Genomic DNA, 41,389 nt, shown 5'->3' with positions numbered 1-41,389 from the left:
GTCCAGGGTTCGATCCCCTGACTGCCCATTTCAAAAAAGGTGATGAGGAAAATTCCTCATTACCTTTTTTCGTGGAAAAGAGAGGGTGGCGCTACCTCGTTCCCGGTCTAGTAGTAAGCATCATCTTGCTGGTGTTGGCCCTCGGCAAGTAGCGTAAGAATCACAAAAATTCCCCAGGAAATATTTCCCGGGGAATTTTTCTTTATCAGTGGGTGAGGCGCTTAACGACCAGGTCGCCAAAGAATTGAATGATTAATACCATCAGGAGGATAATCAGCGTTGCCGCAACCGTCACGTCGTTTTCAAACTGGTTATAACCGAGGGTAATGGCAATGTCGCCAAGGCCACCGGCCCCCACTGCTCCCGCCATCGCCGTCAGACCAATCAGGCTAATGATGGTCACAATTGAGGTCCGGGCGATTTCGGCCGCCCCCTCCTTCAAGTAAACCTTAAAGATGATGTCGACTGGTGACAGCCCCATCGCCAGGGCCGCTTCCACGAGTCCCTGGTCAACGGACGCCAATGCTCCCTGGACCTGGCGAGCGTAAAAGGGCGTGCACCCGATCACCAGCGGAACAATCGCCGCCGTGGTCCCAATCGAGGTTCCCACCAGAAGTTTTGTCAGCGGGGTTACCAGCGCTAACAGGATAATAAAGGGGATCGACCGCATGACGTTAACGATTTTATCGAGCACCTGATATACCGCGGCGTTAGCGAGAACCTGGCCCGGTTCGGTGACCACTAACGCGACCCCTAAAATCAGGCCAATGATTCCGACCAGTACCCCCGAAGCGAAGAGCATGTAGAGCGTCTGCCAGATTGATTCCACGAACTGGGTCTGGTTGCTGACAACGTTCGGGAAAAGGCTTGCGAGCCATTGCATTTTAATCGACCTCCTTGAGTAGTTTATTCGCAACGACCGCCGGGTGGGCCGCCACGTGCTGTTGCAAGTTTGCCACCTCATCATCACGGACGGCAATCACCGCGGTTCCCCAAAGTTGGTTTTCCACCCGCTGGGTATTGTTATAAACCAGCTTAATCTTCTCGACCCACTGCTCAATCGTCTTGAGCAGGGTAAACAGGTCGGTCTGCTGTTCCCGGTAGGTAAAGCTGACCAGACTGCGGTCAGCAGCCGTGTACTGCTTAATCAGCGTTGCCATTTCGTCAGCTCCCTGGTCACCATCGACCAGCAGTTCCCGGGTCAACGGCTGTTGCGGGTTTAAGAAAAGCTGGGTGGTTGGTCCCTGTTCGACAATTCGGCCGTGGTCCATTACCGCCACCTGGTTGGTGATTTCCCGGACCACTTCCATCTCGTGTGTAATCAGGATAATCGTCAAGCCCAGCTGCTCGTTCAGCCGCTTTAACAGGTGGAGGATATTCTGCGTCGTCTTGGGGTCCAGGGCGCTCGTCGCCTCGTCACTAATAAGAATTTGCGGGTCATTTGCCAGTGCCCGCGCGATTGCGACCCGCTGCTTTTGGCCGCCAGAAAGCTGGTTAGGATAGGCATCCTTGCGGTCTGCCAGGTCCACCAGCTTGAGCAGACGGTCAGCCTTTTGCCGCTTTTCCTGCTTTGAAAGCCCACTGTGCAGGAGCGGCAGCATCACGTTCTCTTCGACCGTCCGCGTCGCCATCAGGTTAAAATGCTGGAAGATCATCCCGATTTTCCGCCGCCACTGGCGCAGTTCCCGCTGACCCAGCGTCGTTATGTCCACCCCATCAATCTTCACACTGCCGCTGCTAGGGCGCTGCAGGAGGTTGATGGTGCGGGCAAGGGTACTTTTCCCTGCACCGGAATAGCCAATCAAGCCAAAAACGGTCCCCGTGGGAATGGTGATATTAACATCGCGAACCGCGTCAATGGTTTGCTTCTTATTGCGAAAAACGACTGAGATCTGTTCTAATTCCAACGTCCCTGATCGCTCATTCATTTCAGTTCCTCCTCTTACTTATTCGGGTCGTACCAGTAGCCATCGTTGTTGTGCTTTTGCAGGTACTGACGGAATTCTTGTGATTGGTAAGCCTTCTTGACCGCCTTGGCCCATGGCTTGTTAGCATCCTTCTTATTTACCGTTGCTTGCAGCAAGTACTGCTTCTGTAGCTTCTCCTTGACCAGGGCCTTCTTTAGCGGAATCTTCGCCCCGTAGGAAATGCTCCCCGGCAGGACCGCATAGTTAACGTCCTTGATTGACCGTGGGATTTGACTAGAGTTCATCTCGACGAATTGCAGGTGGTGCTTGTTTTGACGAACGTCCTTTTGGGTAATCGTTGCCCCCTCACTGCTCAACTTAATCAAGCCTGCCTGCTGGAGCAGTTGGTATGCCCGGGAACGGTTGGACGGGTCGTTTGGAATGGCAACCTTGGCCCCGTTTTTGATGTTCTTCAGGGACGATGATGAACCCGGATAAATCCCCATTGGCACCGTTGGAATGGCTGTCAAACCAACAAAGTTCGCGTGGCGTTGCTTATTAAAGTTATTGATCCAGGCCGTATGCTGTTCGACATTCAGATCCGCGCTCCCTTCGCTCATCGCTTGGTCGGCATGGTTCAAATCAGAGAAAGACTGGGTCTTGACCGTGTAGCCCTCCTTTTTCAGGATCGGTGCCACGCCCTTTTCAAAGAGGTCGCTGTATGGACCCGGCGAAGTCGCCAGCCGAATCGTCTTGTTGTTATCCGCGGCCTCAACTTTGCCAGGCTGGATTGCCCCTAAACTGCTGGTAACCAAGGTGGTAATCCCCAGGGCCACGGCCATCGTCTTCGTAATCTTCTTCCAATTCATAATCTCGTCTCCTATCGTAATTTAGCTAGTAAGTTCAATGCGTTATAGTAGAAAAACTTAATCCCGGTCGGCAGGGCCTGGTCATCAAGTTGTAGGTCGGGGTGGTGCCAGTCAGACGTGCCGTGGCTACCAACAAAGGCAAACACACTCGGAATACGCTGAGAGAAGAAAGCAAAATCTTCACCCGTCGTGGAGGGTACCGGCCGCACCACCCGAGCAAACTGAGCGGTTTCCGCCGCTACTAGCGGGGTCAGCTGGGCATCGTTGTTCACCACGTCCGGCCCCTTAATCCACTCAATCTCAGCGGTTACGTCAAATGTAGCCGCGCCTGCTTTGACAATTTCCATAAAGCGCTGCTTGGCAACTCGCCGGCCCGCCTTGCTAAAGCTGCGGACGGTTCCCTCAAAGCTGGCGGTTTCTGGAAGCACGTTCCAGGTGTTGCCCGCGCTAATGTGGGTTACTGACAGCACTACTACCGCCTGGGGATCAACGTTGCGGCTGACGATTGTTTGCAGGCTGTTAACAATCGACGTCAGGGCGACAATCGGGTCACGGCCTAGTTCCGGCTTGGCGGCATGGGTCCCCTTCCCGTGGAGGGTTACCTTAAACTGGTCAACTGCCGCCATCAGACCACCTTCCAAGATGCCCACCTCGCCAGCAGCCAGGTCAGGCTTGTTGTGAAAGCCGATGATGGCGTCAATGCCATCAGCCCCGCCGCTTTCCATCACTTCCTGCGCACCAACGTGAGTTTCTTCCGCCGGTTGGAAAATCAGCCGGATGGTCCCCGTAAAGTCCGCCGCTGTTAACGCCCGGGCCGCGCCGAGCAGTGATGCCATGTGGAAGTCGTGCCCGCAGGCGTGCATCACTCCAGAATTAACCGAAGCGTACGGTAAGCCGGTTTCTTCCTGAATTGGCAAGGCATCAATATCTGACCGGAGCGCGACGACTGGGTGCCCGCTCCCAATTTCGGCCACCACCCCAGTCTTTAACTTGGCCGGGGTAACGATCCGGTAACCCAGCGCGGTCAAGCGGTCACGGAGGTAAGCGGTCGTTGCCACTTCCTGGTCCGCTACTTCTGGGTGCTGGTGCAGGTAGTGACGAATTTGAATTGCCTCGTCCGTCACCGCCGTAAAGTCTTCTGTCATTGATTTTCCTCCCTTTCTACATAGCTCTGTTCCACTGGTAACCCGTAATTTATGCACCAAAAAAGGCTACCAACCACATGACATGGTTGATAGCCTTTTCTGCTACCGGCAGCGCTAATTTTAAGTGCCGCTCCTTAAATCTTTCAGGAAAAACGGGTACTCAAAATGCCCCAACTGCTCCCATGTCAGTTCGGTTCGTCTTTTGAGTACAACAACAAAGAGTTTTTTCAAAACGTAACATGGTCACAGCACTTCCTTTCGTTGAACAATTACAAGTTGTGACTAATAGTAAGCGGATTGTTTCGGTTTGTCAACAAAAAATTGCTAATTTAATTATTTTTCGTTTAGCAATTCTTGGCGGGCGGCCCCTAGTTTTGCCTGTTCTGCCGGGCTTAACGTCGGGTAGGCGAGTGGTAATTTTTCAATCCGCTTAGTCAAAATATCGGAAACAATCAGGCGGGAGTACCACTTATCGTCGGCGGGAATAACGTACCAGGGGTTATCCTTCGTGGCGGTAGCGTTAATGGCCTTTTCATAAGCCGCCTGGTATTGATCCCAGTACTGCCGTTCCCGAATATCAGCGGCGGAAAACTTCCAGTTCTTTTCCGGAGTATCGATCCGGGCGAGGAAGCGGCGTTTTTGCTCCTCCTTGGAGACGTGGAGGAAGAACTTCAGCACTACGTAGCCATTTCGGGTCAGGTACTTTTCGTATTCCCGAATATCCTGGTAACGCTTCTCAAAGAAGTGGTCATCGACATCCGCCAGCGAGTGGATTTCCGGCAAGTTACTGTTGAGGATGATTTCGGGATGGACCCGGGAAACCAGGACGTCCTCGTAGTAGGAACGGTTGAAGACCCCAATATCCCCCCGTAACGGTAGTTCCCTGTTGATCCGCCAGAGGTAATCGTGCCGCAGCTCTTGGGCAGTCGGCTGTTTAAAGTTGGCGACCTTGAAGCCAACCGGGTTGACCCCGGAAAAGATATGGGCAATCATGCTATCCTTGCCCGCGGCGTCCATCGCCTGAAAGACGACCAAGATGCCGTAGTGACGGCGGGCGTACATCTTCTTTTGTGCTTCACGAATATGCTTTAGGTTCTTCTTAATCTGTTTTTTAATCTTCTTCAACTCGGCAGTCGAATCCTGAACAAAGGTTGGTGCCTGCTTAATTTGAAAATCGTTTCCCCGATACCGGTACTGTTTTGTATCCATTGCTGAAGTCCTCCTTTTTGGTCTTACCTCAATCCTATACCAAAGTGCGCGGAATGGTTAATTTAAATTCTTGGGTTGACAAAAAGTAAGAATGCCGGTATATTTATGCCAAGCTTAGAAACGAAAGGAGTAATCATTATGACAAACGCCATTTTCACCAAATCAGCAGCTTGTTGTGCATGTTGTGCGAACGCCAACATGCTATTTGCGTTGCCTTATGATTACTCATCACGGGACCAGCAAAGTTAACAAGCAGCTTTGCCAGGTTTAAATAATACTCCCAAGAGTTCTCAGAGTGCGCGCACTGGGAACTCTTTTTTTGTTGCTAAACTTGCTATTATTCCACCTAAAGAAAAAGAAAGAGAGCATTACAATGCAAACATTCATCATTGTCATCATCGCCGCCATCATTATGGCCGGCATGGTTTACTTGCACCGCCGCCACTGGGGCTTTAATAAACTGGTTTTCCTCGCCCTCGCGCTGGGAATCATCGGTGGTAGTGCCATCCAACTGATTTACGGGCCGACTAGCAAGACGGTCACGAACGCGATTGATTGGATCAACATCGTCGGGAACGGCTACATCGCCCTGCTGCAAATGCTGGTCATCCCGCTGGTCTTCGTCTCCCTGGTCAGCGCCTTTACCCGGCTCAAAGCCAAGACTAACTTGAAGAAGATGACCGCCAACGTTCTGGGAATCCTCCTGTCAACCACGGCAATCGCTTCCTTCCTGGGAATCATGAGCGTGATCATCTTTAACCTCCAGGGCGCCGGTTTTATCAAGGGGATGGCAGCCAACTCCACCGCCGTCGAAGCGATTAAGACCCACCAGGAAACACTCAAGGGGCTGACCCTGCCGCAGCAAATCACGAACCTGCTGCCAACCAACATCTTCGCCGACTTTGCCGGGACCCGGTCATCCAGCACCATCGCCGTGGTAATCTTCTCCTTGATGGTCGGAATTGCCTACCTCTGGTTGCGTGACAACCAGGCTGAGGAAGCCCGCGTCTTTGCCAAGGGCATTGCCGCACTGCAGGGGATCGTCAGCCGGCTGGTCAAAATGGTCTTGGAACTCACTCCTTACGGCATCTTTGCCCTGATGGTCAAGGCCACCGCTACGAGCAGTTTTGCCTCCATCGCTAAGCTGGGGACCTTCATCGTCGCCGCCTACGTTGCCATCATCGCAATGTTCCTCGTTCACACCCTGATCCTGATGGCGAACCGGATTAACCCGGTTACCTATTACAAGAAGGCCTGGCCCGCCCTGGTCTTTGCCTTCACCTCCCGGACCAGCGCCGGAACCCTGCCGCTGAACGTCAAAATCCAACGTGATTCCCTCGGCGTAAGCAGCCCGGTTGCTAACTTTGCCGCCAGCTTTGGTCTGACAATCGGTCAAAACGGCTGTGCTGGTATCTACCCTTCAATGGTTGCGGCGATTATCGCTCCAACCGCGGGGATTAACGTTCTTTCCTGGCAGTTTGTCCTGACTCTGATGGCAATTGACGTTATCGCCTCATTCGGGGTTGCCGGCGTCGGTGGTGGGGCCACTTTCACCACCCTGATGGTGCTGGGGACATTAAACCTGCCCGTTGCAATCATGGGGGTCCTGATTGCCATTGACCCGATCATCGATATGGCCCGGACCGCCCTCAACGTTAACGATTCCATCCTTGCGGGGGTAGTCACCGCCAAGAACATGGATGAGCTCGATTACGATAAGCTGGGCAACCGCAAGAACATCGTTGCCAACGAACTTTAATTTAGACCACCACCAACATTCATTCAGTACACCAAACGCCAGTCCGCGAGCTTTACACTTGCGGACTGGCGTTTTCGATTTATCTTGGTAAATATTTCAAAGGTCTCCCATGACCCACCCCCGGGACTTAGAGCCTAGCTTTGCAGTCCTAGGTTGACTTTGAGGAGCTTGCGTTTTGTTATTAAATGTCTTCGGGATGGCGTTGGATATAGCAAACTTTCGTATCAGTGCACTCCAGAATGCCGTGCATCCCATCAGAGCCACCGATACCAGATTCCTTAACCCCAGCGTGGTAGCCCTGCATAGCCTCGAAGTAGTTCCGGTTAACGTAGGTTTCACCGGCTTGGATCTCGTTGATCGCGTAGGCTGCCCGGTCGAGGCTCTTGGTGAAGATTCCAGAAGTCAGGCCCATCGTGCTGTCGTTGCACATTTCAACGGCATCCTTCAAGTTCTTGAAGGTCATAACTGGCAGAACAGGCCCGAAGATTTCGTCCTGAATAGCGGAACCTTCCTGGGTGACGTTGGTCAAAATGGTTGGTTCGTAGAAGAAGCCCTTGCCTTCCATTGGCTTACCACCAACAACGACCTTGGCCCCTTCCTTAACGGCCTGCTTGACCTGGCTGTCGACCTTTTCGAGGGCCGCCTTGTTAATCAGCGGGCCCATGCCAATGTCAGGGTTCTTAACGGTGTCACCAGTGGCAATGGCCTTAACGCCGGCAACCAGCTTCTCCATGAACTCATCGGCCACGCCTTCCTGAACGTAAACTCGCTGAACGTTGTTGCACAGTTCACCGTTGTTGTCGAACCGCGAACCAATGATGTCCTTAACGGCTTCATCAATGTCGGCATCATCACAGACGATTGCTGGCGCATTCCCACCTAATTCGAGGGAAACCTCGCCAACGTGCTCTGCAGCGGCGGACATGATCCGCTTCCCGGCGCTGACGGAACCAGTCAGGCTCGCCATGCCGATCTTTGGGTTCTTGGACAGCTCGTTGCCGACCACGGAACCTGGTCCGGTGACGAAGTTGACAACCCCGGCTGGAATGCCAACCTTGTCACAGAGCTTGGCGAATTCCAAGGCACCAATTGGCGTGTCGGAACTCGGCTTCAAAACGATGGTGTTCCCGGTGACCAGAGCTGGCGCCATCTTCCGCGCAATCAGGAAGAATGGGAAGTTCCATGGCAGGATGCCGGCAATGACCCCAATTGGCATCCGCTTGAGCAAAATTGTCTCATCCTTGTTGTCGGATTGGATAACCTCACCCTTGTAGGTCCGACCAGCAGCGGCCATGTAGTCAAAGTAGTCAGCGGTGAAGTTGACTTCTGTTTCAGCCAGCGAACGAATCTTCCCCTGTTCAACTTGCAGGTTCTTGATCCATGGTTCTGGGTCCTTGCGGATTTCCTCAGCCAGCTTGTGGAGGTACATCCCCCGGGTTGGTGCGGGAATCCGGTGCCAGGACTTTTCCGCTTCAGTAGCGGCATCAATTGCGGCCCGGGTCTCTTCAACCGTGGCGCTTGGAACCGTCCCAAGCACAGACTCATCGTTTGGGCTGATAACCGTGATCTTTTCACCAGAGTCCGTATCAACAAATTTGCCATTAATGTACATCTTGTAGTGTGGTGTAGCCAATTTTATTGCTTCCTTTCAAGCATCTACTTAACCAAACTCAATGTTTCATCGCGGCTGCTTAGTCACCCGGCTGGTAGTCCTTGTCGATAATCAGCACTGGCTTGATGGTCTTGCCAGATACTGAGTCAGCGTTGGCTTCGTTAATCTGGTCGAAGTCGTAGAACTTTTCGGTCTTATCAAAGTCGAACATGCCGAGCTTGTAGAATTCAATCAGACGTGGAATATCAACTTGCGGGATTGAGTCACCCATGTTGACACCAACGATGGTCCGGTCTGCTGGGCAAAGGTCGTTCCAGGTGTTGACGTCAATGTGTTGGGCAGTAACGGCAATCGCAGCCAGAACCCCACCTTGCGCCAGCGCTTGGATAGCGTCTTCCATGACCTTGGTAACACCGGTGGTATCGACGATGTAGTCAACTCCCTTGCCGTCAGTCAAGTCCTGGATAGCCTTGACCATGTCCTGGTCATTGGTGTTGATGGCGTCGGTCGCACCCAGCTCCTTTGCCAGTTCCAGCCGTTCTGGTACCCGGTCAATGGCGATAACCTTCGTGCAGCCGGAAATCTTACCAGCCATCATGGCAGCCAGGCCAACGGCACCGGTCCCGGTAACCGCGATGGTCGAACCTGGTTCAGGCTTTAAGGTGTTAAAGACGGTCCCGGAACCAGTAACGTAACCACAGCCCAGAGGTCCGAGCTTCCGCAGGTCAAGGTCTTTTGGAACCTTAACGGCATTCCGCTCCCGAACCACAGTCGTCGTGGTGAATGATGATTGGTCAAACATATCGTCAACCTGGTGACCATCCTCGGTGAAGTGGGCACTGCCGTCAGGACGAACCCCGGAGAGGTTGTTGGCAGCGTAGTTCAGGCACTTGGTTGGCTTCCCCTTCAAACAGTTGATACAGTTACCACAGCCGTAGAAGGACAGGATAACGTGGTCGCCCGGCTTGAAGTCCTTAACTTCGGAGCCGACTTTTTCAACGATCCCGGAACCTTCGTGACCCAAGATAATTGGGTAGCCGATTTCGGCATCCCCCTTCCGCAGGGCTTCATCGGAGTGGCAGATTCCGGTGGCTACCATGTGAACCTGGAGGTCATCTGGTTGCATCTCTGCCAATTCAACGTCGTCACGAATATCAAACTTAGCGCCTTTCTTATCTACAACAGCAGCTTTGATTTTCATAACAAAACATCTCCTTAGAAATATCCAATCGCTTTACAATGTTTACAGTATCACAAAGTTGGCGAATGGTTAGGAATTTTCAGATTGGCGCTACAATTGGAATTTGTTACACACCTACTTAGAGTATACGGGATCTTAACTGAATATTTGCGAAACTTTTTACTTGTCATCTGACGATTTATTCATATCTACGTCTAACAGTGATGATTTACCGAACAAAAAAAGCGGTAGTGGTCACTAGGACGACTATCGCAATTCAGTTAAGCTAAGTTGTGTTCACTAGGCCGGACATGGGCGTGCTGCAAACGCCCAATTTGCTTCTCCCGGCCATCATTGACGATGAACTGGTCAACCGCCCCGCAGTGGGTGCAGCTGACTACGATTTGGTAACGCTGGGAGTCATCGTTGTTGGTGTCCACCCAGTTGCGTTCCGCAATCACCAGTGGTGCCTGGTGACACCGGTAGCACGGAATTTCGAGCAGCCGGTCTTCACGGAAGCCATCCCCGGTTTTGCCGACCATCCCGTAGCGGTCCTCACCGTAAACATTATCAAAGTTGTTGTAAAACATTGTTCTTACTTCCTAATACTCCTTGGTAGCTGGCCGCTTGCTCCGGACAACCAGGAAAATCACCAGTTCGAGGGCAAAAATGGCCAGTGCGCAAATAATAAACAGTACGTGGTACGAGCTCAGGCCGATAATGACCCCACCAAACAGTGGTCCAAAGGCCTTCCCAAGGGAAGAATAAGCGTTCAGGATTCCCTGGTACTTCCCCTTGACGGCCACCGGCGAGAGGCTATTGACAATCGCCGGCATCGTCGGAATCACCGTCGCTTCGCCAATTGTCAGGACCACCATCGCGAGAATGTACCAGGCGTATGACTTTGCCACCAGCAAGAGGACAAAGGACAGGGCAATCGTCAGCGTCCCGATGTAAACCAGCAGGTAGGGGTTGATGTGCCAGCGGTCCAGCCAGGATAACACCAGCTGCGCCACCACAATCAAAATCCCGTTAATCGTCCACAACAGACTATACTTGGTCATCGAGATTCCCTGTTCGGTCATAAAGACGGACAGGTTGCTGGACCACTGTTCATACATCGTCCAGATTACGCAGAGACTGATAAAGAAAGTCCAGCAAATCCAGAGGTTCGCCCGAGGAACACTAACCCTCTTCGCTACCGCCTTATCTGAAGCAGAGCTGGCACTGACCGGCGCCGGTTCGCCGTTGCCAAAGCAGGTCAGAGTAATTACCGCCAAGAGCGTGTAGAAGACCGTCGTAAAGGCAAACAGTGGTGATACACTCCCGTGGGCGTACTGGTAGAGCGGGCCCACTATCGTCGTCCCAATCACCATTCCCAGGTTGCTGGCAAAGTATAACATGTTGAAGACGTAGCGGCCATCACGGCCCACCTTCGTCGCATAGGAATTAATCATCGTAATGATCCAACCATTAAAAAAGCCAATCATCGTCAGCAAAACGGCGTAAATTGGCCAGCCGTTGAAAAAGATCAGCAGGGCAATGATGATGGTGGCCACGACGGTCCCGCCGAACAGGAGCCAGTGGGGATTATGGCGGTCAAAGAGGTTGCCACTCAGGTAGCTGCCGACCACGTTGGCGCCGGAGTAGAAGAGCAGGACAATCCCGGACATCGTCAACGTTTCGTGGAGCTGTTCATGCATATAAATGGTGGTCAGTGGCCAGACAAAACTGTTGCCGAGGCTGCTGATAAACATACTGATCAATAACCATTTCAACTTTACCGCGCTCTTCGTTTGCATCTTCGCCACCTCCTATTAAATCAAAGAGGCTGGAAAATAACTCAGCCCCTTTTTACTATTCTCTCGATATTAAAGTCACAGCGGTACCGCCGGCGGCTCCGGCAGGCATCCCCTGCAGTAACTGTGGGACGGTTAAACGAGCGCCGTCCCGTTTACTGGTGGTCCTCTGGTACGTAAGCAACGGAAGCAAACTTGTTATACGACTTGGCAAACAAGAGCTTGACCGTTCCCCGCGGACCACTACGGTTCTTTTCAATAATGACTTCGACTTCACTGACGTTGGCCGCGTCGGCATCGTCCTCCTGTTGGGCCGGACTGCCACCCTGCTGGTCATCGTCATCTTCCCCCTCGTGTTCATAATAGTCGTCACGGTAGAGGAAACTGACAATATCGGCATCCTGCTCAATTGACCCTGATTCACGAATATCAGACAGCACCGGCCGCTTGTCCTGGCGCTGTTCGACTCCCCGGGAAAGCTGGGAGAGGGCAATTACTGGTACTTCCAGCTCCTTTGCCAGCTTCTTGAGCTGCCGGGAAATTTCGGAAACTTCCTGCTGCCGGTTGTCGGGGTTGCTCCCTTCAATCAGCTGGAGGTAGTCGATCACGATCAAGCCCAGGTTACCCTTTTCCTTGGCTAGCCGCCGGCACCGGGCCCGGATTTCAGCGACCTTCACCCCGGGCGTGTCGTCAATATAAATCTGGGCATTCGACAGGGTTCCCATCGCCATGTACATACTCTCCCACTCTTCGGGGGTCAGCTGCCCCGTCCGCAGGTGGTTGGCGTTAATGTTTCCCTCAGCACACAGCATCCGGTTAACCAGTGATTCTGCGCCCATTTCCAGGCTGAAGATTGCCACCGTCGTTCGTTTGCCGTCCTCAGTCCGGGTGGCGACATTCTGGGCAATGTTCAGTGCAAAGGCGGTCTTCCCCACGGCCGGCCGGGCAGCGATGATGACCAGCTCATCCTTGTGCAATCCAGTCGTCATCTCATCCAGCTGCTGGTAGCCGGTTTTCAAGCCGGTGACATCACTCTGCTGCTGGGACAGCTCATCAATGTGGCTCAGGGATTCATCTAGGACCGTGCTGATTTTCTTAAAGGAGGTCTGACTGCTCCCCTCAGATACCTGCATCACGTCCCGCTCTGCCGTGTCGAGCAAGTCGCCAAGCTGCTGGTTATCGGCGTAGCTATCGTTGATAATCTTCGTCGCCACTTCAATCAGCCGGCGGCGGGTCGCCTTATCATGAACGATTTTCGCGTAGTAGCTGACGTCGCGGGCGGATGGCACTGACGAGGCCAGCTCCGCGATGTAGGCAGGACCACCGACGTTTTCCGTCTGGTTGTCCTTCATCAGAGCGCTATTCATCGTGATGGGATCAATTGGCTGGTCGTCCTCATACAGGTCGACCATCTTTTCAAAAATAATCTGGTGGGCCCGCCGGTAGAAATCAGGTGCCTCCAAATATTCCATTGCATCGGCCAGCGCGTTTTTACTTAAAAAAGCAGCTCCCAGAACTGCTTTTTCAGCTTCTAAATCGCGGGGCTCTTCTTGCATGGGTGCATTATCCATGGCGATTCTGCTCCTTTGCCTTTAACCGCAAACTACTTTTCCGCAATGTGCACCCGGATTTCAGCCGTGACTTCAGGGTGCAGCTTGATTGGCACGTTTACGTAACCTAAAGCCTTGATTGGCGCTGCTAATTCGATCTTGCGCTTGTCAATCTTCAGCTTGTACTGCTTTTCCAGGGCCGTAGCAATTTGCTTGGTGGAAATGGAACCAAACATCCGGCCATCAGTCCCCGCCTTTCCGCTCAGCTCTACTACGGTCTTGTCACTCTCCAAGACCTTCTTGACCTGCTTGGCCTCCGCCAGTTCTTCTTCGGCATGCTTTTCCTCAGCCCGCTTCTGACCGGCCAGCTGGCTCATTGCTGCCTTGGTAGCCTGCTTAGCGAGGCCGCGCTTGATGAGGTAGTTTTGGGCGTAACCATCGGGAACATCCTTAACCTGGCCCCGCTTACCGCGTCCACGAACATCTTGAGTAAAAATAACTTTCATCCTTGTCACTCCTCTGTTTTTTCATCATCCTTAGCGACCCGCTGGTGGAGCAGGTTCAGCAATTCCTGCTTGACCTCCGCGACGGTTTTGCCGCTAATCTGGGTTGCAGCGTTGGCTAGGTGACCGCCACCACCCATTTTTTCCATCACTACTTGAACGTTAAAGTCCCCCATCGACCGGGCAGAAACTCCGACCCCGCCGTCCGGCCGCTTAGTAATCACAAACGACGCGTCGACGTTCGAAATCTGCAAGAGCATATCTGCCGCCTGGGCCGCCGTGACCGAGTCGTAATAGCGGTCCTCTTCACCGGCACAGATAGCGATTTGATCATTGATCTCTGCTCGCGCCAGCAGGTGGTTGCGCTGCATAAAGCTCTGCGAATCTTCCTTCATAAAGGACTGAATCATCATCCCATCAGCCCCGGCTGACCGCAGGTAGCTGGCCGCATCAAAGGTCCGCGTCCCGGCACTCTTGGTAAAGGACTTGGTATCGATCTGAATCCCTGTCAGCATGGTTGTAGCTTCCAGCTTATTCAGTCCCTTCCCCTCGCGCGGCTGGTACTCGAACATTTCCGTAATCAATTCACAGGTCGACGAAGCGTAGGGCTCAATGTAGACCAGCAGGGGATTTTCAGGGAACTCCTCGCCCCGCCGGTGGTGGTCAATAATGACCAGCCGGTTTTGCAGCTGATCGTACAGGGCCGGCGAAATCGTAATGCTTTCCTTAGCATGGTCAACCATGACCAGGAGGCTGTTAGCGGTCGCCTTTTCCAGCGCCTCGCTTGGCGAAATAATGTGGTCCTTAATGTTCTGGTAGTTATCAACTTCCCGCATTAGGCGCTGAATATCAGAGTGCTGCTGCTCATCATCAACGACAATCCAGCACTCCTTCCCGTTCATCTCCGCAATCCGGCGAATCCCGAGGCAGGCCCCTAGTGAGTCCATATCGGGCTTTTTGTGGCCCATGACGAAGAGCTGGTCAGCTTGATCAATCAGTTCTTTCAGAGCCTGGCTGATCATCCGCGCCCGAACCCGGGTCCGCTTCTCCATCGGGTTGGTCTTCCCACCGTAGAAGCGGGCCGGTTGGTCCTGGGCCCGGACAACGACCTGGTCACCACCCCGGCCTAGCGCCAGGTCAAGGTTTTCCTGGGCAGTATCCGCCAGTTTAATCAGGTTGTTTTCCCCGTAGGAAATCCCGACACTGAGAGTAACCGGCGAATTCTGCTGAGACGTATTTTCCCGAATAATATCCAGGATCTTGAACTTCTTTCGTTCTAGCTCCTGGAGCGCGCTCCGGTGACCGATAATCAAATAGTTGTCGTCATCGATGACTTTCATCAACAGCTGGTTTTCCTGGGCCCACTTGCTGATTTCCGACGTGACGTAGTTGTGGAGGTTCGACACGTTCGAATCATTCATTCCCTGGATCAATTCATCGTAGTTATCCAGGTAGATGTTGCCGAGGAAAATCTGTTCCTGTTTGAAGCGTTTGCTAATCTGTTCATACTTCGTGACGTCCATCAGGTAGATTACCCGGTGCTGCTTTTGGACCAGGAAGTCAAACTGCCGGTCCCGCCACGTCACTACTTGGGGCTTCGTATCGTCCGCGTGTTGCTGAACTAGCTGGGCTAATTCTTCATCGACTTCTGCTAAAGACTTGCCCACGACCCGTTTCAAAGGAAAGTACCGGGCCATGTAGGGGTTGATCCACTCCACTTCTTGACGCTGGTTGAGCATAATCAAGCCCACCGGCATTTCCAAGAGGGCCTCTTGCTGACCCTGCTTGATTTGATACACCAGGTGGTTGAGGTATTCATTTGCGTCAATTACCAACCGCCGCAGCTGCTTAACACTGGTGACACCACCAACCAGGGCGATGACAAAGACAATTATGCCTACGACCCAGTTAAGGGTAAAAGCAAAGCAGAGGCTGAGAATAGTCAATAATAGCAAATAGCAGACATTCCAGCGGACTGCTGGGTGTTTAAAATAAAACAGCCAGTTTTCACGACTGAAAAATTTGTGCATAATAATCCTCCCAAAAAGGGAACCGTTCTTCCCATTTTCTTGGATAAATCTATCATATCACATCCGACGGCAACAAACCCGGTCGAACGAATCAGGAGTACAGAAAATTGCCGCAGCGTCAGCTCTAACGACCGAGCCAGCCCGCAATAAATCCTGCTAACAGCGGAATTAAAACGCCCACAGTCGTCACTAGCAACGCGGCCTTTTGCAAGCCGGTTAGCTCATGGTAGCGCTGGGCGAACCCCAGCCAGAGCATAATTACCCCAATAAATGCCAGGATACTTGCACTGATGTAAAGTGTCTGCATTATAACTTCCTCCTAAAAGAAAACGGAAGCACCCACTATAACACTAGCGGTCGCTTCCGTTTTGATTACCAGATTAATCTTCAGCAACGAATGGCAGAAGACCCATAATCCGGGCACGCTTAATAGCGATGGTTAACTTACGTTGGTTCTTAGCACTGGTACCAGTGACCCGGCGTGGTAAAATCTTACCCCGTTCGGAAATAAACTGCCGTAATAAGTCAGTATCTTTGTAATCGATGTATTCGATGTGGTTAGCGGCGATGAAGTCGACCTTGCGACGACGACGACCGCCCCGACGTTGTTGTGCCATGAAATTACCCTCCTATCTTGGTAAAAATTTATTTAGAATGGTAATTCATCATCTGACACGTCAATCTTTTGTTCGCCGTCATTATTCGTATTGCCGGCAGAGAAAGGCGCATCGTTATTGGCTGGGGCGTTCCCACCGAAGCCGTTATTTGATGATGGATTCCCTTGAGGAGCATTGTTAGTCTGTGGCTGATTACCACCGAATTGCTGCTGGGGCTGACCGGCAAACGGTTGATTGCTGCCATTGTTAAATGGTTGTTGCTGACCGCCCTGGTTCATCCCGCCATTTTGCCGGGGTTCAAGCAATGCGAAGTTATCAACGACGACTTCGGTAACGTATACCCGGTTACCCTGCTGGTTTTCGTAGTTCCGGGTTTGAATCCGGCCTTCGACCCCCACTAGGGAACCCTTATGCGTGAAGTTACTGAAGTTTTCCGCGGACTTACGCCAGATGACGCAGTTGACAAAGTCAGCGTCCCGGTCCCCGTTCTGGTTCCGGAATTGCCGGTCAACAGCCAGGGTAAATGATACTACCGCTGTCCCGCTCGTCGTGTACCGCAACTCAGGATCTCTCGTTAAACGCCCAGTTAAGACTGCACGATTAATCATTGATCGTTCTCCTCTCTATTAAATTGACAATCTAATTAAGCATCAAGCTTAACGATCATGTGACGTAGGATATCGTCACTGAACTTTGAAAGACGGTCGAATTCGTTTAATGCTTCGTCAGTATCAGTAGTTAAAGTAACTACGTGGTAAGTACCTTCAGTGTACTTGTCGATTGGGTAAGCAAAACGGCGAGTTGACCAGTCCTTTGATTCAGCGATGTCTGCACCATTGTCCGTTAAAACCTTGTCGAACCGGTCTACCAGTTCGCTCTTTGCTGATTCTTCGATGTCAGGACGAATGATGTAAGTAATTTCATATTTACGTGTTTCCATGAATGTTACACCTCCTTATGGACTCTGGTTCTTCTTACCAGTGAAGAAGAACAAGGAGAGTAGACGTCTGTACGTATACTCACAGATATAAAATATAGCATAAAGCACGCTTTAAAACAAGGCACAGATAACGAGAAATCCTGAGGTTTGCGGCTACTTAATATATACGCGCTCCTCAGGATTTTGCACTTAATTATTCTGGATTTTCTGTATTTTCTGTATTTTCATCGGGGTTAGCGTCGTCAGTGACTTCGACAGTGGCACTGTCATCTTCAGTCCCCTGTGCGTCATCGTCACTGTCGTCTTCCTTTTCGACCTTCGCCATCGTTGCGACCTTGGCACCGTCATCCATCTTGATCAGGTGGACACCAACAGCCGAACGACCGGTCTGCGAAACACTTTCGATTCCAAAGCGGATGATAACCCCCTGGTCAGTTACCAGCATGATGTCTTCATCGCCAGCAACGGTCGTCATACCGACCAGTGGGCCGTTCTTCTTCGTCACGTTGACGGTCTTGACACCGAGGCCACCACGGCCCTTGATCGGGTACTCAGCAGCCGGCGTCTGCTTACCAAAACCATTCTCACTGATTACCAGAACATTATCATCCTGGTGCAGCGGGGCCGCGCCGATGACGGAATCGTTATCCCGCAGGCGGATTCCCCGGACACCGGCAGCTCCCCGGCCCATTGACCGGACAACCGCGGAATTAAAGCTCAGAGCATACCCATTACGCGTCCCGATGATCATCGTCTGCTGGTCTTCGATAACATCAACGTCAATCAGTTCGTCATCATCGTGGAGGTTGATGGCCTTGAGTCCGTTGCTCCGGATGTTCTTAAACTCCGGTACTGGTGTCCGCTTAACCGTCCCGTCTTTGGTGGTAAAGAAGAGGAACTTATCGTCATCGTTGGTCTCGTGAGAAACGTTGATGACCGCACTGATTTTTTCCTTACTGTCGATGTTCAGGAGGTTGATAATCGGAATCCCCTGGGCAGCCCGGCCGTATTCTGGCACCTCGTAGCCCTTCATCGAGTAGACCTTCCCGGAATTGGTGAAGAAGAGCAACAGGTCGTGGGTCGAGCTGGAAATCAGCTGTTCGATGAAGTCATCGTTGTGGACGCCCATCCCCTTGACGCCGCGACCGCCCCGGTGCTGGGACTTAAACTCGTCGACCGGCAGCCGCTTGATGTAGCCGTTATGGGTCAGCGTAACGATGATGTCCTGCTCTTCAATCAGGTCCTCGTCTTCGATGTTAGTGATGTCACCGACCTGCAGTTCCGTCCGTCGCTTGTCGCCGAACTTCTTCTGGATTTCCATCAGCTCATCGTAAATGATCTGGTTGATCCGTTCCCGGTGGGCCAGGATGTCCTTGTAGTCAGCAATGGCTTCGGTCAGCTTCTTGTACTCGGCCTCGATCTTTTCCCGTTCCAAACCGGTCAGCCGGACCAGCCGCATATCCAGGATGGCTTGGGCCTGCCGGTCGGAGAGTCCGTAGTTGCCCATCAGTTCACCCTTGGCAACTTCGCTCGTCTGGGATTGGCGGATGATGTTGATGATTTCATCAATGTGGTCAAGGGCGATCCGTAGTCCCTCAACGATGTGCAGGCGGCTCTGGGCCTTCTTCAGGTCAAATTCAGTCCGGCGCCGGACAACATCTTCCTGGTGTTCCAGGTAGTACTGCAGAATCTGCTTGAGGCTCAAAATCTTTGGTGCCCCGTTGACAATCGCCAGCATGTTGAAGTTGAAGGTCGTCTGCATCAGGGTCATCTTGTACAGGTTATTCAGGATTACCTCGGCGCTGGCGTCCCGCCGCACGTCAATTACAATCCGCATCCCATCCCGGTCGGTTTCATCGTTAACGTCGGTGATTCCGTCAATTTCCTTATTCCGGGCCAGGTCGGCAATCCGGCTAATTAGGTTGGCCTTGTTGACCATGTACGGGATTTCATGAACGATGATCCGTTGCTTGCCGTTCTTTTGCTCTTCGATGTCGACCTTGGCGCGGACGATAATGCTCCCCCGGCCGGTCTCGTAGGCCTTGCGGATTCCCGCCTTGCCCATTACGACCCCACCAGTCGGGAAGTCGGGGCCCGGTAAGGCCTTCATCAATTCAGGAATCGTCACGTCTGGGTTGTTCATCAGCATATGAATGGCGCTGATGACCTCTCCCAGGTTGTGGGTCGGGATGTTGGTTGCCATCCCGACGGCGATTCCTGACGCCCCGTTGACCAATAAGTTCGGGAAACGGGCCGGCAACACGGCCGGTTCCTTTTCCGTCCCATCATAGTTCGGGGTAAAGTCAACGGTGTCCTTGTTGATGTCCCGCAGCATTTCCAAGGCAATCTTGCTCATCCGGGCTTCCGTATACCGCATCGCCGCGGCGCTATCGCCATCCACGGACCCAAAGTTACCGTGCCCGTCAACCAGCATGTAGCGGTAACTGAAGTCCTGGGCCATCCGGACTAACCCTTCGTAAATCGAGGAGTCACCGTGGGGGTGAAACTTCCCCATGACGTCCCCGACGATCCGGGCCGACTTCTTGTAGGGCTTGTCAGGGGTAACTCCCAACTCATTCATCCCGTACAGGATCCGCCGCTGGACGGGCTTCAACCCATCACGAACGTCCGGCAGTGCCCGGGAAACAATGACACTCATGGCGTAGTCCAGGAATGAGTTTTTCATCTGGCTCGTCAGTTTGACGTCCGTAATCCGATTTGACATATCTTCTGTCAATGTCGTTCCTCCTTTTTCCGCTCAGCCCCGACTACAAGTCAAGGTTTTCAACAAACTTGGCGTTTTGCTCGATAAAGTCCCGCCGCGGGCCAACCTTGGTTCCCATCAGCATTGGGAAAATTTCGTTGGCCTGTTCGGCGTCGTCTAACTGAACCCGGAGTAAGTGCCGGTTTTCTGGATCCATCGTGGTCTCCCACAGCTGTTCGGCATCCATTTCACCAAGCCCCTTGTACCGCTGGATAACCGGCTTCGGGCTCGGTTGCAGGGAACTGACAACTTGTTCCAGCTCCTCGTCGGATTCGATGTAGCGGACAAACTTTCCTTGCCGCACTTGGTACAGCGGTGGCTGGGCAATGTAGACGTAGCCATGGGTAATCATTGGCCGCATGAAGCGGTAAATCAGGGTCAGCAGCAGGGTCCGAATGTGGGCCCCGTCGACATCGGCATCGGTCATGATAATCAGCTTGTGGTAGTTGGCCTTGTCAATATCGAAGTCCTCGCCAAAGCCGGTACCCAGGGCCGTAAAGAGGGAGCGAATTTCTTCGTTAGCCAGTACCCGGTCCAGGGTTGCCTTTTCGACGTTCAAAATCTTCCCCCGAATCGGCAGGATGGCCTGGGTCAGCCGCGACCGCCCCTGCTTGGCAGAACCACCGGCGGAGTCCCCCTCGACGATGAATAATTCTGAGATATTCGGGTCCTTACTGGTGTTATCCGCCAGTTTGCCGGGCAGGTTAGAGATTTCCAACCCGCTCTTCTTCCGAGTTACTTCCCGGGCCCGCTTGGCTGCCACCCGAGCCTTGGAAGCCAGCTGCCCCTTTTCAATAATCTGCCGGGCTTCATCCGGGTGTTCCATTAAGAAGCGGTTGAAGGTCGCCGCAAAGACGTGGTCCGTGGCCGTCCGAGCATCGGAGTTCCCCAGCTTGGTCTTGGTCTGACCCTCAAACTGTGGATCGGGGTGCTTGATGGAAACAACCGCCGTCATCCCTTCACGTACGTCATCCCCGGACAGAGTTTCGTTGCTCTTCAAGATGTTCGTCTTGTGCCCGTAATCGTTAATTACCCGGGTCAGGGCCATCTTGAAGCCGGTCTCGTGGGTTCCCCCTTCGTAAGTGTGGATGTTGTTGGTAAAGGTCAACAGCTCACTGCGGTAGGAGTCGGTGTACTGGAGCGACACTTCAACGGTAATGCCGTTTTCCTTGCCCTCTACGTAAATTGGCGGCTCAAACAGGGTCGTCTTGTCCTCGTTCAAGTAGTCGACGTAGTGGCGAATCCCACCCTCATAGTGGAAGTCCTGCCGTTCTGGCTCGTCATCGCGCTTATCCTCAATGGTAATCTTGAGGCCCTTGTTCAGGAAGGCCAGTTCACGCAGGCGGTTCGTCAGGGTCTTGATGTTGTAAACCGTGGTTTCGCGGAAAATTGCCGGATCCGGCTTGAAGTGCACGGTCGTCCCGTGGATGTCTTCTGCCAGGTGGTCGTTAATGACCTTCATGGAAGTCTTAACGTGCCCGTGGTCGAAGTCCATGTAGTATTCCTTTCCCTGCCGAGCAACCTTCACGTCTAGTTCAGTGGACAGGGCGTTAACTACCGAGGCCCCGACCCCGTGCAAACCACCGGAGACCTTGTAGCCACCGCCGCCAAACTTTCCCCCAGCGTGGAGGACCGTGAAGACCGTTTCCAGAGCGGACTTACCAGTCTGGCCTTGGATGTCGACCGGAATCCCCCGTCCGTTGTCGCGAACGGTAATACTGTTATCCGGGTTGACTTCGACGTTGATTTCGGTACAAAAACCGGCTAGGGCTTCGTCGATCCCATTGTCGACGATTTCCCAAACCAGGTGGTGCAGCCCCTGGGCTGAGGTAGAACCGATGTACATTCCGGGCCGCTTACGAACAGCGTCTAATCCCTTTAAAACCTGAATTTGACTAGCATCGTATTCACTAGCAAGTTGCGCCTTGGTTTCCTTTTGTTCGTCGCTCACTATTCTTCCTCCTTAATCAAAGTGCCATTCTTAATGTTAAAAATCGTGGGTTCATTAATCAGCTGCCGGGCAACGTCACTCAGACTGGTCGTCGTCAAAAAGGTCTGAACCTTATCCTGGATTGCCGTTAACAAGTGCGTCTGACGGACCGTATCCAGTTCTGAGAGGACATCATCAAGGAGGAGCAACGGGTACTCACCAGTCTGCTCCTTCATCAGGTCAATCTCCGCCAATTTTACCGCCAGGGCCGTTGTCCTTTGCTGCCCTTGGGAGCCGAACGATTGAACGTTCTTGCCGTTGACCAGGAAACGGATATCGTCCCGCTGGGGGCCAAACATCGTACTCCCCTGGTCAATCTCCCGGGCCTTATTCTCCTTAAAAATCGTCAGCAGCTGCTGGTAGGCATCGTCCACCGTTGTCTCCGCCGTGACCTTCAGCTGGGTGGCATACACCAAGCGCAGCTTTTCCGCATTCAAAGAAATCTGGTAGTGCAAATCTGCTGCCCACTTCCCCAGCTGCTGGAGGAAGTGAAAGCGCGCCACCACCAGCTCGGCCCCGTAAGCCGCCAGCTGGTCCGATAGCACGTCGAGCAAGACCCGGTCGTGCTGCTGACCATACTTGAGCTGCTTCAAATACTTATTCCGTTGCCGGAGCAGGGAACGGTACTGGCTGGCATTGTAAAGGTACTTGCTGCTCATCTGACTAAATTCCATGTCCATAAAACGGCGCCGGACTGCTGGTGCCCCCTTAACCAGGGACAGGTCCTCCGGCGCAAATAAAATCGCGTTCAGTTGACCAATATACTGGGCCAGTCGGGCCTGCTCTAAGTGGTTGACTTTCGCCCGCTTGCCCTCCTTGGTAAATTGCAGCTCCAGTGGTACTCTTCCGCTGGCTTTTTGGACAACCCCACTAATGGAGGCGGACTTCTCCTGCCAATTAATCAGCTCCCGGTCGTTATTGGTCCGGTGACTCCGGGTCAATGAAAGGGCGTAGATTGCTTCCAGCATGTTGGTCTTGCCCTGCGCATTATGACCAATTAAAACGTTCACTCCGGGAGCAAAGTGAACGGTCTGGTCTTCATAGTTACGAAAGTGATGTAAATGTAGCTCCGACAGAATCATTAATGATCACTACTTGCTTTCAATGGTTAATTGACGATGATCCGGTAGTGTAACGGTGTCCCCTGGGTATAGTTTCCGTCCGCGCCGGTCGTCTGCTTCAGCGTTGACCAAAACGGTATTTTCCTTGAGGTACCACTTAGCTGCCCCGCCGGTCGGAATAATGGCCTCTTCTTTTAGTAATTGACCGAGGGTAATGAATGGCCGGTCAATTATAATTTTTTTCATTTCCACTGCTATTTCACCTACTTTACTCCATCTATTATATCACAATCACAAGCTATTTTCCCTCATTAGCCCATCTCAGCCATTTTCTTCTTTTGGAGCCATTTTTATCAAAAACGGCCTAAAACGGCTCAATTTGCCAATAAATTAATTTCACTAGGGTTAAACAAGTAAAAAACGGCCCTAACCACATTTAGTGGCTAAGGCCGTTAACAATCTTTCACGAACTAGAATGTCCGCACTGGGGTAATCAGGTGAACAAAGTTTTCGGTGTCTTCAGTTGGCACCAGGGTAAACGGCCGCAGAGCAGAGGTAAAGGAAATGCGAATCGTACTCTGACCAAACGAACGCAGAGCATCCTTCATGTAGTTCGGGTTGAAGGAGATCTCCAGGTCCTGGCCCTCGAGCGCGGTCGTTGCGACCTCTTCTTCCACGGTCCCGATGTCAGGAGAATCACTGCTGATTTTGACCCGCTGGTTAGCTGGCTGGATTGTCAGCTTAACCACGTCGTTGCGGCTTTCGTGAGACAGCAGGGAAGCCCGGTCGATTGAGGAGAGGAAGGTGCCCGCTTCCACTTCCACCGTGGTATCGGACGTTGTCGGAATCAACTGGCTGGTTTCTGGGTAATTCCCCTCCAGCAGCCGGGAGTAGAAGTGCGTGTTGCCAAAGATAAACAGCACTTGGTTTTCGCTGACCTGAACCTTAACATCTTCGTTCCCATCGCCCATCATTCCCGAGAGCTCATCCAGACTCTTTCCTGGAATAATGATGTCGAAATTGATGCTGCTGTCGACATTTTCCAAGGCCACTTTTCGTTGCGCCAAGCGGTGACTATCGGTTGCGACTGCCGTCAGCAGGCCGTCCTTTAACGTAAAGTGGACCCCGGCAAGGATCGGCCGACTTTCCTGCTTAGATACTGCGATAACCGTTTGCCGGATGACTTCTTTGAGGACGTCCGTCGGTAGGGTAATCGTGTTATCAGATTCAATTTCTGGCAGGTGGGGGAAGTTGCTGGCATCCTGGCCATTGATTTGGAACTTCGCGGTTCCGGAAGTGATATCGGCTTGGAAGCCATTGGTAACTTCAATTGTTACTTGCTTGTCTGGCAGCTTCTTAACGATTTCACTGAAGAAACGGGCGGGTAACACAATGGCCCCTGCCTCTTTGACGGTTAACCCGTAGTCTTCGTCGCTTGCATCGATCACACTTTCAATCGTAATGTCGGAATTGCTCCCGGTGAGGACAATGCGGTCAGTGTCAACAACCATCTTTAATCCAGTTAAGATGGGAATAGTGGTTTTAGATGAGATGGCACGAAGAACGTTATTTAATTGGCTGATGAACGCAGTCCGATTGATTGTGAAATTCATTGGCTGGTTACTCCTTTGCTGATTTTATATAAAGATATTTTATAGTTTAAAAATAGTAGTAGTAATAGGGCCTGTTAAAACTGTGGATAAGTCCTTGAATCCAATCATACCACACCCGTTTGCTTGTGGATAACTTGTTGATAATTCTGGGGACAAGCATGGGACTTTTCCACAGCTAGGCGTTGAGCTGGTCTTTGAGTTTGTGAATGTCCTGCTGCAATTGGGAGTCATCCTTAATGGAGGCTTCTATTTTATCGATTGCGTGTAAGACCGTGGTATGGTCTTTGCCACCAAATTCTTTGCCAATCTTAGGCAGGGAAAAATCGGTCAGTTCACGGGTGAGGTACATCGCGATTTGGCGGGGCATAACGATTTGTTTGACCCGTTTTTTACCGATGATGTCGGCCTGGGTGATGTTATAGAACGACGCCACCTGTTTTTGAATATCCTCAACGGTGATTTGACGTTTGGCGGAGTGCCGGAAATCTTTTAGGGCCCGTGATGCTAGGTGGGGCGTGATGATTTCGTTGCTCAGGTCTGCGTAAACCTGGACCTTGGTCAGGGCGCCTTCAAGTTCCCGCACGTTGGTATCAATTTGTCCGGCGATGTAGTTCAGGGTGTCATTACCGATATCGATGTGGTCCTCTTCCACCTTGCTGCGGAGGATCGCAATCCGGGTTTCGAGGTCCGGTGGGGTAATCTCGACGGGCATTCCCCACATGAAGCGGGAGACTAGCCGGTCTTGCAGTTCGGGGATTTCCCGGGGCATCCGGTCGCTGGTCAGGACAATTTGTTTTTGCTGGTCATAGAGGGTATTGAAGGTATTGAAAAATTCAATCTGGGTCCCCTCTTTGTCCGCTAGAAACTGAATATCATCAATTAGCAACAGGTCGAGGTTCCGGTATTCTTCCCGGAATTGCTCGGTGGTTCGCTTTTGGATTGAGTTGATGAAGTCATTGGTAAATTCTTCGCTGGTGACGTACTTGACCCGGGCATTCTTGTTGATCTTTAACATGTAATTCCCGATGGCTTCCATTAAGTGGGTCTTACCTAAACCTACGCCGCCGTAAATGAAGAGGGGATTCATGTACCCCGGACGCTCGGCAGCGTTGAGGGCCGCAGCATGGGCAATCTTATTGCCGTCCCCCACGACAAAAGTTTCGAAATTATAGTAGGGATTTAAAGGGATGTTGGAAGTGGGGACAGCAGACGGCTGCGGTTTAGGTGATTTTTGTTCTCCCGTTAAAACGTAAATTGGCTCAACGGCACGTCCTAGTTCACGTTGAACGTACTCCTTGAGCTTTTCCGTCAGATTTTTATTCCAGAAATCACGATGCATGGGCGTCGGTAATTCAATTTCCAGACGTGTTTGCGAGAGAGAAATCGGTTTTGCCGGAGCAATAAAATTGTCAAAGGTCACCTGGCCGGTGTATTGACGAAAAGAATTTTGGATCGCTTCCCACAGAGAATCGAGCTCAGTCAAAATAATTCCTCCTAATATTTAATTCCAACCGATATTCTATCATTCTCGATATTAGTTTTCCACAGGGGAGTGGACAAGCTAAAAAAAATTACACAACTCTGTGTGTAATTTAGGATTGCTGGTGTGGATTTCGGGGAAAACGTGCTAATCGAGCGGGCTATTAACAGGAATCTGTGGAAAACTGAAGCCTATTAATATAAGGATTATCGGACTTTTACACAGGAAAACGCGGGGCTGTGGATAACTTTAATAACAGGGTGTGAATTTGGGGATGAGGTGGGAAAAAGCCTGTGAATAAGCTGGGACCACCCGGGGTGTTTACACAACGTTGTGGATTATTTTGCAAATTCTGTGGATAACTAAAAAATTTAAATATTTTTTGCCGTTTAATAATCAGTCAAAGTATGTTATACTTCCAAAGTATGTTTGAAGAAAGAATAGAAACAAACCGATTTATCAAATAGGAGGTGCAAACGCATGAAGCGCACGTTTCAACCAAAGAAGCGTCACCGTGCACGTGTCCATGGCTTCCGTAAGCGCATGAGCACCAGCAATGGCCGTAAGGTATTAGCACGTCGGCGTCAAAAGGGCAGAAAAGTATTATCTGCATAACCACGGCCACTTTTATAGTGGCTTTTTTTATTGTAGAGGGCGGGCAAGCAATTCAGCGAACAACGATCGTTGGCGTTGTTGTTTGCCTAGCCCTTTTTCATATCTAACGTAGTAAGGCTGGAGATTAGACATCATGAGAAAGTCATACCGAGTAAAAAAGGAAAGTGAATTTCAGCGGGTTTTTGAAACCCATAATTCTGTTGCCAACCATAAATTCATAATTTATCAGATGGCAAAACCGGGTCAGAAGCATTTCCGGGTTGGAATCTCGGTCGGTAAAAAGATTGGGAACGCGGTTCACCGGAACTGGGTAAAGCGGCGGATTCGGCAAAGCCTGCTAGAAGTCAAGCCGCAGTTGCGGTCGGATGTTGACTTTTTAGTGATTGCCCGTCCGGCGGCAGATGGCCTTGAGATGGCAGAAACAAAGAAGAACCTGGTCCATGCACTCAAGCGGGCCAACTTATTTAAGGAAAAAAGTGAGGAAGAATAGCGTGAAAAAAAAGAAAAAAGCCTTGAGCCTAGCAGCGATTGCCAGTTTGACGATGCTGCTGGCTGCTTGTTCCAACCAGCCCGTAACGAGTCATAGTACCGGTTTCTGGGATCACTACATCGTTTACAACTTCTCGCAGTTTATTATCTGGCTCTCCAACCACACTGGAGGCTACGGGATGGGGATCATCATCTTCACGATCATCATCCGGGTGCTGCTCTTGCCACTAGCCTTTTACCAGACCAAGTCGATGGTCCGGATGCAGGAAATCACGCCGCAGCTAAAGGCAGTCCAAAAGAAGTATTCATCACGCGACCGTGATTCGATGATGAAGATGCAGGAAGAGACCCAAAAGCTCTACAAGGAAGCGGGCGTCCACCCGATGGCCTCAATGCTGCCAATGATTGTCCAGCTGCCAATCATGTGGGCCCTGTACCAAGCAATTTGGCGGACACCGGAACTGCGGCACGGGACTTTCCTCTGGCTGCAGCTGGGGCACACCGACCCTTACTATGTCTTGCCAGTTTTGGCGGCGGTCTTCACCTTCGTTAGTTCTTGGCTATCAATGGCCTCGATGCCGGAAAAGAATAGCATGACGACCATGATGACCTGGTTCATGCCGATCATGATCTTCTTCATGGCCCTGGGCTTCTCCTCAGCAATCACGCTGTACTGGGTAGTTTCCAACGCCTTCCAGGTTGTTCAAACCCTGCTGTTGCAGAATCCATTCAAGATTCGCCGTGAGCGGGAAGAGAAGCAACGGGTTGAAAAGGCCCGGAAGCGGAAGATCGAAAAGGCAAAGCGCCGCGCTTACCAAAGTCGCCGGAAATAGTCGGCTGGCTCGACCAACTTAATTTAAACAAGTATCAAAACTGCCACCTTGGTTATTGAACCGGGTGGCAGTTTTTTTATCAATGAACCCGACCTACCCCTTGTTAAATGAAAGCAAACACGCTATTGTATTAAAATAAAATTAGATTTTTTTAATATTAAAAGGAGGCGGAGAGTATGTTCAGCCGAATTGGTCAGACCATTTATGAAAATGAAGCTGTCGCGAAAACATCAGATTTTACGGTGGGCTTAGAAATTGAAATGCAGCGGATTGACGGAAGCGGACAGTTAAGTCAGGAACCCTATCCGGCTGGAATTGGCGATGAACGGACTAACCCGTGGATCACGAACGATTTTTTGGAAACCATGTCGGAAACCGTGACCCCGTCGGCCAAGCATTCCTTGGACGCCATCCACTACTTGTACCGGCTGAATAACTGCCTCCGCTCAGTGCTGGCGCCAGGGGAGATGCTGTGGCCCCTGTCAATGCCGCCCCGCCTTCCCAAGGATAAGCGGACACTCGTCTTGGCAAAGATGGGCCCTAAGAAGGAAGCCTACCTGCAAGAATGGGCGAAACGGCACGGCTACTCACAGGGGACACCCTGTGGAGCGCACATTAGCTTAGGAATCGACCAACACGTGATCGAACTTGTCCTGGAGAAATTCAGCAGCCAGTTTGCGGATGAACGGGCCGTCCGCAACTACTTGTATACGGTCGTTGCCCAAGGCTTCGTGCGCTATCGGTGGCTGCTAACCTACCTTTTCGGCGCTAGTCCGGTAGCGGAAAAGGGGTATTTTGAAAAGGGGGCGGAGTTAGCGCGGCCGGTGCGGAGCATTCGGCAGAGCCGCTACGGCTTTGGAACCAAGTTTACCGGTGACTACCGCAGCTTGGCTGCCTATGTTGACCGAATTGAGGAGGGCGTAAAACAGGGGATCTTAACGTCTGACTATGAGTTTCATGGCCCCGTACGTTTTAAGGGGCACCCCGACTTAAAGAAGCTGGCTAACAACGGGGTTGAATACTTGGAGCTGCGAATGCTGGACCTCGATCCCAGCAGTGCGGTCGGAATTAGGACGGGCACCCTTCGCTTTGTCAGGTTATTAGCGAGTTACTTTATTATGCACCCGGCAATGCGGGAGGGGGAGGTCGAATCGCTGTTGGCCCGGGCCGACGCTATGAACATGGCAATTGCCGAGGAATCGCCAACGGCGCCCAGCCAGTACCAAAGCACTGCTCTGGCCATGATTCGGCACCTTGAACACTACGCTAGCCAGATTCAGCTGGGTCCTGAGTATCTGGAGGTCCTGGATGACCTTGAGGAACGAATCGTCAACCCGGCGAATACGCCGAGCGCGCGCCTGCTAGCGTATGTCAAAGATGGTTCACTCGAAGAATATGCCCTCCGCCGGGCACGCCGTTATCAGCAAGCTGCTTTAGGAATGCTGCACCCGTTCCGGGGCTTTGAGGAGGGACGGGTTTACACGGCGGATGAACTGCGCGCGGCCCTGGCCTGGTAAGAAAGTCCCTAACCGGCAAAGTGGTTAGTACGATACAGAAAAGCCTTCACCGTCTGGTTTTCCAGATGGTGAAGGCTTTTGCGCTCTGTACAACCTGCTTCGTTTTTAACGCCGGGCCGCGGCTCGCTGGAGCAGGTCGGCAAACAGATGTTGCGATGACGGATCATGTTTGAACATGTTCTCGGGATGCCATTGGACGGCGAGAATCTGGTCCGAGCTGACGGATTCCACGGCTTCTGGCACCTGGTCGTCGGCACTGGCCGTAACGTGCAGGCCGGGGGCGATTTGGTGCAGTGCCTGGTGGTGGCGCGAGTTAACGTAGGCGCGGCGGCCAGTGAGCTTGAACAGGCGGCTTTCCGGGGCTACGTTGATGTGGTGGGAGGGAAGGTTGCCTGGGGCGTCTTGGGAGTGTTTGAGGGTTTGCCGCGGATCTTCAGACAGGTCCTGGTAGACCGAACCACCAAGGGCGATATTGATGAGCTGCATTCCCCGACAAATTCCCATGATTGCCTTGTTTGCGGCCACAGCCTCTTTAAGCAGGGCGACTTCAAAGCGGTCCCGCTTTAGGTAGGTGGGTCCTAGTTTGAGGTGCGGCTCTTCGTTAAAGAAGGTTGGGTCGACGTCCGCACCGCCGGCAAAAATAATCCCGTCAAAGAGGTCCAGGTAGCTGGCTGCAAGTTCGGGCGCGACGCTGGGGAAGATAACCGGGACGCCGCCGGATTTAAGCACTGCTTCGATTAACGGCCGGGGCGCAAAGGCCGCGTTACGTTCGTTAATAATATTCGTTGCCTCAGTGAGGGTATCGGCGGGAATCGCGATTCGGGGTTGCATAGGAATCCTCCTTAATTCTAATTAAAATTTAATCAATATTATAAATTAAAATCCCGTGCGTGCAAAGAAAAATGTTGCCAGCGTCCTGACTGGTCATGGCGGAGAAAAGGGTGGTATTCTTAATATAATAACGTCAAATTCGGGGAGGAACTATCAATGGTAGTTTATACGGGTAAAACAGTGAAGGAAGCAATTCAACAGGCGAGCCGGTCACTGCATCAGCCAGAAGCGGCGCTCAAGGTTGAAGTGCTTGAACAGCCCCGCCGCGGCTTCTTGGGGATTGGTCGCCGACCAGCTAAAATCGAGGCGACGATTAAGCCGCCAAAAACGACGCCGGCGCCGCAACCAGTAACTCCTGCGCCGGCTGCCGCCCCGGTTAAGCCAGTTGCTGACCAGGGCCGGTCAGTGTCTGCCGCGGTCGTTCATCCTAATCATCCGCTTGAGGAGGGGGATGACCAGGATCCGGCAGTGGTTAAGGCCCGGCACGAAGCTAACATTCGCCACACCCGGAACGCTGGTCAGCAGTTAACGGCTTACCTGAAAAAAGTATTTGCGGATCTGGGAATTGAGACTGACCCCCAGCTTAGCAAGGTTGGCGCCCATTCGGTCATGATCAATATTAAAACGGCCAATTCGGGACGGGTAATCGGGCGACACGGTTCCCGGATCAACGCGCTGGAACAGGTCAGCGCGGCCTTTATGAACTATCATGGTGCCCCAAAGACGAGTGTGGTTCTGGACACGTCAAACTACCGGCAACGGCGGCGGGAAGCCCTCCATCAAATTGCGGAACGGGCAGCGACCGAAGTAGTTGCGAGTGGAAAAGCGGTTTTCCTGGACCCGATGCCAGCGCGGGAACGCAAGCAGCTGCACCAGGAGTTAGAAAGTGATGACCACGTGCGCACCTATTCGCACGGGCGGGAACCCTACCGGAGCGTGGTTATTGCCCCAAAAAATTAGTTATTGATTGACATTTACTGGTGAAGCCCTTAGAATATGGGCGATTATAAAAATTGAGTTGTTAAAGTAGTGAAAGTGCTTTGACCATGTTAGCGGAATGCGCGGCGTGGACTAGCACTTTTTTTATTGAAAGGAGTAGAAAATAGTGGCGAATAGTGAAAATGACACCATTGCGGCGATCTCGACCCCGGTTGGCGAGGGGGGCATTTCAATTATTCGGATTAGCGGCGAAGACGCGGTGGCAGTTGCCAAGCGGCTGTATCGTGGCAGCAAGGACCTGGACCAGGTTGCCAGCCATACCATTAACTATGGGCACATTGTCGACCCGGACACGGGCGCCGAAGTGGATGAGGTAATGGTTTCCGTGATGCGGGCGCCGCACACCTATACCTGCGAAGATGTGATTGAAATCAACTGTCACGGGGGATTGCTGGCGACTAACCGGATTTTACAGTTAGTCCTGAGTTACGGTGCCCGAATGGCTGAACCAGGCGAATTTACCAAACGGGCCTTCTTAAATGGCCGGATTGACCTATCACAGTCCGAAGCGGTAATGGACCTGATTCGGGCTAAAACCGATAAGTCGATGAAGGTGACCCTGAACCAGCTGGATGGGGACCTGTCGCGGCTGATTCGTCACTTGCGACAAGATATTTTGGATGTCCTGGCCCAGGTCGAGGTCAATATCGACTATCCGGAATACGACGCGGTCGAAGAGATGACCACCAAGATGTTGAAGGAGAAGGCGCTTGATATTCAACAGCGGATCCAGGCCCTGTTAAAGACTGCCAAGCAGGGGAAGGTCCTCCGGGAGGGACTGGCGACGGCGATTATCGGCCGCCCCAATGTCGGCAAGTCTAGCCTGTTAAACACCCTGCTGCATGAGGATAAGGCCATCGTGACTGACGTGGCGGGAACCACCCGGGACGTGATCGAGGAGTACGTCAATGTTGATGGGGTACCGTTGAAATTGATTGATACCGCTGGAATCCGCGACACCGACGACACGGTCGAAAAAATCGGGGTCGAGCGGAGTAAGAAGGCCCTCGATGCCGCCGACTTGATCCTCCTGCTGATTGATAGCTCCGCGCCGTTGACGGCGGAGGACCGTGAACTGCTAACGGCAACCCAAGGCAAGCAGCGGATCGTGATCTTAAACAAGACCGACCTGCCGCGCCAGGTGGACCTTGATGAGCTGAAAAAGTTGACGGCTGGGGATGCCCTGATTGAAACCTCGATTGTTAAGCACGAGGGGATGGACCAGCTTGGTCAGCAAATCAGCAGGATGTTTTTTAACGAAGGGATCGAAAGCAGTCAAAACAACGTGATGGTTACCAATGCCCGCCACATTGGCCTGCTCCACCAGGCAAATGCTGCGCTGAGCGATGTCTTGAAGGGAATCAATGCCGGGATGCCGGTGGACCTGGTGCAAATTGACATGACCCGGTGCTGGGACCTCCTGGGGGAAATTACCGGGGATTCGTACCAGGACGAGCTGCTTGATCAGTTGTTTAGTCAATTCTGTCTAGGAAAGTAGGGAAAATTGTGAAGTCGAGTGAATCATTGAAGACTAGCGCTGCCGTTCAGTACGAGGGTGGCGACTATGACGTAATTGTTGTTGGTGCCGGACACGCCGGGAGTGAGGCCGCCCTGGCCGCTGCCCGGATGGGGAATAAGACCCTGCTGGTCACCATCAATCTGGACATGGTAGCCTTTATGCCATGTAACCCATCCGTCGGCGGCCCCGCCAAAGGAATTGTGGTCCGGGAAATTGATGCCCTGGGTGGTGAGATGGGCCATAACATTGACAAGACCTATGTCCAGATGCGGATGCTGAATACCGGGAAGGGTCCGGCAGTCCGCGCATTGCGGGCCCAGGCCGATAAGCACGCCTACCACCGTCAAATGAAGCTGACCATTGAAAATGAGCCCAATCTGACCCTCCGCCAGGGAACCGTCGACCAATTGATCGTCAAAGATGGCGTCTGCAAGGGGGTTGTTACCAACACCGGGGCACGCTACCACGCTAAGGCGGTGGTCCTGACTGTCGGGACCGCGGCCCGGGGCAAGATTATCATTGGTGAATTGCAATACCAGTCCGGCCCGAACAATTCTAAGTCGGCGGTTAAGCTCTCCGAGAACCTGGAGGAACTGGGCTTTGACCTGGAACGGTTCAAGACCGGGACGCCACCGCGGGTCAACGGGAAGAGCATTCAATTTGACGAAACCGAGGAGCAGCCGGGAGATGCTGCCCCGCACCACTTTAGTTTTGATACTCCGGATAGCAGCTACATTGCCGTCACCGACCAGCTGGCCTGCTGGCTGACCTACACCAACGAGGGGACCCACGGAATCATCCGGGCCAACCTGGACCGGGCGCCGATGTTCTCCGGGGTTATTAAGGGGGTCGGTCCCCGTTACTGTCCGTCAATTGAGGATAAGATCGTGCGCTTTGCCGATAAGTCCCGCCACCAGGTCTTCTTGGAACCCGAGGGTCGGGATACGGATGAATATTATCTTGATGGGATTTCCACCTCGATGCCGGAAGAAGTCCAGCAAAAGATTGTTCACTCCATTAAGGGGCTGGAAAAGTCTGAACTAATGCGGCCGGGCTACGCGATTGAATACGACGTCGTGGCGCCGTACCAGTTGCGGCCAACGTTGGAAACCAAGCTAGTTCAGAACCTCTACACGGCCGGTCAGACAAACGGGACGTCCGGGTATGAAGAGGCAGCCGGCCAGGGCTTGATTGCCGGCATCAACGCCGGCCTCCGCGCTCAGGGGAAAGGCCCGTTCGTTCTCGGCCGGTCTGACGCCTACATTGGGGTCATGATTGACGACCTGGTGACCAAGGGAACTAAGGAACCTTACCGTCTGTTGACTAGCCGGGCCGAATACCGGTTGATTTTGCGTCATGATAATGCCGACTTCCGCTTGATGGAGAAGGGACACGCGGTGGGCTTAGTTTCCGACGAGCGCCTGGCTAAGATGGAAGCTAAGAAGGCCGCCGTGGCTGCTGAAATCAAGCGCCTGGAAACTATCAAGTTCAAGCCAAGTGACGAAGCAGTCAACGACTTTATCGAAGAGCACGGTGATAACCGTCTCAAGGATGCTATTTCCGCGGCGGACCTGATCAAGCGGCCGTACGTGGACTACCAAACATTGACCCGGTTTATCCCGGCCCCGGCAGAAGAATTGGACCGCCACGTGATTGAACAAGTGGAAATCCAGCTCAAGTACGCTGGCTACATCAAAAAGGAAGAGCAGAAGGTTGACCGGATGAAGCGGATGGAAGCCAAGCGGATTCCGGACAGCATTGACTACAACGACATTGACGGCCTGGCAACTGAGGGGCGGCAAAAGTTGGAGAAAATCCGTCCGGCGACCCTGGCCCAGGCTTCCCGGATTTCCGGGGTTAACCCGGCCGACTTGGCAATTCTGAGTGTTTATATTCGACAAGGGAAATTTTCCAAGGCTGACCGACAATAATTTCCCGGGAAATATTAAGCAACGGCGACGGGAAAAGAAATTATTTCCGGTCGCCCCTTTTTCGATCCGGGGAAAATAAAAGGATTGCTTAAACTTAGGCAATATCCAATTATTAAGTGCCCGAGTATGATATAATTTAGGTTCGAGTTTTGATCTGAAGAAAATAGCAAATTCTGAATGAAAGAAGAGGAACATTGCAATGTGTGGAATTGTTGCGTTTGTTGATAACGAGAAACCACAATTAAAGGACACCTTAATCAAGAAGATGAAGGACCGGATCATCCACCGGGGCCCGGACGCCGAGGGTCAGTACGTGGATGATGACGTGGCCCTGGGGTTCCGCCGGCTGAGTTTTGTGGATGTTAAGTCTGGGAACCAGCCCATCTTTAATGAAGATCAGTCCAAGATTATTGAGTTTAACGGGGAAATCTATAACTTTGAAGAACTCCGCGGCGAGCTGATTGAAAAGGGGCATACCTTTACTACCCACGCCGACACGGAAGTTATCCTGCACGGTTATGAAGAGTGGGGCAAGGACGTCCTGCAGAAGCTGCGGGGAATGTTTGCCTTCATCATTTGGGATACCAAGACCAAGGAAATGTTTGGCGCCCGGGACCACTTCGGGATCAAGCCGCTCTACTATGCCCAGATGAACGGGACCTTCTTTGTTGGTTCTGAAATCAAGGCCTTTCTGGACCACCCGAACTTCGAGATGGAGCTGAATAAGCGGGCCCTGAAGTCCTACATGACTTTCCAGTATAACGTAACCCAGGAAACCTTCTTTAAGGGAGTTTACCGCCTTCCGGAAGCCCACTACTTCACCTACAAGGACGGCAAGTTCGCGATGGAGCAGTACTGGGACGAAGACTTTGACCCAACGGACGAGAGCTTCGACCAGGCCGTCGATAACATCGACAACGTGGTTAAAAATTCTGTCAAGGCCCACACCTTCGCGGATAAGGGCATCAAGGTCGGCTCTTTCCTGTCGGCCGGGGTTGACTCCAGTCTGGTAACTGCTTTGATGCGGCCAAACAACACCTTCTCCATTGGTTTTGACAGCGGCTACGACGAAACCAAGCAGGCCCGTGAATTGGCGGCTAAGTTGGACTTAAAGAACACCGATAAGCTACTGACCGATGAAGAAGCGTTCAAGACCTTCCCGTTAATCCAGTACTACCTGGACGAACCGGACTCCAACCCGTCTGTGGTGCCGCTTTACTTCCTGAATAAACTGGCGAAGGATAACGGCTACAAGGCCCTGCTTTCCGGTGAAGGGGCGGACGAACTGTTCGCGGGCTACACGGCCTATGGCTTTAACACCAAGGTTAAGTTTATCCGCTGGGTGACTGAACAACTCAAGAAGCTACCGAAGGACCAGCGCTATAAGTTGGGAAAGTGGCTGGAAGGCAAACACTTCCACGGTTCTGAGCACCTCTACCGCAACCTGGCCCCGGCCCGGGATACCTTTATCGGCCAGGCCTACATCTTTAGTCCGGCAGAGGCCAATGAATACTTGAAGCCGGAATACCAGGATGGCCCGTCCATCACTGACCTGCTGAAGCCGCTCTACGATAAGTGTGACGAGAAGAAGCCGGAAATGAACGAGGTTGCCAAGAAGCAGTACGTTGACCTGCATCGCTTCATGCCAGGAGATATTTGCTTAAAGGCGGATAAGATGAGTATGGCAAACTCCGTGGAAATTCGGGTGCCGCTCCTGGATAAGGAAGTTATGAAGGTGGCTGAAACCACGCCGACGAAGTACCTCTTCAACGATAAGGGGACTAAGTGGGCCTTCCGGATGGCGGCCAACCGGCACCTACCAGAAGAATGGGCAACCCGGCCAAAACTTGGCTTCCCGACTCCCGTTCGGGAATGGCTTCGGGAAGAGAAGTACTACAAGGAAGTACGGAACTTGTTTGCGCAAGACTTCGTGAAGGAGTTTTTCGACCAGGACAAGCTCCTGCAACTGGCTGATGACAACTTTGCTGGCAAGGTCGATGGCCGGCGGAAGATCTGGACGGTCTACACCTTCCTGGTTTGGTACAAGCTCTACTTCATCGATAACTTCAAGCTGGATGAAAGCAACATCGATAAGGCCAAGGCAAGTGCCGAGGCATAACAGATAAGAGGAAGGTGGCGAGCGGTCATCTTCCTCTTTTTATTTTATTTGCTTCAAGAATTCACTTTTACCATAAAAAATGAAATAATAGAGTTTTAAGAGAGAAAAATAAGAGGGGTCAATAACACATGGAATTGCATGTTACGCCTGCACTAACGTTATTGCGCGAGCACCATTTATTGGATCATACCAAGAATTTAACTGATTTTACCGCGACGAGTGTTGCTTATGATTCACGAAAGGTCACTGCGGGGACTTTGTTTTTTTGCAAGGGCAACTTTTTGCCGAAATACCTAACGATGGCAAAGGGACAGGGCGCCGTGGCCTACGTGGCGGAGCAGGAGTATTCGGAAGGCGGGGACCTGCCGGCGATTATCGTCAAGGATGAGCAAAAGGCGATGGCCCTGCTCGGGGCGGCTTTTTACGGTTTCCCCCAAGATGAGCTAACGATTATTGCCATCACCGGAACGAAGGGGAAGACCACTACCGCTTACATGGCTGACCACGTCTTGGGGCGGGCAACTGACCATCACGTGGCCCTCTTTTCGACCCTTGACCGGGTGCTGGGGAACGGCCCGGACGACCGCTTTAAGTCTGACTTGACCACTCCGGAGTCGCTCGATCTCTTTCATGATATGCGGGCAGCGGTTGATAACGGGATGACCCACCTGGTGATGGAGGTTTCCTCACAGGCGTACAAGAAGCACCGGACCTATGGCCTGCACTTCGATATCGGTATTTTCTTAAACATTAGTCCTGACCATATTGGCCGCAATGAACATCCGACCTTTGCAGACTACCTCCACTGTAAGGAGCAGCTGCTGGTCAACTCCAGGGTTTGTCTAATCAATGCCGAAACGGCCGACCTGGCGGATGTATATTACACGGCCAAGGCAACGACGCAGCCAGAGGATATCTACTTATTTGCCCGGCACGGGGCGCAGGTCCAACTGCCGGAGGGGGCCGCAATCGACTTCGAATACCGGAATGACTTAGAAGACCTGCACGAAAGCGAGTTTGAACTTGCTGCCTGCACCCCAAAAGCCGAACGGTTGGGCCTCCAGCGGCGTTATAAGACCAGTGTCCCTGGTGACTATAACGAGGGGAACGCCGTCGCGGCGATTATTTCAACGGCCCTAGCGGGGGCGACCGCGGAAGATGCCGCTGCAACGCTGGACCATGTCCATATCAAGGGCCGGATGGAGATGCAAAAAACCCGCCAGCACGGGACAATTTACATTGACTATGCCCATAACTATGCCAGCTTGAAACGGCTCCTGGCGTTCTTGAAGCGGCAGACGGCGGCTGGTAAGGTGACTGTCGTGCTGGGGGCAACCGGTGACAAGGGAATTTCCCGTCGGCAGGGCTTCGGGAAAGCATTGTCGGAGGAACATCCGGACCAGATTATCCTCACGACAGACGATCCTGGATTTGAGGACCCAATGAAAATTGCCCGGGAAATAAATTCGCATATTGACCATGACCAGGTCGGGGAAATCCAGTACATTATGGACCGGCCAACGGCAATCAAGGCGGCAATTGACAGTAGCGGTAATGGTGATATTGTGGTGTTAGCTGGGAAGGGCGAGGATCCCTACCAGAAGATCAACGGCGTCGACACGCCGTACGCAACTGACAGCAAGATTGCCGCGGACTATATCCATGAAATTGAAGATTAAGTGAGGCGGAAGTATGAAAGCATTTCGGGAAACGATGAGTTGGATTGTCCCAATTGTCATTGGGCTATTGATTGCATTGCTGATCAAGCAGTTTGTCTTTCAAATTGTCCGGGTCGATGGGCCATCCATGGAACCCAACCTGGTGAATAACGAACGGGTCTTTTGCCTAAAGACGGCAAAAATTCACCATGGCAGCGTCGTGGTATTTGACGCTAACGGGGTGGACCCGCAGGTTGCCCAGAAGACGGATTACGTCAAGCGGGTGATTGGAATGCCGGGTGATAAGGTGCAGTCCAAGAACGGGAACATCTACGTCAATGGCAAGAAGATTAACCAGAACTACATCAGCATGGACCAGCGGAAAGCGGGAACCGGTGACTGGACACTCAAAAGTATTTCTGTGCAAAACAGCTGGCTCAAGCATAACGGAACCACCACGGTCCCGAAGGGCGAATACTTTGTCCTGGGAGACCACCGGAGCGTTTCCAATGACGGCCGCTACTGGGGCTTTGTGCCGAAGAGCAAGATTGATGGGGTCGTGAAGGTGCCATCATGGTCCGGGACCAAGACAACCCGGCAGAACGTCAACAAAGAGTGGCAGCACTTTTACGCAAACTGAGTAAATTAACAGCCGGCAGGTGAACCAGAGAATGATTCACCTGCCGGCGCTTAATTTTAAAAGAGCACTTAGTTTTGATGAAGCAACTGATAGCGAAATAACTCTTTACAAAAAAGTTAGCTATCAAGTGATTTTAAATGATTCTTTTGATACAAAGTGAGGTATTATTTAAGGGTAGGAGTATGAAAAATACATTCTAAACATAAGGGGAGAATAATAATGGCAAGTCACAACCATGGGGGAGCATCATCAAATTTGTCAATCCATAAGCCAATCGATGTTAAAAAATTGACATTGGGCGTGGCCTCAGTTGCTTTAGGGACCACTTTTATTTTGGCTAATAGTACGGTTGCTCACGCTGATGATGCAAATCCAAATCAAGGGTCGAGTGATAACTCAGCCATCGTTACGAATGGTGATGCCAACCAGGGGACGGCGGTTAATTTACCGGCATCCCAGCTGGATGATGATAGTGATCACACTGGGGAACCAAGTGTTCCTGAAGAAAACCTTGACCCAGCAATTGTTCCAATCTCGACTGTCGTTGGTCAGGAGCCGGCAGCAAAACTGGCAATCACACCAACAAGTGAAATGCAAAGGGAAACCGATTATCAAGCGAGTTGGAAGCAGGCGCCAGACGTTTCTAAAGTGGAGACCACGACGGGAATTGTTAACGTTCAATATACTGACTTTGAGGGTCAGGCTATTAATAAGGACTTTACAGTTCCAGTCAACGTGTTCGCGAAGGAAAGCGACTATGCCACAATTTATGGTGATCCAGCTTCGATTCCGGCCAGTGACCGGGTTCAAACGGTGATCCGCTTTTACGACCTCACCAGCAAGCAGCTCCTGCTCAACAGTTGCCGCAAACTGGGAACGATCATGCTGCCGGTGCCTTAGCTGGCCTGGGCTTGGTATCGCTCTTAGGAATGTTTGGACTAAAGAAGCGCAAAGTTGATTAATTAAAAGAATCATAAAAGCGACCCTGACGGTAATTTGTAAGAGTCGCTTTGCTGTTTATAGCGTTACCTCACCGGCCACGTCGGTGTTAAAGAACTTACTGATGGCAGCGATGTCCATACCCTGGCCGAGGCCCCACATCAGCTTAGTAATTGCACATTCTGAAGTCATATCATGGGCGGAAATTGCCCCTTCCAGCAGTGCCTGTTGGCCAACTTCGTACTTCGTCAGGTCGCTCCGCTCGTACAGACACTGACTAGCCGCAATGACCGGGATACCCTTTCGAATCAGTTTGCCGACTGCGGCCACCAGGTTGCGGCGAATAAAGGTCATCCCACCGAGACCGTAGGCTTCAATCACGATACCATGACAGCCATTATCGGCCATCGCGTGCAACAGGGTCGGGTCGAATCCTGGGAAGAGCTTGACCAGTGAAACGTTGGTATCAATGGTGGTGTTCAACCGGCATTCACCGTGGCTTGCCGGTTGGGACTGGAGAATTTGGAAACCATCGGAAGTGACTTGAGCAATCAGCGGGAAGTTAACGCTCTCGAAGGCGTCAAAGGAAGTGGTCCGCACCTTGACACTCCGGCAACCGCGCATTACTTTCCTGTTGAAGGCCAGGTAGATACCCGGTGCGCAGTCCAGCGCAGCGGTAAAGGCGAGGTTGAGGTTATCAGGGGCGTCACTGAGGGGAATATTCATCGGCACCTGACTCCCAGTCAGCACGACCGGGAGGTTAATGTTCTCCAGCATGAAGGTCAGCATGGAGGCCGTGTAGGCCATCGTGTCTGTTCCATGTGAAACAACAATCCCGTCGTAATCATTGCGGGCCTGGTAAATTTCCTGGGCAATCAGGGTCCACTCTTCCGGCTGAATGTTGGAGGAATCCATCTCCAAAATATCTTTGACCGTTACGTCGAAGGGGAGGGTGCCAAGGGTCTTTAGCAGCTCGGCACCCGACTCGCCCGGTCGCAGGCCATCGTCCGAAGCGACGGAGGCGATGGTCCCGCCAGTGGTCAGCAGCAGTAATTTCTTTGTCATCAATGTCACCAGCTTTCAATTCTGCTTTTATTTTAGTAAGCATTGATAGTAAAAACAAGATGGTGGATGAAAGCATTGTCTGATTAATCAAGGTGCAGAGGGAGAAGCCGTTACCTCCAACACCACTTTGGTCAAGGATAACTACCGCCTGCTGAGTGGGCAAGATGATCTAAATTTGGGCTCTTCGTCAAGAAGTACTGATGAGA

General features: G+C 52.1%; 37 protein-coding genes. 13 read left to right on the top strand and 24 right to left on the bottom strand.

Annotation, left to right across the window (positions count from 1 at the left end):
* Window positions 1-205: 205 nt before the first annotated feature.
* From FC49_RS06495 to FC49_RS06475, 5 genes are all read right to left on the bottom strand, one after another.
* A complete protein-coding gene (locus FC49_RS06495) occupies window positions 206-883 on the bottom strand; it encodes a methionine ABC transporter permease (protein WP_003711462.1) in 678 nt (225 codons plus the stop codon).
* 1 nt (window position 884) lies between these two features.
* A complete protein-coding gene (locus tag FC49_RS06490; RefSeq protein WP_003711468.1) occupies window positions 885-1,928 on the bottom strand; it encodes a methionine ABC transporter ATP-binding protein in 1,044 nt (347 codons plus the stop codon).
* 14 nt (window positions 1,929-1,942) lie between these two features.
* Window positions 1,943-2,776: a MetQ/NlpA family ABC transporter substrate-binding protein gene (locus tag FC49_RS06485; RefSeq protein ID WP_003711460.1), complete on the bottom strand. Its 834-nt coding sequence runs from the start codon at window positions 2,774-2,776 to the stop codon at window positions 1,943-1,945.
* 11 nt (window positions 2,777-2,787) lie between these two features.
* A complete protein-coding gene (locus FC49_RS06480) occupies window positions 2,788-3,921 on the bottom strand; it encodes an amidohydrolase (protein ID WP_003711478.1) in 1,134 nt (377 codons plus the stop codon).
* Window positions 3,922-4,254: 333 nt separating this feature from the next.
* Complete coding sequence (locus tag FC49_RS06475; protein WP_003711448.1) at window positions 4,255-5,130, bottom strand: PPK2 family polyphosphate kinase; 876 nt, start codon at window positions 5,128-5,130, stop codon at window positions 4,255-4,257.
* 373 nt (window positions 5,131-5,503) lie between these two features.
* Here FC49_RS06475 and FC49_RS06470 point away from each other — a divergent pair, with 373 nt between their 5' ends.
* A complete protein-coding gene (locus tag FC49_RS06470) occupies window positions 5,504-6,889 on the top strand; it encodes an L-cystine transporter (RefSeq protein WP_039929788.1) in 1,386 nt (461 codons plus the stop codon).
* A gap of 181 nt (window positions 6,890-7,070) precedes the next feature.
* Here FC49_RS06470 and aldA read toward each other — a convergent pair whose 3' ends face one another.
* The 17 genes from aldA to dnaA all read right to left on the bottom strand — a co-directional run bounded on the left by aldA (window position 7,071) and on the right by dnaA (window position 26,031).
* Complete coding sequence (gene aldA, locus FC49_RS06465; RefSeq protein ID WP_056984583.1) at window positions 7,071-8,522, bottom strand: aldehyde dehydrogenase; 1,452 nt, start codon at window positions 8,520-8,522, stop codon at window positions 7,071-7,073.
* Window positions 8,523-8,580: 58 nt separating this feature from the next.
* Window positions 8,581-9,702, bottom strand: a complete 1,122-nt coding sequence (locus tag FC49_RS06460) for an NAD(P)-dependent alcohol dehydrogenase (protein ID WP_056984582.1) — start codon at window positions 9,700-9,702, stop codon at window positions 8,581-8,583.
* 260 nt (window positions 9,703-9,962) lie between these two features.
* Window positions 9,963-10,271: a hypothetical protein gene (locus FC49_RS06455; protein WP_003712129.1), complete on the bottom strand. Its 309-nt coding sequence runs from the start codon at window positions 10,269-10,271 to the stop codon at window positions 9,963-9,965.
* A 12-nt stretch (window positions 10,272-10,283) separates the two neighbouring features.
* Complete coding sequence (locus FC49_RS06450; RefSeq protein ID WP_003712050.1) at window positions 10,284-11,483, bottom strand: MDR family MFS transporter; 1,200 nt, start codon at window positions 11,481-11,483, stop codon at window positions 10,284-10,286.
* 152 nt (window positions 11,484-11,635) lie between these two features.
* Window positions 11,636-13,051: a replicative DNA helicase gene (gene dnaB / locus FC49_RS06445; protein ID WP_003712124.1), complete on the bottom strand. Its 1,416-nt coding sequence runs from the start codon at window positions 13,049-13,051 to the stop codon at window positions 11,636-11,638.
* A 32-nt stretch (window positions 13,052-13,083) separates the two neighbouring features.
* A complete protein-coding gene (rplI, locus tag FC49_RS06440) occupies window positions 13,084-13,536 on the bottom strand; it encodes a 50S ribosomal protein L9 (RefSeq protein WP_003712030.1) in 453 nt (150 codons plus the stop codon).
* 5 nt (window positions 13,537-13,541) lie between these two features.
* Window positions 13,542-15,563: a DHH family phosphoesterase gene (locus FC49_RS06435; protein WP_056984581.1), complete on the bottom strand. Its 2,022-nt coding sequence runs from the start codon at window positions 15,561-15,563 to the stop codon at window positions 13,542-13,544.
* A 124-nt stretch (window positions 15,564-15,687) separates the two neighbouring features.
* The gene (locus FC49_RS06430; RefSeq protein WP_056984580.1) at window positions 15,688-15,870 is read right to left on the bottom strand and encodes a hypothetical protein; all 183 of its coding nucleotides are present in this window, start codon (window positions 15,868-15,870) and stop codon (window positions 15,688-15,690) included.
* Window positions 15,871-15,943: 73 nt separating this feature from the next.
* On the bottom strand, window positions 15,944-16,180 hold the full coding sequence (gene rpsR / locus FC49_RS06425; protein ID WP_056984579.1) for a 30S ribosomal protein S18: 237 nt from the start codon (window positions 16,178-16,180) through the stop codon (window positions 15,944-15,946).
* A gap of 32 nt (window positions 16,181-16,212) precedes the next feature.
* A complete protein-coding gene (ssb, locus tag FC49_RS06420; RefSeq protein ID WP_003715685.1) occupies window positions 16,213-16,788 on the bottom strand; it encodes a single-stranded DNA-binding protein in 576 nt (191 codons plus the stop codon).
* A gap of 35 nt (window positions 16,789-16,823) precedes the next feature.
* A complete protein-coding gene (gene rpsF / locus FC49_RS06415; RefSeq protein ID WP_003712079.1) occupies window positions 16,824-17,120 on the bottom strand; it encodes a 30S ribosomal protein S6 in 297 nt (98 codons plus the stop codon).
* Window positions 17,121-17,313: 193 nt separating this feature from the next.
* Complete coding sequence (gyrA, locus tag FC49_RS06410) at window positions 17,314-19,845, bottom strand: DNA gyrase subunit A (RefSeq protein ID WP_039929941.1); 2,532 nt, start codon at window positions 19,843-19,845, stop codon at window positions 17,314-17,316.
* A gap of 43 nt (window positions 19,846-19,888) precedes the next feature.
* A complete protein-coding gene (gene gyrB / locus FC49_RS06405; RefSeq protein ID WP_056984578.1) occupies window positions 19,889-21,835 on the bottom strand; it encodes a DNA topoisomerase (ATP-hydrolyzing) subunit B in 1,947 nt (648 codons plus the stop codon).
* Complete coding sequence (recF, locus tag FC49_RS06400) at window positions 21,835-22,956, bottom strand: DNA replication/repair protein RecF (RefSeq protein WP_056984577.1); 1,122 nt, start codon at window positions 22,954-22,956, stop codon at window positions 21,835-21,837. The genes gyrB and recF overlap by 1 nt, the downstream gene beginning before the upstream one ends.
* 9 nt (window positions 22,957-22,965) lie before the next feature.
* Window positions 22,966-23,181, bottom strand: coding sequence for a S4 domain-containing protein YaaA (gene yaaA / locus FC49_RS06395; RefSeq protein WP_056984584.1), 216 nt, complete (start codon window positions 23,179-23,181; stop codon window positions 22,966-22,968).
* 224 nt (window positions 23,182-23,405) lie between these two features.
* The gene (gene dnaN, locus FC49_RS06390; RefSeq protein WP_003712035.1) at window positions 23,406-24,548 is read right to left on the bottom strand and encodes a DNA polymerase III subunit beta; all 1,143 of its coding nucleotides are present in this window, start codon (window positions 24,546-24,548) and stop codon (window positions 23,406-23,408) included.
* A 175-nt stretch (window positions 24,549-24,723) separates the two neighbouring features.
* Window positions 24,724-26,031: a chromosomal replication initiator protein DnaA gene (dnaA, locus tag FC49_RS06385; protein ID WP_003712116.1), complete on the bottom strand. Its 1,308-nt coding sequence runs from the start codon at window positions 26,029-26,031 to the stop codon at window positions 24,724-24,726.
* A 477-nt stretch (window positions 26,032-26,508) separates the two neighbouring features.
* On the opposite strand from dnaA, the gene rpmH reads away from it, so the two are divergent.
* From rpmH to FC49_RS06370, 4 genes are all read left to right on the top strand, one after another.
* Window positions 26,509-26,643, top strand: coding sequence for a 50S ribosomal protein L34 (gene rpmH, locus FC49_RS09775; RefSeq protein WP_003665227.1), 135 nt, complete (start codon window positions 26,509-26,511; stop codon window positions 26,641-26,643).
* A gap of 133 nt (window positions 26,644-26,776) precedes the next feature.
* Window positions 26,777-27,133 carry a ribonuclease P protein component gene (rnpA, locus tag FC49_RS06380; RefSeq protein WP_003712059.1) on the top strand — a complete coding sequence of 119 codons (357 nt, stop codon included), beginning with the start codon at window positions 26,777-26,779 and terminating at the stop codon, window positions 27,131-27,133.
* Entirely contained in the window at window positions 27,084-27,965 is an 882-nt protein-coding gene (locus FC49_RS06375) for a YidC/Oxa1 family membrane protein insertase (protein ID WP_403095805.1), read from the top strand. Before rnpA ends, FC49_RS06375 begins: the two co-directional genes overlap by 50 nt.
* A 176-nt stretch (window positions 27,966-28,141) precedes the next feature.
* Window positions 28,142-29,482 (top strand): glutamate--cysteine ligase, encoded by a 1,341-nt coding sequence (locus FC49_RS06370; protein WP_056984576.1) that lies wholly within the window; start codon window positions 28,142-28,144, stop codon window positions 29,480-29,482.
* A gap of 105 nt (window positions 29,483-29,587) precedes the next feature.
* On the opposite strand, the gene FC49_RS06365 is transcribed toward FC49_RS06370, so the two are convergent.
* Window positions 29,588-30,313, bottom strand: a complete 726-nt coding sequence (locus tag FC49_RS06365; protein WP_003712091.1) for a gamma-glutamyl-gamma-aminobutyrate hydrolase family protein — start codon at window positions 30,311-30,313, stop codon at window positions 29,588-29,590.
* Window positions 30,314-30,469: 156 nt separating this feature from the next.
* Between FC49_RS06365 and jag the strand changes: the two genes are divergently transcribed.
* The 8 genes from jag to FC49_RS09770 all read left to right on the top strand — a co-directional run bounded on the left by jag (window position 30,470) and on the right by FC49_RS09770 (window position 40,141).
* Complete coding sequence (gene jag, locus FC49_RS06360; protein WP_003712074.1) at window positions 30,470-31,273, top strand: RNA-binding cell elongation regulator Jag/EloR; 804 nt, start codon at window positions 30,470-30,472, stop codon at window positions 31,271-31,273.
* A 145-nt stretch (window positions 31,274-31,418) separates the two neighbouring features.
* Window positions 31,419-32,810: a tRNA uridine-5-carboxymethylaminomethyl(34) synthesis GTPase MnmE gene (gene mnmE, locus FC49_RS06355; protein ID WP_056984575.1), complete on the top strand. Its 1,392-nt coding sequence runs from the start codon at window positions 31,419-31,421 to the stop codon at window positions 32,808-32,810.
* 8 nt (window positions 32,811-32,818) lie between these two features.
* Window positions 32,819-34,762, top strand: coding sequence for a tRNA uridine-5-carboxymethylaminomethyl(34) synthesis enzyme MnmG (gene mnmG, locus FC49_RS06350; RefSeq protein ID WP_056984574.1), 1,944 nt, complete (start codon window positions 32,819-32,821; stop codon window positions 34,760-34,762).
* Between the two features lie 199 nt (window positions 34,763-34,961).
* The gene (gene asnB / locus FC49_RS06345) at window positions 34,962-36,881 is read left to right on the top strand and encodes an asparagine synthase (glutamine-hydrolyzing) (RefSeq protein ID WP_003712048.1); all 1,920 of its coding nucleotides are present in this window, start codon (window positions 34,962-34,964) and stop codon (window positions 36,879-36,881) included.
* 128 nt (window positions 36,882-37,009) lie between these two features.
* On the top strand, window positions 37,010-38,560 hold the full coding sequence (locus FC49_RS06340) for a UDP-N-acetylmuramoyl-L-alanyl-D-glutamate--2,6-diaminopimelate ligase (RefSeq protein ID WP_003712104.1): 1,551 nt from the start codon (window positions 37,010-37,012) through the stop codon (window positions 38,558-38,560).
* 13 nt (window positions 38,561-38,573) lie between these two features.
* Window positions 38,574-39,179 (top strand): signal peptidase I, encoded by a 606-nt coding sequence (gene lepB, locus FC49_RS06335; RefSeq protein WP_003712062.1) that lies wholly within the window; start codon window positions 38,574-38,576, stop codon window positions 39,177-39,179.
* Window positions 39,180-39,398: 219 nt separating this feature from the next.
* Window positions 39,399-40,079: a Rib/alpha-like domain-containing protein gene (locus FC49_RS06330; protein ID WP_003712086.1), complete on the top strand. Its 681-nt coding sequence runs from the start codon at window positions 39,399-39,401 to the stop codon at window positions 40,077-40,079.
* Window positions 40,040-40,141, top strand: a complete 102-nt coding sequence (locus FC49_RS09770) for an LPXTG cell wall anchor domain-containing protein (RefSeq protein ID WP_081453971.1) — start codon at window positions 40,040-40,042, stop codon at window positions 40,139-40,141. The genes FC49_RS06330 and FC49_RS09770 overlap by 40 nt, the downstream gene beginning before the upstream one ends.
* Before the next feature lie 55 nt (window positions 40,142-40,196).
* On the opposite strand, the gene FC49_RS06325 is transcribed toward FC49_RS09770, so the two are convergent.
* Window positions 40,197-41,183 (bottom strand): asparaginase, encoded by a 987-nt coding sequence (locus FC49_RS06325; protein WP_003712106.1) that lies wholly within the window; start codon window positions 41,181-41,183, stop codon window positions 40,197-40,199.
* Between the last annotated feature and the right edge of the window lie 206 nt (window positions 41,184-41,389).

Source organism: Limosilactobacillus oris DSM 4864 (genome assembly GCF_001434465.1).
GTDB lineage: Bacteria > Bacillota > Bacilli > Lactobacillales > Lactobacillaceae > Limosilactobacillus > Limosilactobacillus oris.
The sequence above is the reverse complement of the archived record's forward strand: the minus strand, read 5'-3'. Positions and strand labels throughout refer to the sequence as shown.

Bases quoted from the DNA above. Each gene is read 5' to 3' on its own strand.
- FC49_RS06365 (WP_003712091.1), bottom strand. From the start codon at position 30,313: ATGCAACCCCGAATCGCGATTCCCGCCGATACCCTCACTGAGGCAACG.
- FC49_RS06480 (WP_003711478.1), bottom strand. From the start codon at position 3,921: ATGACAGAAGACTTTACGGCGGTGACGGACGAGGCAATTCAAATTCGT.
- FC49_RS06430 (WP_056984580.1), bottom strand. From the start codon at position 15,870: ATGCAGACACTTTACATCAGTGCAAGTATCCTGGCATTTATTGGGGTA.
- rpsF (WP_003712079.1), bottom strand. From the start codon at position 17,120: ATGGAAACACGTAAATATGAAATTACTTACATCATTCGTCCTGACATC.
- FC49_RS06375 (WP_403095805.1), top strand. From the start codon at position 27,084: ATGCACTCAAGCGGGCCAACTTATTTAAGGAAAAAAGTGAGGAAGAAT.
- FC49_RS06325 (WP_003712106.1), bottom strand. From the start codon at position 41,183: ATGACAAAGAAATTACTGCTGCTGACCACTGGCGGGACCATCGCCTCC.
- ssb (WP_003715685.1), bottom strand. From the start codon at position 16,788: ATGATTAATCGTGCAGTCTTAACTGGGCGTTTAACGAGAGATCCTGAG.
- FC49_RS06450 (WP_003712050.1), bottom strand. From the start codon at position 11,483: ATGCAAACGAAGAGCGCGGTAAAGTTGAAATGGTTATTGATCAGTATG.
- FC49_RS06470 (WP_039929788.1), top strand. From the start codon at position 5,504: ATGCAAACATTCATCATTGTCATCATCGCCGCCATCATTATGGCCGGC.
- rpmH (WP_003665227.1), top strand. From the start codon at position 26,509: ATGAAGCGCACGTTTCAACCAAAGAAGCGTCACCGTGCACGTGTCCAT.
- lepB (WP_003712062.1), top strand. From the start codon at position 38,574: ATGAAAGCATTTCGGGAAACGATGAGTTGGATTGTCCCAATTGTCATT.
- FC49_RS06460 (WP_056984582.1), bottom strand. From the start codon at position 9,702: ATGAAAATCAAAGCTGCTGTTGTAGATAAGAAAGGCGCTAAGTTTGAT.
- FC49_RS06370 (WP_056984576.1), top strand. From the start codon at position 28,142: ATGTTCAGCCGAATTGGTCAGACCATTTATGAAAATGAAGCTGTCGCG.
- rplI (WP_003712030.1), bottom strand. From the start codon at position 13,536: ATGAAAGTTATTTTTACTCAAGATGTTCGTGGACGCGGTAAGCGGGGC.
- dnaB (WP_003712124.1), bottom strand. From the start codon at position 13,051: ATGGATAATGCACCCATGCAAGAAGAGCCCCGCGATTTAGAAGCTGAA.
- rnpA (WP_003712059.1), top strand. From the start codon at position 26,777: ATGAGAAAGTCATACCGAGTAAAAAAGGAAAGTGAATTTCAGCGGGTT.
- FC49_RS06475 (WP_003711448.1), bottom strand. From the start codon at position 5,130: ATGGATACAAAACAGTACCGGTATCGGGGAAACGATTTTCAAATTAAG.
- FC49_RS06495 (WP_003711462.1), bottom strand. From the start codon at position 883: ATGCAATGGCTCGCAAGCCTTTTCCCGAACGTTGTCAGCAACCAGACC.
- dnaN (WP_003712035.1), bottom strand. From the start codon at position 24,548: ATGAATTTCACAATCAATCGGACTGCGTTCATCAGCCAATTAAATAAC.
- FC49_RS06490 (WP_003711468.1), bottom strand. From the start codon at position 1,928: ATGAATGAGCGATCAGGGACGTTGGAATTAGAACAGATCTCAGTCGTT.
- gyrA (WP_039929941.1), bottom strand. From the start codon at position 19,845: ATGTCAAATCGGATTACGGACGTCAAACTGACGAGCCAGATGAAAAAC.
- recF (WP_056984577.1), bottom strand. From the start codon at position 22,956: ATGATTCTGTCGGAGCTACATTTACATCACTTTCGTAACTATGAAGAC.
- yaaA (WP_056984584.1), bottom strand. From the start codon at position 23,181: ATGAAAAAAATTATAATTGACCGGCCATTCATTACCCTCGGTCAATTA.
- FC49_RS06455 (WP_003712129.1), bottom strand. From the start codon at position 10,271: ATGTTTTACAACAACTTTGATAATGTTTACGGTGAGGACCGCTACGGG.
- jag (WP_003712074.1), top strand. From the start codon at position 30,470: ATGGTAGTTTATACGGGTAAAACAGTGAAGGAAGCAATTCAACAGGCG.
- FC49_RS06330 (WP_003712086.1), top strand. From the start codon at position 39,399: ATGGCAAGTCACAACCATGGGGGAGCATCATCAAATTTGTCAATCCAT.
- rpsR (WP_056984579.1), bottom strand. From the start codon at position 16,180: ATGGCACAACAACGTCGGGGCGGTCGTCGTCGTCGCAAGGTCGACTTC.
- FC49_RS06435 (WP_056984581.1), bottom strand. From the start codon at position 15,563: ATGCACAAATTTTTCAGTCGTGAAAACTGGCTGTTTTATTTTAAACAC.
- FC49_RS06485 (WP_003711460.1), bottom strand. From the start codon at position 2,776: ATGAATTGGAAGAAGATTACGAAGACGATGGCCGTGGCCCTGGGGATT.
- asnB (WP_003712048.1), top strand. From the start codon at position 34,962: ATGTGTGGAATTGTTGCGTTTGTTGATAACGAGAAACCACAATTAAAG.
- FC49_RS06340 (WP_003712104.1), top strand. From the start codon at position 37,010: ATGGAATTGCATGTTACGCCTGCACTAACGTTATTGCGCGAGCACCAT.